Source organism: Bradyrhizobium sp. AZCC 1577 (assembly GCF_036924575.1).
Classification (GTDB): Bacteria; Pseudomonadota; Alphaproteobacteria; order Rhizobiales; family Xanthobacteraceae; genus Bradyrhizobium.
The window spans coordinates 3,084,224-3,140,710 of record NZ_JAZHRQ010000001.1 but is presented as its reverse complement, the minus strand read 5'-3'; the positions used below and the strand labels follow the sequence as shown (position 1 = coordinate 3,140,710).

Sequence of the window (56,487 nt, the reverse complement as noted above, 5' to 3'; positions counted from 1 at the left end):
AGGTTTTCCATGACACGCCATCTGACGAACCGCTTTGCAAATTTCCTTGCCACACTGCTGCTGGCGGTGCTCGTGCTTTCCGTCGTCTCGGCAGCACGGGCGGACAGCGACGATGGTATCGTTCGCGTCAAGAGCACGGTGCCGATGCCGGAGGCGATCAGCCGCATCAAGGCGGATATCGCAGCCAAGGGCATCCAATTCTTCAGCGAGATCGACCAGTCGAAACTCGCGGCCGACGCCGGCATCAAGCTGCGTCCCTCGACGCTATTGGTGTTCGGTAATCCGCCGCTCGGGACGCAGTTCATCACCTCGAATCCGAACGCCGGGCTTGACTGGCCGGTCCGGCTATTGCTGACGCAGGACGACAATGGCGACGTCTGGGCAGTCTGGACCGATTTCGGATGGATCGCCAGGCGTCACAATATCAGGGACCGTGTGGCGCAGTTCGATATGGCAACCAAGGTGGTGGGCTCGATCGTCTCGACCATCACAACCAAGTAACCGTGTCGCCCCGCTTGCCGTAAGCTCATCAGGCTGCGCCGCCGGCGCGGCCTCATCGCATCCGGCGTTGCCAACAGAGGAGTTCATCCGATGACACCGGAGAAATTTGACGTTGTCATTCTCGGCGGCGGCAATGCCGGCATCGGTGTCACCGGACCGGTCCGGCGCGCGGGAATGTCGGTCGCGATGATCGAGGCCGATCTTCTCGGCGGCACCTGCCCGAACCGCGGCTGCACGCCGAAGAAGGTGCTGGTCGCCGCCGGTCACGCGCTGCACGAAATCGAACGCGCACCCATCCATCACATAGCTGTCGGCAAGCCGAAACTCGACTGGGCCGCGCTGATCGACCGCGAGAAGGACATGATCAAGGACATCCCTGCCAATCTCGCCCGCGCGATGGCCAAGCGCAATGTCGAGGTCATCAAGGGCCACGGCGCGTTCACAGGCTCCAATACAATCCGCGTCGGAAGCCGGACACTCGAGGCCAGGCATATCGTGATTGCGGCGGGATCGAAGCCGCGGCCGCTGCCTATTCCGGGAGCCGAACTCATGATCACCTCGGACGAAATGCTGAGCGAGCGCGAACTGCCGGTTTCCGTGATCTTCATCGGTGGCGGCGTCATCTCGCTCGAGTTTGGCCACATCTATGCGCGCGCCGGTGCTGCGGTCACTATTCTCGAAGCGCTGCCGCAGCTATTGCCTGCCATGGACGCCGACGCCGTCGCGCGCTTGCAGGCCGAGAGCGAGCGCATCGGCATTCGCATCAGAACTGCAGTGAGCGTCAAGCAAATTGAAAGGGCGAAGGACCGCCTGCGCGTCGTCTTCAGCCATAACGGCGCCGAGCACGCAGCCGAGGCCGACCGTGTCGTCAACGGCGCCGGACGCGTCGCCAATGTCGATACGCTGGATCTTGCCGCGGGCCAGGTCGAGCAAGCCAATGGCCGCGTCGCGATCGACCGCCATTTGCGATCGACCTCCAATCCCAACGTATTTGTCTGCGGTGACGCGGTTCCGACCTCGCCGCAACTGTCGCCGATCGCGACCTATGAGGGCGACATCGTCGGCCGAAACATCGTCGAAGGCGCCAAATACAGCCCGGACTACGCGAGCATGGCGACATCGGTCTACACGGTGCCGCCACTCGCCTCGGTTGGCCTGACGGAAGCCGCCGCCAGGCAGAACGGTCTTGCGATCGACGTCCACGTCAACGACATGCTCTACTGGTTCTCCGCGAAAACCTATGCCGAAACGGTGGCGTGGTCGAAAGTAATCGTCGATCAGGCCACGGACCGCATTCTTGGTGCTCATTTCGTCGGGCACTCGGGGCAGGAACTGGTGAACATCTTCGGATTGGCAATGCGGTTCGGCATTACCGCGAGCCAGATCCGGGAAAACGTCTACGCCTATCCGACCTTCTCCTCCGACATCAGACACATGCTTGGCCACGGCTAGAGCCTTTTCGTTGGAATCAGAACCGGGCTTTTGCTTTGATGGATCTTCGTGACGCGAACCGGTGTCCATCCCGGATCAAGTCCGGGGCAGGCTTTCGCTTGAAAGGGCTCCAGCCGCATAGCAGGGAGCTATCGAGTCAAAAGCCAACCGGCATTTCCTCTCGTGCGCCATTTCCACGATGGTGGTGACGTAGCCGGCCGGACCATCCGGGGCCAAGGCAAAAACCAGAGGAGACCACGACATGTCCAAATCCAACGTCACGTCGCGCATAGTCTGGCAGAGCCTCGCGCTCGCCGGAATGATCGCAGGTTCGGTTGCGACCGCCTCGAGCGCCGTGGCCGGCGAATGCCCGGCCGGGAAGATGCAGGCAAATGTCCGCCCGATGGTCGACCACAAGCCGGTCGGCGTCACCGACGTGACGCTCGGCTCGATCAACCTCGAAAAGCAGCCGGCCAACATCAGGGATCGCGAGCTGCGCTTCCGCAAGCTGACCATCGAGCCCGGCGGCATCGTGCCCTGGCACAGCCATGACGACCGGCCTGCGTTGATCTATGTCCAGCAGGGCGAGATCGTCGAATACGCCAGCAACTGCTCGGAGCCGATCGTGCACAAGGCCGGCGAGATCAGGCCGGAAGTCGCCGGCACCTCGCACTGGTGGAAGAATCTCGGCAAGGAGACCGTCATTCTCTATGTCGGCGACGTCCGCAAGGATCCGCACGACCACAATATGTAAAGAGCTGTAACGAGCGCTACCCGACGTCTCGTTGCCGGATGTGACGGCCTGGGGTCCCCGTGTCGCCCCACACGCCCAGGCGTCACATCCTTCTTTCTCGATAAGATATTGAGAAGCGCCATGACCGGCATGTCCGCGCCGATGAAATCCCAAGCGATGGAAATGCATGGTCACTCACCGGGCGTAGCCCTGCGATCCCTGATCATTGGCCTCACGGCGTTCCTGACCGTGGTGGATCTGTTCGCGACGCAGGCGATCCTTCCCTCGCTGACTCGGCACTACAATGTAACACCGGCCGCCATGGGTATTGCAGTCAATGCCAGCACCATCGGCATGGCCGTTGCCGGCCTCGTTGTCGGCTTCCTGAGCCCGCATATCGATCGCCGGCTCGGCATTCTCGTCAGCCTGGTCGTGCTCGCAGTCCCCACCACGTTGCTGGCGATCGCGCCTGATATCATGACGTTTACGGCGCTTCGTATCGCCCAGGGCCTCTGCATGGCCTCGGCGTTCGCGTTGACGCTGGCCCATCTCGGCGAGCAATGCAGTTCGATGGATGCGGGCGGCGCGTTCGCGGCCTATATCACCGGCAACGTCGCAAGCAATCTGATCGGCCGGCTGGTGTCGGCGGCCGTGGTCGACACGCTCGGGCTGGCCTCGAATTTCTATTTCTTCGCGCTGCTCAATCTCGCCGGTGCGGTGCTGGTTTATTTCACCATCCATCGGGTCAAGCCGATGCACGCGGTGCACGCAGCACGATCGCCGCTCGCGGCAACAATCGAGCATTGGTGTAACCCGGCGCTGCGTTCGGCTTTCGCTATCGGCTTCTGCATCCTGTTTGCCTTTATCGGCACCTTCACCTTTGTCAATTTTGTGCTGGTCCGTGCACCGCTCTCGCTCGGACGGATGGACCTCGGCCTTGTGTATTTCGTCTTCGCGCCTTCCGTGGTCACGACGCTGTTTGCCGGCAGGGCTGTCGCCCGGTTTGGTACGCGGCAAGCGATCTGGGGAGCGCTGGCGGTGGCAGCCAGTGGATTGCCTTTGATGCTGTCTTCCCACCTGCCGCAAGTATTGGCCGGCATGGTACTGGTCGGCGTCGGCACGTTCTTTGCGCAGGCCTGCGCCACCGGCTTCGTCGGCCAGGCCGCCAGCGACCACCGCGGCATTGCCAGCGGAACCTATCTTGCCTGCTATTTCCTCGGTGGTCTCGTCGGCAGCGCCGTGCTGGGCCAGTTGTTCGACCGCTTCGGATGGAGTGCCTGCATCGCCGGCGTCGGCGCGTCGCTGGCCATCGCGGCGCTATTGACCGTGGGCCTCACGCTTAAACCTCGGTCCGCCGGGTCTCCGGCATGAACGCCCAGATCACCGTCAAGCCAAGGGCTGCGATCCCCGCCAGCCCGACGAACGCGACGCTGCTGCCGAAGATATCGCTGATATAGCCTGCCAATACCGTGCTCAGCGAAGCACCAATGCCGGTCGCGGTTCCGACGATCCCCTGCGCCAGATTGAAGTGGCCGCTGCCGTAGGCGACATCGGCCACGATCAGCGGCACCATCACGCTGAGCACGGCTGCGGTAATGCCGTCGAACACTTGCACCAGGACCAGAACATAGGGATCGCGAACCACCGCAAACAGCAAACCACGGATCGCCAGCGCAGCGAACGCCAAGAGCAGCAGCGGTCGCCTCCCCCACGCCTGAGCCTTGCGCCCGACCGAGGGTGAGGTCAACGCGACGATCGCTTGAGGCACGATGATGCAGGCTGCAATCAGCACCGGCGCCCATTGAGCCGATCGCGTCGTGACCACGCCGGCCATCAGCGGCAGCATGGCGGCATTGGCGAGTTGAAACAGCAACACTCCGCCGGCGAAGATCAGCAGCGGGCGCTGCCGAAGGAGATGAAGCACACTGGTCGCCTCCTTGTCGGCGGCCTTGGTATCATCGCCGTCCTCGCTCAAGGCACCGTGCGCCTGCGCCACGTTGATTTCCTGGCCACGAATCCGGGCAAGCGCCAACAGGGTCGGGATTGTAAGAAAGAAGGTGACGAAGAAGACCGACTGGCTTGACAACAGATAGCCGGATGCGCCCATCAGTGCCGCCGCTGAACCATTACCCAGGGACGCGAAACGGGCATTGCGCCCGAGCCGCTCCCCGATCGCAAACGGCCCGACCAGGCCGAGGCTGATCGCGGCGATTGCCGGACCCAGCACGCAGCTCGCAAGCGCATGCAAGATGGCGGCCGCAGTCACGACCGGGAAGATCGGCCATAAGGCGTAGGCCAGCGCGGCGCAGCCGATGGTGGCGACAGCGAGCCCCGCCACCAGCCGCTCGGAACGGGCGGCATCGACAACGGCTCCGCCCGGCATCTGCCCGAGCAGGCCGATGATCCCGCCGATCGACAGCACGAAGCCAATCTCAACCTGCGTCCATTTCTGCGTGGTGAGGTAAACCGCGATAAACGGACCGAATCCGGTCTGCACGTCGGCGAGAAAGAAGATGAACCAGTCGAGGCCGCGCTGGCTCTCGCGCGACGGTTTGGGCCGCTTGGTGGGCGCGGGCGGCGCCGGCACAACATTACCCTCGCCGGCGGATCGCCTATGGCGATCGTCGTTCATCGGATCGAGCGACTGGGACGGACGCACGATCAGACCGTTTCTCCTTTATTTGTCGAAATCCCACGGCTGTAAGCGGCCGGCCGCACCGAGCACGATGACCGGCGCGTCCTGCTTGTATTCCGGCGCCGCCGTCACCTGTTCCTTGGTCAGCTCGAGCGTGATGCTGTCACTCTTGTTGGCAACACGGCCAAAATGCAGCGCGCTCCAGTCGACGACGATCTTTCGACTGCCGACACCGAGAAAGCCGCCGAAATCGATGACAGCGGCGCGTACAGCGCCTTCACGGTCTACGATCACGTCGACGATGCGTCCCATATTTTCGTTGGCCGCACTGCGGACCTCTCGGCCCAGAATGCCGAGCGCGTCGCGGGCGCCGATCACAGTGACCGACGGCGGAGGCGCCGGTTCCTTTTTCTGGGCATCTTTCGCGGTATCAGCCGGAGCGGCACGGCCTCCCGGCGGTCCATTATCTTCCGCTGCCGAAACCGGGAGGCTCATCGCTAGCCCGCCGATCAGCGATATGATGACAATACCGGCGCGCATATGGCCTCCTGAGCTCCGAAGACGCATGGATAGGGAATGCACGACCGCTAGTGCGTCAACACGATCGACACCTGAATCTGTCCGCGCGTGCGCAATACCTCGAGCGACACAACCTCGCCGTGGCGGCGGACCCTCAAGTCGACGCTGGAGGGCCCGATCCGCAGATCGCGCAATACCACCTCGTTGAGGAATTCCGGCAGGCGCGGATCACGAAGACGGATCTCGCCGCCCGCAGCATCGAATTCGAGACCGAGCGTCGCCTCCAGCAGGGTAAAGGGCGTCGCGCTGGCCCAGGCCTGCGGCGCACAGGCGACCGGATAAAGCACCGGTCCCCGCCGCTTCTCCCGCCGGAATCCGCAGAACAATTCCGGCAGCCGCCGCAAGTCCATGTAGCTCGCAGCGTCGAACAGGCCCTTGAACAGATGCGCCGCCGAATGCTTCAGGCCGTAGCGCGCAAAACCGAGCGCGATCAGCGCGTTGTCGTGCGGCCAGATCGACCCGTCGTGATAGGACATCGGGTTGTAGCGAACCTCGCCATAGGCAACGGTGCGGATGCCCCATCCCGAAAAGAATTTCTGGCTCATCAGATCGGCCGCGACAAGGCGGGCACGATCGGTCCGAACGATGCCGGTGAAGAGAAGCTGGCCGGCATTGGAAGTTCGGACCTTGCACGGCCGCTTGGCGCCATCAAGCGCCAGCGCATAGGTGCCGAGCTCCTCGCACCAGAACGCCTCCTCGAAGCGCTCGGCCAGCAGCAGGGCTGCGGATTCGAGTTCTGCGGCCTGGTCGATCAATCCCAACCGCCGGGCGCAGCGCGCCGCCAGCCGCTTGGCGGCAAATACATACCCCTGAACTTCCGCCAGCGCGATGTAGCCCTCGGCGAGCTGTCCATCGGCGTGGAAGATCGCGTCGAAGGAATCCTTCCAGCCCTGGTTGGCAAGCCCCTGCTCGGTGGCGCGCTGGTACTCGACGAAGCCGTCACGATCAGGGTCGCCGGGGCCGTCGATCCATTGCAACGCCGCCTCGATCGCGGGCCACAGTTCGGCCAGCGTTTCCTCGTCGCCGGTGCGCTCGACATAGAGGCCGGCCAGCAGCACGAACAACGACGTCGAGTCGACGCTGCCGTAATATTGCGCGAACGGCACTTCGCGCAGCGCCGCCATCTCGCCGCCGCGCATTTCGTGCAGGATCTTGCCAGGTTCGGCATCGGCAAGCGGATCGACCTCCTTGGCCTGAAAATGAGCCAGCCGCCGCAGCACGCCCCTGGCAATGCGCGGATCGACCCACAACATCTGCAGCGCGGTTATCAGCCCGTCACGGCCGAACGTCGTTGAGTACCAGGGGATGCCGGCATAGGGATATCTGCCCTGCGGCGTATCCGTCATCAGCATGTTGAGATCGGCCATCGCCTGGCACAGCACCTCGTTGAAGATATTGTTCGACGTCTCGATGCTGGCTGCGCCGGCCGTCGACCGCCGCATCTCGCGGCGATGCGCCAGCAGGCCGCGATAGAACGGTACCGGCTTCTGCATGGCCGGCTTGTTGCAGGATACCGCGACGAACAATGCGATCACTTGCCTGGGTGCCAGCTCGAAATGATAGGTTGCAGAATTGACCGCGAGCCGGGTCGGCCGCGGCTCGAAATGCAACGCTGTAATGCGGGCCTTGCCGTCGAGCCCACTGTATTCCAGCATGACATCGGCGGGACCGAGCAACCGGCTGGAGCCTATGCCTCGGCGCGACCGGCGCTCGCCGCGCACCTCGAACAAATCGGCGAAATCATTGTCGAACAGCAGCGTCAGGTCGAAGCTCGCCGGCCGATCGCCGTGATTTTGCAGCGCGATGCGCTGGTAGGCGGTGCCGCGCCACAGGAAAATCGAGCGAACGATGTGCAGCGTGTCCTTCTGCAACGCCAGCCTGCCGTTGCGGTACACGTCGGAATTGGTGAGATCGACGGTCAGCGCCGAATTATCGTCGCGCAGATTGGAGCCGAGCAACAGCGGCTGGACTTCGTCGAGCACCATCTCCAGCCGGGCGAGGTAACGCGTGTCGGCGTTGAACAGACCGTCGGGCCCGCCGGCGGAGGCGCCGATATCGCCATGGCTGTCCAGCACGATAAAGGTATCATCATGCTTGAGCGAGCAGCGCGGCCGCGTCGCCGGGCCCGTCATCGGAATGTAGAATGGCGATTCCGCTACGTGTTCGGCAGCCTGAACGGTGATCAGTTGGCTGACTTCGGCTGTCATTTTGACCCCTCAAGCGATTTCCTTGCGTTGTGATGGACGCATCGGGACGCAAACGCTACTGCCGCAGATCAGGCCGCGTGGGTCGCGAGACGGCCCATTTCGCGCGCGACCAAGTCGCGGTAAGGGCCCCTTCCCTGCAGAAGAATATCCGGCGGCCCGTCTTCGATGATCCGCCCGCCCTGTAATACCACCACACGATCAAAATTGCGCAAGGTGGCGAGACGGTGGGCGATGGCAATCACGGTGCGCCCTCGCATCAACCGCGACAACGCCTCGCGGATCGCCTCTTCGGATTCGCTGTCGAGCGCAGCAGTTGCCTCGTCCAGCAACAGGATCGGCGCGTCTTTCAGGAAGGCGCGCGCGATAGCGATCCGCTGCCGCTGCCCGCCGGAAACCTTGATGCCGCGATCGCCAACCATCGTCGCCATGCCTTCGGGGAGATTCTCGATGAAATCGCAGCGCGCCGCGATCGCCGCGCGCAGCACCTCGTCGTCGGTCGCGTTCGGACGTCCGTAGCGGATATTTTCCATGATCGAGCGGTGGAACAGCGAGATGTCCTGCGGCACGACCGAGATCGCCTCGCGCAGGCTCTGCTGCGTCACCCGCGAGATGTCCTGGCCGTCGATCATGATGCTGCCGTGCTGGACGTCGTAGAACCGCTGCAACAGCACAAACAGACTGGATTTCCCGCCGCCGGAATGGCCGACCAGCCCGACCCGTTGTCCCGGCTGAATGCGCAAGGAGAACTTCTCGAACACCTGAACGCCGCCGGGATAGTGGAACGAGACGTTGTTGAAGGCGACGGCGGCGCCGCTGCGGATCAACGGCTCGGCCTCGGGATGATCCTTCAATTCGTGCGGCAGCAGCAAGGTGGCGATCGCCTCCGTCAGGCGGGCGACGTGCTGGGTCACGTCGACCAGTGCCACCGCAAGGTCGCGCGTCGCGCTCAGGATCGAGAGCCCGAGCGTACATACCAGAACGACATCGCCGGTGGTCGCCGCGCCCCGCTGCCAGAGCGTGATGACCCACGCCAGCAGCGCGATCGTCAGCAGAATGGTCACAACGGCGTGAAGCAGCCGCAGCTTCTCGAGATAACGAAGGCTGCGCCCACGGGCATCGAGTTCCCGTTCGACAGTGGCGTCGAAGCGGTCGTGTTCGTAGCTGAGGCCACAGAACGCACGGACCAGCGGCAGATTGCTGATGACGTCGACCATCTCGCCGTCCACTGCAGCCGCCTTGTCGGCAAAATCATCATGCAGCGGCTTGCCCGCCGCGGCGAGGTGAAACATCGCCATCAGCATGATACCCGCGATGATGATCAAGCCCGCAGACATCGCAAGACTGACGGTTCCTATGAGGAGTATCGCCGAAACGGTCGCGATGCACGGCGGTAACACGTTCCAGACGAACATGTTTTCGACGGTGAAGACGGCATTGGATGTCGCGGTGATACGACTGGTCAGCATGCCTGGCAATCGGTCAGAGAAATAGCTGGGGGCGTGACCGGTCAGGTGGCGGAACATGTCGCGGCGGAGATCGCCGGTGACGCCGACGAAAGTGAAGCTCGCCGTCCAGCTCGCGACCCGCCATAGCAGATTATCCGCCGCGATCAGCGACATGAGAAAAGCGAATGCCAGCCATACGCTACTCGCGTGCGACGAACCGGCCGTCAGGCTGTCGACCAGACTCTTCACGCCATATTGCGTGCCCACCGAGCAGGCAACCGCTGCAACGACGGCAGATACGATGACCACATGGGCTCCGCGGCGCCGGCGCAGATAGCGCAAGACAAATGGAAGCGGCCGCCGCACATACCCTGAAAGATTGTCCATGTCGTCTGCAAACCTGTTGAGAGTGAAAGGGAATCCCTAACGCACATCGCGCACGAGGTCGTGAACGGTGCCGCTTCGGATTTGCTGGCGCGCAGCCATCACCACGCAACAATTCTGCAGCATCGAAGTCGCCTTAAATCTGTTGGTGTCAGATGGCATCAGCAAGACAGTCGTGTGGAAGAACCAAGATGCGCCGATGATTGGAACTTCGCAGATGCAAGAACGTTCCAGCTTCCGGCACGCCGGTGCCGATCTGCGGGCTGAGGGATTTATCCAACCAACATTCGAAACAGGAGACGAAAGATGCGCATCGCGCAGGTCGCCCCGCTGACGGAGGCTGTTCCCCCCAAACTGTACGGCGGCACCGAGCGGGTGGTGCACTGGCTGACTGAAGAACTGGTAACGTTAGGGCACGAAGTCACTTTGTTCGCCAGCGGGGATTCCCGCACCTCGGCGAAACTCGATGCGACATGGCCGAAGGCGTTGCGCCTCGACGGCTCCGTCCGCGACCCCAACGCGCTGCACATGGTGATGCTGGAACGCGTTCGGCAGAAATGCGACGATGAGGAGTTCGATTTTCTGCACTTTCATCTCGACTACTATCCGTTCTCGCTGTTCTACCGACAGCCGACGCCGTTCGTGACCACCCTGCACGGCAGGCTCGACCTGCCGGAGCATCAGCCGGTATTCAATACCTTCTCCAAGGTCCCGGTGATCTCGATTTCCAACGCGCAGCGTCGGCCGGTGCCGCAGGCCAATTGGGTGCGCACCATTCACCACGGACTACCGCAGAATCTGCTGACACCGCAGCCGGTGCAGCCGTCCTATTTGGCGGTGCTCGGGCGGATCGCGCCGGAAAAGGGCGTGGATCGCGCCATCAGCATCGCCACCCGATGCGGCATTCCGCTGAAAATCGCGGCCAAGGTCGATCGCGCCGACCAGGACTACTACGACGAACTGATTTCCCCACTGATCAAGGCCAATCCGCTGGTCGAATACATCGGTGAGATCACCGACCGCGAAAAGCCCGACTTCCTCAGCGGCGCCATCGGGCTGCTGGTGCCGATCGACTGGCCGGAGCCCTTCGGCCTCGTCATGATCGAGGCCATGGCCTGCGGCACACCGGTGGTCGCCTACAACCGTGGCTCGGTGCCGGAGATCATCGATCCTGGTCTCACAGGTTTCGTGGTGGAAGATGAAACCAGCGCAGTGGCCGTGGTCGATCGACTATCCATGCTGGATCGTGGCGCCATCCGCCGGCGGTTCGAAGCCCGATTCACGGCGCGCCGCATGGCGCTCGACTATCTTGCTGCGTATCGCGGCCTGATGGAGGAAGAGCCACGCATCAAGCTCGTGAGCAGCGCAGAATAGCGGCATCCACGCATGATCGTCATTGCGAGGAGCGAAGCGACGAAGCAATCCATGTCACCGCGAGTGGAGAGATGGATTGCTTCGCTTTGCTCGCAATGACGCTAAGAGACCATCGTCCGTTTCGGTTCGACGATCTCGAACATCCGCGGGAATTCGTCCATCAGCATCATCAACTCGCCGAGCCGCGCCGGATTACCGCTGACCTGGATCTTGCCGGAGCCGACTGCTTCCGGAATTGTCGTCAGCTTTGCGATCACTTCGTCGAGCACGCTGCGCGGCAACGTGAAGCCGGCATCGGCATCGGGGGCTTGCGCGTTCGCGACATAGGTCAACGCGCAATTCTCCAGATTGAGGATGAAGGTCTCGCCGGTATCGGTGAAATTCCAATTCAGGACGATACGCTTGCCTTCGGCCTTGGGACCGTTGAGGCGCACGCCGAGCACGTCCCAGAGCTGTTCGGTGCGGAGCGCGGCCAGCGTTTCACGCGGCATCGCGGCGCGTGGCGGCGTCTTGGGCATGCCCTGCCGCAGTTCCTGCGCGCCGAACAGATAGGCATTGCGCCATGTCGAGCTTTCGGAGGCATAGCCAAGCTGTTCGAACGTATCGGCGAGCAACGCGCGCGCCGCCTGGTTGTCGGGATTGGCGAACACCAGATGGCTCACGGCCTGCGCGACGAAGCGGAATTCGCCCTTGGCAAAATCCTCGCGCGCGCGTGCCAGGACGGCGTCCGCGCCGCCCATATACTCGACATACTTCTTGCCCGCTTCGACCGGCGGCAGCGGATCGAGGTTGACGGGATTGGCGTCGTACCAGCCGAGATACTTTTGGTAGATCGCTTTCACGTTATGCCTGATGTGGCCGTAATAGCCGCGGCCATGCCAGGCGCCCTCAAGGCTCGCCGGCAGGCGGATGGTTTCGGCGATTTCGGCAGCGGTTAGCCCATGGTTCATCAGGCGGATGGTCTGGTCATGCGCGAATTTATAGAGATCGCGCTGCTGGCGGATCATGGCGTCGATCCGCTCCTGACCCCAGACCGGCCAATGGTGCTGGCCGCACATCGCATCCGCCTTGCCGCCCCACATCTGTAGGGCCTCACCGAGATATTTCGACCAGGCCAGCGCGTCGCGTACGTCGGCGCCGCGGAACGGCAGCAGGTTATGAAAATTATGCGTGCAGTTTTCCGCAAGGTTGAGAAGCTTGTAACGCGGTATGAAGAAATGCATCTCCGCCGGCGCTTCGCTGTTCGGCGCCATCTGGAATTCGAATTCCACCCCGTCGATGGTGCGCCGGTCGCCGGTCGCCATGATCAGATCGGTCGGACGGACAAGTGCAACCGCCCCGGCCGCCATGGTCTTCCCCAGCCCGCAATCGACCTGCCCGCGCACACCTTTCGCAAGAAACGGCCCGAACTGATATTGCGCGCGCCGCAACATGGCCGGTCCGGCAATGATGTTTTCCGAAACCGCATGCTCCATGAACAGATTGGGCGCAATGATCGGCACGCTGCCGCCGGTAGGTGTTGCGTCATCGAGTACGCCGCGCGCGCCGCCCCAATGGTCGGTGTGGGTATGGGTGAAGATCACGGCCGCAACGGGCCGCTTGCCGCGGTGCTGGAAGTAGAGCTCCATCGCTGCCCGCGCGCCCTCGATCGAGGTCAGCGTATCCACCACGATCACGCCGCTATCGCTCTCGATCAGCGTCATATTGGCGATGTCGAGCCCGCGCACCTGATAGACGCCGGGCACGACCTCGAACAGGCCGTGATGCATGTTGAGGCGCGACTGCCGCCACAGGCTGGGATCGACCGTCGGCGGCGCTTCTTCCGTGGACAGGAAACCGTAAGGTTCCAGGCTCCAGACCACCCTGCCCTGAGGCGACGTAATCCTCGCATTCTCGATCGTGCCGAGGAAGCCGCGCGCGGCGTCATCGAAATCACGCCTGTCGGAGAAGGGCAGCGCCTTCAGCGTCGCCGCATGCTGCGCGATGACGGAGGCGGACGCTTCCTTTGGAGACTCCTTGCGCGCTTCGATCGTGGCTGGTTGGCTCATTGTTGTGTGCTCCCTTACGCAGAAGAAACAGAGGTCGAAATTCGAACGGCGTCAGCGCGAGACCCTCGAACCGGCCGCCGTTACGTTATATTGCCGCCACTCAGGACGGATGTGCGGACAGATATGGCGAGTTGGCAATCGACCAGGGTGGCATCGGCTCCATGCGAAAGATCTGCCGCAGATGGACTTCATCGGGCCCGTCACCGATCCGCAGCAGGCGCCCCCAGGCCAGCGCCTGATGGATCGGCGTATCGTCGGAGCCGCCCATGGCGCCGAACACCTGCATGGCGCGGTCGGCGATCTTCTGCAGCATCGCGGGCACCGCAACCTTGATCAAGGACACATCGCGCCAGGCGCCGTGATGGCCGGCCTGATCGAGGCGCCATGCGCAACGATAGGTCAACAGGCGCGCCTGCTCGAGCTCGACGCGGGACTCGGCGATCCAGCGCTGCACGGTGTCGTATTGCATTACGGTACGTCCGAACGCGGACCGCTCGGATGACCGCACCATCATCAATTCGATCAGCAGTTCGCACAGCCCGATCGAGCGCATACAATGATGGATGCGTGCCGGCCCCAAACGAATCTGCGCGACCTTGAAGCCCTCGCCTTCCGCGGCGAGCAGGTTCGCGCGGGGCACGCGCACGTTTTCGAACGAAAGCTCACCGATCGGCGCGACGTGATCTTCGCATCCCATCCAGCGCAGCCGGCGCACCAGCCGAAGGCCTGGCGTATCCATCGGCACGATGATGCAGGAATGGCGCCCCGTCCGGTCGGCGTCGGAATCGGTCACGCCCATCACGATCAGGAAGCTGCATTTCGGATGCGCCGCGCCGGTGATGAACCATTTTCGCCCGTTGATGACGTAGTCATCGCCATCCCTGACCATGCGGGTGGCGATGTTGGTCGCATCGGATGAAGCCACGTCGGGCTCGGTCATGCCGAACGCCGAGCGAGTCCTGGCTTCCAGCAGCGGCTGCAGCCAGCGCGCCTTCTGCTCGGGCGTCGCGCAATTCTGCAACGCGATCATGTTGGGCACGTCGGGCGCCTGGCAATTGAAGACTTCAGGCGCCCAGAACAGCCGGCCCATGATCTCAGCCAATGGCGCATATTCGAGGTTGGAAAGACGCGTGCCGGGCTCCTCTTCCCCGAGTTCAGGAAGCCCGAGATTCCATAGCCCCGCCGCACGCGCCTTGCGCTGCAGGTCCTCCATGAAGGGCGCGGGCTCGCCTTTGGCCGTGTGATCGAGCCAGCCGCGATGGCGCGGCAGTACTTCGCCTTCGAAAAACGCCTGAAGTTTCTCCCGCCACTCTTCCGATCGCCCGGAAAGGTCGAAATCCATGCCGCCTCCCGATTTTTCGGAACCTAAGCGTATATCGACACAATATGCAAATTGATTTCGATATATTGACAGATTTGGGGAAACATGGCCAACTTTCGGCCATGGCGGCGATTTCCAATACCGATCGATCGGTACCCCAGGCTGCGGAGGATCAGGCCGATCCCTCCTTCGCGACCACGCTGGCGCATGGGCTCGACATACTGGCGGCATTCCGCAACCGCGCGGGCTCGCTGTCGAACGCGGAGCTTGCACTCCATACCGGCCTGTCGCGGCCGACGGTGTCGCGGCTGACCTACACACTGGCGCAACTCGGCTATCTCAAGCGCGACGCGAAGGGACGCTTCCAGCTCGGGCTCGGCATTCTGGCCGCGGCCTACCCGGTGCTGTCGGCGCTGAAGGTGCGGCAGTTGGCACGCCCGCTGATGCGCGATTTCGCGGCCTACACCGGCGGCACGGTCTCGATCGCGATGCCGTTCGGGCTCGACTTCATCTATGTCGAAACGCTGCGCACCACCGACGCCGTGGCGCATCTGCCCGATGTCGGCTTTGCCAGTTCGCTGGCGCCCACCGCCGTCGGCCGCGCGCTGCTCTCGCTCTTCACCGGGGAAGAGCTCGACACGTACGTGGCGAAGGTGAAGGCCGAGCGCCCGGAAGAGGCCGATTATGTCGAGAGGCGGACGCTGCCGGACGTCGAGCTCTGCAAGGAGCGCGGCTTTGCGATTTCGCTCGGCGAATGGCGGCGCGAGATTTTTGGCGTCGCCGCGCCGCTGTACCGCACGCCGTCGGGCGATTGCCTGTCGGTCAATTGCGGCATTCCCTCGTTTCGCTTCAACGCCGAACAGATCGAGCGTGAATGCGGGCCGCGCATGCTAGGCTTGGCGCGCAGCATTCGCTCGCTGGTGGCCAACGACTAAATACCCCCGTCAGAGGGGCACGGCGCATCGCGGGAACGATGCGGCAAACATGGGGAGGGAAGAATGAGCCGGATCAAAACCGTGCTGGGCTTTGCCATGAATCCTGCCTTGGGTTTTGCTTTGGGCGCAATCATGCTGCTCGGTAACGCGGCGCACGCGCAGAGCAATTATCCGAACCGTCCGATCCGCGTCATCGTGCCCTACCCCGCCGGCGGCATCGTCGACATGGTCGCGCGCGCGGTGACCGAGCAAGTCGGCCGCGACTGGAAACAGACGGTGGTCATCGAAGCAAGGCCGGGCGGCAATAGCAACATCGCCACCGCGTCAGTGGCGCGCAGCGAACCCGACGGTTACACTTGGCTGGTTACCGGCCCCGCGGCTTTGGTCAACCCGAAGCTTTACAAGGACGCCGGCTGGGACGCGCTGAAGGATCTCAAATGCGTCGGTCTTGCGGTCTGGAATCAGAGCGTGGCGCTGGTCCACCCGTCGATGCCGGCCAGCACCATCAAGGAATTCGTCGAGATCGCGCGCAAGAAGCCGGGCGAACTCAATTTCGGCAATCCCGGCACCGGCTCCTCCATCGATCTGAGCGCACAAAAGCTGTTTCAGGTCGCTGATATCAAGCTGACCAATGTCGGCTACAAGGGCCAGCCGCAGGCCTTGATCGACCTGATGACCAATCTGATGCATTTCGAGATCGTCTCGCTCGAGCTGGCGCTGCCGCACATCAGGGCCGGCAGCGTGAAGCCGCTTGCTGTCATGACCGACAAACGTGTCGCCGATCTTCCCGATGTGCCGACGATTGCGGAAGCCGGATTTCCGGAAGCCACCTACCTGCCCTGGTATGGCATCTACGTCCAGGCGGGAACGCCCGATGCCATCGTCGCGAAAATCAACGAGGCCATCAACAAGGCACTGCAGAACCCGGAAGTGCAGCGCCAGCTCGCGATTGCCAACATCCCAGGCAAGCCGATGCCGCTCGCCGACCTCGCCGCACTGATGAAGGCCGATTACGAGAAGCTGACGAAGGTGATCGCGACATCAGGCATGGCGCTGCAGTGAGAGACGACGCCTGAACAGCTCCACCGTCATTGCGACGGGGCGAGGGTTGAGGCCCTACTTCTTCACCTTGCTGGCATCCATCTTGATGCCCGTATCCAGCATCTTGGTCGAGAACGCCGTGTTCACATCAAACGGCTTTTCCATGCCGAGATAGGTCTGCACCAGCTCGTAATCCTTCTTCATCCGCTCGGCATCGATCCAGCCGAGCGCTTTGGTCGTCGTGAATTCGTCTGTCATCAGGAACTTGATGCGCTCCCACTGCCGCTGCTGGTTTTCCTTGTCGAGACCTGAGGCCTGGTCGAGCAGCGCCTTGAGGCAGGGCGCGACGTCGGCGACGCAGGCGGCGTAGGCCTTCTGGCTGATCTTGACGAATTCCTCCACCAGTTTTGGATTCTTTTGCAGATAGGCGCCGTTGACGATCAACGAGTTGCCGTAAGGGTTCAGCCCGATATCCTTCCAATTGACGTAACCGAGATCGGCGCCGAACTCGATCACCTTCAGATCGTGCTCATTGTAGAAATCGCTGATGATATCGACGGTATGGCTCTTCAGCGCCGCGATCTTGGCGGTCGGGCCGACATTGACGAAGCTCACTGAATCTGGCGCGATGCCCGCCGCCTTGGCGAAGGCCGGCCACATCACTCGTGAAGCGTCGCCCGGCGGATTGCCGATCTTGTGGTTCGGAAAGTCCTTCGGACCGTTCACGCCATAGCTCTTCAGCCAATAGAAGGTCTGTCCAGTGTTGGCGTAGATGCTCATCAGCGCCACCACGTCGGCGCCCTTGCTCTTGGCCACCAGCGCGGTCGCGAGATCCGCGATGCCGAACGGCGAGCCGCCGGAGCCGACTTTCAGCGAGGAGACGCCGGAGCCCTTGCCGACCTCGATCGTGAGATCGATGCCGGCCTTCTCGTACCAGCCTTGGGACTTGGCGTAATAGAACGGCGAATGATCGGCCGTCGGCGTCCAGTTCAGGATCAGGTTGACGGACTCGGCGGCCACACAGGGCGCAGCCGGCACGGCAAGCGCAAGCGCCAATCCTGCAATTCGCAAAGCCTTCATTGCACCCTCCTCGTTCTACAACCGATCTTGTCGCCGCTCATCTGTGACGCTACCAATGCAACAAGGGACCGGACGACTTGTCAACTATTTGGTTGGAAATGCCGAAAAAACGTTCTGACGACACCAGGCCGCAGCGGCGCGATCCGGCCGCGACCCGCAAAAAACTGCTGACGGCGGCGCGGCGCGAATTCGCCAGCAGTGGCCTCGCCGGCGCCCGGGTCGACGAGATCGCCGCGCGGGCGGGCGTCAACAAGCAGCTCGTCTATCACTATTTCGGCGACAAGGACGCGCTGTATCTGGCGGTGCTGGAATGGGTCTATGAGGAGATCCGCGCCCAGGAGCGCAAGCTCAATCTCGAAGGGTTGCCGCCCGAGCAGGCAATCAAGAAGCTGATCGAGAGTTCGTTCGATCACCTCGCCGCGCATCCGGACTTCATCGTGCTGCTGAACGACGAAAACCGCGGCGGCGCCCGGCATGTGCGCGGATCGCGAAAACTGGAAGCGATGCATTCGCCGCTGGTCAGCCTGGTTTCGACCATTCTCGGCGAAGGCGTGAAGGCCGGCATATTCCGTAAAGGTATCAACCCCGTGCACCTCTATATCTCGATCGCCGGGCTCAGCTATTTTTACTTTTCGAACACGCCGACCCTGTCGGCGATCTTCGGCAAGGATCTGTCGAGCCGGGCCGCGCGGCAGGCGCGCCGCAGGCACGTGGTCGACCTGGTGATGCATTCGCTGCGGCCATAATCAACCGGATGGTTGATTAGTGGCAGAGGCCGCGGTAGATTGCCGCCGCGCGGCGTGGAACCGGCCGCGCATCCAAAGGGAGCGCACGGGTGTTCAGCGGTGACGGCGGATCGGCACGGTCTTTAGCGATCATCCTGATCGTGCATCTGGCTGTGATCGTGCTCTGGCAGGTTCTGGTCGATGCCTTCCAGGTGCCGAAATTCATTCTGCCCTCGCCACTCGCGACGGTCGCGACGCTGGGTTCTCCGAGCTATGCGTGGCCCTCCAATCTGGCGGTGACGGCCATCGAAATTCTCGGCGGGTTCTGCCTCGGCGCGCTGGTCGGCATCATGCTGGCCGTGCTGTTCACCTGGTCGCCGCTGGTCAGCCTATTGCTGCTGCCGCTGTTCGTGACGCTGAACATGATCCCGAAAGTGGCGCTGGGACCGCTGTTCATCGTCTGGTTTTCCTACGGCATCTTTCCGAACATCTTGATCGCGTTTTCCATTTGCTTCTTTCCGATCCTGCTCACCACTGCGCGTGGATTGAGTGAGGTCGAGCCTGATCTCTTGGATCTCGTGAAGTCGCTGCGCGGTTCGCGGTGGACGCTGTTTCGAAAGATCCAGTTGCCGGGTGCGTTGCCTTACGTGTTTTCCGGAATGAAAGTCGGCGCCATCCTGGCGGTTGCCGGCGCGATTGTCGGTGAGTTCATCGCCTCCGAGCGGGGGCTCGGCTACCTCATGATCCAGGTGCAGTCTTCACTCGATACGCCGGCGATGGTGATGGCGGTGGTGCTCCTGACATTGCTCGGTGTGGCGCTGTATGGGCTCGTGCTCGGCTTAGAGCGGATGTTCGTCGTCCGTGACATCCGGCTGCAATAAGACGGGGAATGAAGATGCTGCTGACGCGCGAAAATCTGCCGCAGACGATCGCCGATATCACCGCACTCGATGAGCTGCTGTGCCGCCCGAGTCAGGCATTGATCGACGAACTGCGCAAGGTCGACGGCGACATCATGATCCTGGGTGTTGCCGGCAAGATGGGGCCGACGCTGGCCGGCCTTGCCAAGGCGGCCGCGCCGGAGCGCCGCGTGATCGGCGTGGCCCGGTTCAGCGATCCCGCCGTCAAGGACTGGCTGCAGGCGCGCGGCGTCGAGACCATCAATTGCGACCTGCTCGACGAGACCGCCATCAAGGCGCTCCCGAAGATTCCGAATATCATCTTCATGGCCGGACGCAAGTTCGGCGCCGAGGGCGACCTCTCGCTGACCTGGGCGATGAATTCGCACGTCCCAGCCCTGGTCGCGCAGGCCTTTGCGACGTCGCGTATCGTCGCGTTCTCGACTGGCTGTGTTTATCCGTTCGTGCCGGTCAACGGCAAGGGTTCGGCCGAGGATATGGCACCCGATCCGCCGGGCGAATATGCGCAATCCTGCGTCGGGCGCGAGCGCATGTTCGAGTATTTCTCACGCAAGCATGGAACGCCTGGACGTCTGTTCCGGCTGAACTACGCGATCGACATGCGTTACGGCGTGCTGCACGATATCGCGAGCAAGGTGCTGCAGGGCCAGCCGATCGACGTCAGCCTCGGCCATGTCAATTTCATCTGGCAAGGCGACGCTTCCTCGCAGGCGCTGCGCTGTCTGGCGCATTGCGATACGCCGACCTCGCCGATCAATGTCAGTGGCCACGAGATCCTGGCGGTGCGCGATCTCGCCGCGAAATTCGGCCAGCGCTTCGGCCGCGCGCCCGTGATTGTCGGCAAAGAGGAGCCGACGGCGTGGCTCACCGACACGTCGCAGGCGGTGAAACTATTCGGCTTGCCGATCGTCGATACCGAGCAGCTCATCGGTTGGACCGCCGATTGGGTGTCGCGCTCGATGCCGAGCCTCGGCAAGCCCACCAAATACGAGGTGCGCGATGGCCGCTATTGAGCCCATCGACATCGTCGAACTCGATGTCAGCGATGCGAAGGCCGGGCTCGTGCTGTCGACCGAAGCCGGCTGGAACCAGAACGAAGCCGACTGGCGCTTCTTCTTGAGCCAAGGGGTCGTATTCGGCGCGCGCGACGGCAACCAGTTGGTGGCGACGGCGGCGCTGCTGCCCTACTCGGCCGGCAATGCCTGGATCAGCATGGTGCTGGTGACCGCCAACTTTCGCCGCCGCGGCCTCGCGACCAGGCTCGTCGATACCTGCCTGGAAGCGGCCGCGCGGCGCCGGCTCACAACCTGGCTTGATGCCACGCCGGCTGGCGCGACCGTCTATGGTCCGCTCGGTTTTGCGCCGACGCTGCAACTGCGGCGGTTGCGGTTGGAAAAGCCGCAAGGCACCACAGCGACAAGGCCGCTCGCGGCCGGCAACCTCGAAGCCCTGGCCGCGCGCGATGCCGGCGCCATGGGATTCGACCGCAGCACATTGCTGTCGGAATTTGCTGCGCGCCCGCGTTCTCGCATCGTGTCGGATGCTCGAGCCATGGCCCTGATCCGCGATGGACGCACCGCACGGCACATCGGTCCAGTCCTGGCCGACCACGCCGATCAGGCGTTGGCATTGGTCGACGCCATCACTAGCTCCGAGACCGGCTCCTGGCTGATCGACGCCGTTCATTCTCAGGACGCGTTTCTGAACGGTCTCGTTCGCTCGGGCTGGAATATCGAGCGACCATTTCAGCGCATGCGCTTTGGTTCCGCGACTGCCTCACCCGCGCAACCGCCGCTTGCCGTCGCCGGCCCGGAATTCGGATAGGAACAGCCGCCATGCATCATAGCGAAATCAAGGCCGAGGTTCGAAAGCTGATCGCCGACGGCACCGTGCTTCCGGCGCATCCGCTCGCGCTCGACGCCAAGCGCGCACTCGATGTACGGCATCAGCGGGCGCTGACGCGCTATTACCTCGATGCTGGCGCCGGAGGATTGGCCGTGGGCGTGCACACCACGCAATTCGCGATCCGCGACGTCGGAATGTACCGTCCGGTGCTGGAGCTGGCGGCCGAGACCGCCGCTTCATGGACCAAACGGCCGGTCGCGATGGTCGCAGGCGTGGCCGGTCCAACGCAACAAGCCATCGCAGAAGCGCAGACCGCGCGTAGCATCGGCTATCACGCCGGCCTGCTCAGCCTGGCTGCGATGAAATCAGCATCCGAGGACGACATCATTGCGCATTGCGAGGCAGTGGCACGCGCGATCCCGCTGGTGGGCTTCTATTTGCAGCCGGCCGTCGGCGGCGTGATCCTCAGCGCCGATTTCTGGAAGCGCTTTGCGGCCATCGATAACGTCATCGCGATCAAGATCGCTCCGTTCAACCGCTATCGGACGCTGGACGTGCTGCGTGGGGTGGCTGCAGCGAACGCACTTGACCGCGTCGCGCTCTATACCGGCAACGACGATCACATCCTGCTTGACCTCACTTTGCCGTTCGACCTCCGCGACAAGGGCGTCACCACGCGAGCGTACTTCAAGGGCGGCCTGCTCGGGCACTGGTCGGTATGGACCGCGAGCGCGATCAAGCAGTTCGAGATGTGCAAGGCGGCACGCGGCAAGGATACCGTGCCGGCCGACCTGCTGGCGCTCGACGCGCGTGTCACCGACTGCAACAGCGCGTTCTTCGATGTTGCCAACAATTTTCACGGCTGCATCGCAGGTTGCCACGAAATCCTGCGGCGGCAAGGATTGATGCAAGGTCTCTGGTGTCTCGACCCCGCAGAAGGGCTGAGCCCGGGCCAGATGCAGGAGATCGACCGCGTCTGCCGCGAGCATGCCGATCTCTCCGACGACGGCTTCGTGAAGGCGAACCTGCAGAAATGGCTGGCATGACGGCGGACGAGCCCTTCATCAGCCTGCGCAACGTCCGCAAGGTCTATCGGTCGAGGGCTACGGAATTCCTCGCCGTCTCCGACGTCACCATGGACGTCAAGGAAGGCGAACTGGTGTCGCTGGTCGGCCCGTCCGGCTGCGGCAAGACAACCGTGCTCAAGATCCTGGCCGGATTGCATGACGCCGACGGCGGCACGATCAAGATCGGTAGCGCGAAGACGCCGTTTGATCCGGCGCGCGACATCGGCATGGTGTTCCAGCAGGCCCTGCTGCTGAAATGGCGAACCATTTTGGACAACGTGCTGCTGCCGGCCGAAATCGTCGGCCTGCCGATGAAGGCCGCGCGGAGCCGCGCCCGCGATCTGCTCAACCTGGTCGGACTGGCTGGCTACGAGGATAAATATCCGCAGCAATTGTCCGGCGGCATGCAGCAGCGCACGGCGATTGCGCGCGCCTTCATCCACGATCCCAAGCTGATCCTGATGGACGAGCCGTTCGGCGCGCTAGACGCGCTGACCCGCGAGCAGATGAATCTCGAAATGCTGCGGATCTGGCGCGAAAGCGGCAAGACCATCCTGTTCGTGACGCACTCGATCCAGGAAGCGGTGTTCCTCGCCTCGCATTGCGCCGTGCTCACCGCAGGTCCGGCGCGAATGGCGGAATATTTCCCGATCGAGCTGCCATTTCCCCGCGCATTGCCGATCAAGACCACGGATGAGTTCGGTGCCTATGCGCGGCGAATCTACGCGAGTCTGGGATTGAGCCCGAGCGCATAGCCCTGCAGGCGCCAGGACTTCGGCGGCTCGCCTCGCATACGCATCATGCAACTGAGAGCCTGTGGCCGGCGCCGCGTCCGTAGTACACGCCACCCCAGGGCACGTCCGCCCCGGCGTGGAGAGCCCGACAGAATGTCCGCAGACTTAGCCCCCAAACCATCCCCCACGCCCATCGATGGCTTGCCGCCGGAACTCAGGCGCTGGGCGGTGGCGGCGATCTTCACCGCGCTGGCACTGGCCTCGCTGGATACCGCGATCGCCAATATCGCGCTGCCCGCCATCGCGGTCGACCTCCATGTCAGCCCGGCCGACGTGGTCTGGGTCGTCAATATCTACCAGATCGCCTTGGTCGCGACGCTGCTGCCGCTCGGCGCACTCGGCGAAATCGTCGGTCATCAGCGGATCTATATCGGCGGCCTCGTGCTGTTCACGCTGGCCTCGCTCGGCTGCGCCTTGGCATGGTCGCTGCCGAGCCTGACGGCGGCGCGGGCGCTGCAGGGGCTGGGCGCCAGCGGCATCATGAGCGTGAACGCGGCGCTGGTCCGTTTCGTCTATCCGACCCACATGCTGGGGCGCGGCTTCGGCCATAACGCGCTCGTGGTCGGAACGGCATTCACTTTCGGTCCGACGATTGCGTCCGCGATCCTTGCGATCGGAACGTGGCCGTGGCTGTTCGCGATCAACCTTCCCTTCGGCCTGATCGCAATCTGGATCGGCCTGAAGACGTTGCCCAGAACGCCGCGCGCGAAACACGCGTTCGATTTTGCGAGCGCAGCGCTGACCGCAAGCTGTCTCGGGCTATTCATCATCGGCATCGGAAGCGCGGCACATCAGGCGCCGCCCTTCCTTGTCGGAGTGGCGCTTGGCGCAGCATTGCTGCTCGGCTGGATCATGACCCGACGGGATGCGGATCATCCGGCGCCGATGTTGCCGATCGACCTGTTCCGGCGGCCGATGTTCGCGTTGTCGGCCGCCACGTCGGTCTGCACATTCGCGGTGCAGGGACTGGCCTTCGTTTCGCTGCCCTTCTACTTCGAGGACGTGCTGCACCGGTCCCAGGTCGAAACCGGCTTCTTCATGACGCCCTGGCCATTGGTGGTGGCGATCATGGCGCCGATCGGGGGCCGGCTCTCCGATCGCTATCCTGTCGGCATTCTCGGCGGCCTCGGGCTGGTATTGCTCGGCATCGGCATGGCCCTGCTCGCAACGCTGCCTTCGGACCCTAGCGTTGCCAACATCGTCTGGCGCACGGTGATTTGCGGAATCGGATTCGGCTTCTTTCAAACGCCGAATTTGCGGGCGCTGATGTCGAGCGCGCCGCCGCACCGCAGCGGCAGCGCGAGCGGCATCGTCGCAACCGCTCGTCTGACCGGGCAGACACTCGGCGCCGCGCTCGCGGCCCTTTGCTTTGCGCTGGCCGGTCACGAGGGTGCGACGGTTGCGTTGATGCTCGGGGCCGGATTCGCCACGCTCGGAAGCCTGATGAGTTTCCTGCGTCTGACGGTGGGCACCGAAAAGACATGATGCAACGCAGGGACACGCCCCGTTCGCTGCGCCTCGAACCCGGTTCTGATTGAATCAGAACCGGGCTCTTTTGACGCGTTTTCTTGATGCGAACCGGTGTCGCTTGAAAACGCTCTAATTGAGCGCCCAAAGATAAGCCAGGGTTGCCGCGATCCCAAGACCCGTTCTGACCGCGTGCAACCCTCCCCACTTCACGATCAGCGCACGTGACTGCGGGCCGGCGTCCTTCTCGTCGATAGCGTTCAGCAGGCGGTTGGTCGGCATGATGCCGATCAGCGTATAGGGCCAGTTGGCGAGAATGAGCACCGCGCCGACGATCCAGCGCCAATCCCGCGTCAGCCAGGCAGCGGTCAGGCCGAGCACGCCGGAAATGACTGCGCAACTCGCCTGCATCGCAAAGCCGCGCGCGTAGCTTGGTTTCCACTGCCTCAAGAGGCCCCGGTCATCGAGGCCGAGACGCGCCGGCTGTTCGGCGAAATTGATGAAGAAGGCGGCACCGGCGAACGCCGCCGCGACGACCATTGCAAGCTGTCCTGCAAACATTATTCACTCCACACTCGTTTTGCCTATTGACAATATATTGTCATTTTGGATACTAATTGTCAAATGACAACGAAACGACATACGCCCGGCGGTCGGGCCCTGACCGAGCTGGTTCTCGCCGTGTTCCGCCTCAATGGACGCCTGCTCGCGGCCGGTGACCGGCTTGTTTCGGACCTCGGCCTCACCAGCGCGCGCTGGCAGGTGCTGGGCGCAATCGCGCTTGCGCCAAGTCCGCAACCGGTGGCCTGGCTTGCGCGCAGCATGGGACTCAATCGACAGGGAGTTCAGCGCATTGTGAACGAGATGGCAGAGGATGGCCTCGTGGAGCTGCGGCCCAATCCAAATCACCGCCGGGCGCACCTCGTCGCGCTAACCAGGCGTGGGCAGGATGCCTTCGAAACCGCCAGCGCGCTCCAGGTTCCGTGGGCAAATGCCCTTGCGAAGGGGTTTAGTCCCGAAGAGCTCGCCGCGATGACCCGTATCGCGAAGCTGCTGAGCGAGCGCCTTGATAAGTCCGCCTAGCCTCTATCCCCCGAACGAAGGACACCCGATCGGCCAGGTTGCGGAAACCTGGCGTAACACCGGCGAATCGACTTTCTTCCCGTTCGTCAAGTGCGCGTTTTCTTGATTTGAACTGTTCTATTTTCTCGGATCACATCGCGCCCGGTTCAATTGGCGAATTGGACTCAAAAAGGGACATGCGATGGCAAACCTCACAATCAACGGCAAAACAATCAATGTGGACGTCGAAGACGACACGCCACTGCTCTGGGCTATCAGGGAGAATGTCGGGCTGACCGGCACCAAATATGGGTGCGGTATTGCACTGTGCGGCGCCTGCACAGTTCACGTCGACGGGGTCGCGATGCGCTCCTGCGGCATGACGGTCAGCGAGGCCGTCGGCAAGCAGATCACCACGATCGAAGGTCTCGCCTCAGAAGGCGCGTTGCACAAGGTGCAGCAGGCATGGGTAGCTAACGACGTTCCGCAATGCGGCTTTTGCCAGAGCGGCATGATCATGGCGGTCGCAGCCCTTCTCAAGGAAAAGCCGAAGCCGACCGACCAGGATATCAACGAGGCCATCACCAATATCTGCCGATGCGGGACCTTCCAGCAGGTCCGCGAGGCGATCCACGCCGCCGCGAACGCTTGAGGGGGACGCCATGAACAAGCACGTCATGCCCAAACTCAATCGCCGCAGCTTTGTGATCGGCACGGCTGCCGCCGGCGCCGGCCTCGCACTCGGTCTTGATATTCCCTTTGGCGGACCGAACGTGGTTCGCGCCGCCGACGGCTCGCCCGAGATCAATGCCTGGGTGGTGATCCGTCCCGATGACACCGTCGTGATCCGCATCGCCCGCTCGGAGATGGGACAGGGCTCGCTCACCGGCCTCGCGCAACTCGTCGCGGAAGAGCTTGAATGCGACTGGTCGAAGGTCACCACCGAATATCCCACGCCGGGTCAAAGTGTCGCACGCAAGCGCACCTGGGGCGACTTCTCGACCGGCGGCAGCCGCGGCATCCGCGCCAGTCATGAATATGTCCGCAAGGGCGGCGCCACCGCGCGCATGATGCTGGTGCAGGCCGCCGCGAACGAATGGAAGGTGCCGGCCTCGGAATGCACTGCCGCCAACAGCGTGATCACCCACACGCGGTCAGGCAGAACCACGACCTATGGCAAGGTGGTGGAAGCGGCAGCCAAGCTCGAGCCGCCGGCGGACGTGAAGTTGAAAGATCCCAAGGACTGGAAGCTCGCCGGCAAGTCCCTGAAGCGGCTTGATACGGTGGAGAAGACCACCGGCGCGATGATCTACAGCATCGATGTCAAGCTGCCGGGCATGCTCAACGCCGCGATCAAGGATTGTCCCGTCTTCGGCGGCAAGCTGAAGAGCTACGACGAAGCCAAGGTCGCGGGCATGAAGGGCGTCAAAAAGGTCGTCCGTGTCGGCGACACCGCCGTCGCCGTCATTGCCGATACCTGGTGGCACGCCAAGACCGCGCTGGATGCGTTGCCGGTCGTCTGGGACGAAGGCGAGAACGCCAAAGTCTCCAGTGACTCGATCGCCAAATGGCTGGCCGAAGGCCTCGACAACGCCCAGCCGGCTTACATCGGCAACCAGAACGGCGACGCCAAGGCCACGATTGCCTCGGCCGCCAAGAAGGTCGAGGCGGTCTACAACTATCCCTACCAGAACCACGCCACGATGGAGCCGCTCAATGCCACGGCGATCTATACGCCTGACAAATGCGAGGTCTGGTGCGGTACGCAGAACGGCGAAGCGGCATTAGCCGCTGTGCTGGAAGCATCGGGATTGCCGGCCGAAAAATGCGATGTGCACAAGCATATGGTCGGCGGCGGCTTCGGCCGCCGCGGCATGACCGATTATGTCCGGCAGGCGGTTCTGATCGCCAAGCAGATGCCGGGCACACCGGTCAAGCTGTTGTGGTCGCGCGAAGAGGACATGCTGCACGGGAAATATCATCCGGTCACGCAATGCAAACTCACCGGCGCCTTCGACGCCAATAACAATCTGACGGCGCTGCATGTCAGAATATCAGGACAGTCGATCCTGTCCTCGGCGCGTCCGGCAGCATTGGAAAACGGCAAGGACCCGGTGGTGTTCCAAGGACTCAATGCCACGGGCGAGGCAGCGATCGGCTACAGCGTACCGAATTTGCTGATCGAGCACGCGATGCGCAATCCGCATGTCCCGCCCGGCTTCTGGCGCGGCGTCAACCTCAATCACAACGCGATCTACCTGGAATGCTTCATGGATGAGCTCGCCAATGCAGTGGGCCAGGATCCCCTGGAATTCCGCCGCAAGCTGATGAGCAAGCATCCGAAGCACCTCGCCGTGCTCAATGCGGTGGCCGAGAAGATCGGCTGGGGCAAACCTGCGCCGCAAGGCGTCCATCGCGGCATCGCGCAGGTGATGGGCTTCGGCAGCTATGTCGCAGGTGCCGCGGAAATCTCAGTCACCGACGACGGCAAGATCAAGGTGCATCGCATCGTCGCCTCGACCGATCCGGGCTATATCGTCAACCCGGCGCAGGTCGAGCGGCAGATTGCCGGCTCCTTCGTCTATGGCCTGTCCGCCCTGTTCTATGGCGGCTGCACGGTGAAGGACGGCAAGATCGAGCAGACCAACTTCGACACCTACGATTCAATGCGCATTGCCGCGATGCCGAAGGTGGAAAGCGTCATGCTGCCGAGCGGCGGCTTCTGGGGCGGCGTCGGCGAGCCGACCATCGGCGTCGCCGCACCCGCGGTGCTCAACGCCTACTTCGCCGCAACCGGCAAGCGGATCCGTTCGGTCCCGCTGAAGGACCAGAACATCACGTTTGCCTGACAATAACAGCGGCGGCCTCTCCGGCCGCCGCTCGCTCATCGAGAGATTTCTGATGAATGCCTTGCGTGTCGTCATCGGGCTGGCAACGGTCATGGCGTCGAGCCTGCCGGTGCTTGCGGCTTCCGACCCCCCGCCCGGTGCGGCGTCCTGCTCCGGCTGCCACTCCGGTGGGGTGACCGGTTCGTCCGTTTCGCGGCTGAACGGCCGCGACGCCGGCGAGATCGCGACCGCGATGGCTGGATTTCGCGACGGCTCGCTTCCCGCTACGGTAATGAACCGCATCGCCAAGGGCTTTTCCGACGATGAGTTGCGCGCGATGGCGGCGTGGCTCGCTGCACAAAAGTAAGGGGCCGCCAGCATGGGCGTTAGCCGTCGCATCAGCCGCCGGAAGTTCTGTAGCGCCAGCGCGGCCGCCGCAGTGACGGCCTTGGCGTCTCCACTGCCCGCATTGGCGCAATCCGCGGCGCGCATCATCGTGATCGGTGGCGGTTTCGGCGGTGCGAGTTGTGCGCGCGCGCTGAAACAGATCGATCCGAAATTGCAGGTCACACTGGTCGAGCCGAACCGGACCTTCACCGCCTGCCCGTTCAGCAACAATGTCATCGCCGGACTGCGTTCGATCGAGGAACAAAAATTCGGTTACGACAAGATCGCCGCCAGCGGCATCACCGTGGTGGCGCTGGAAGCAACGACCATCAATGCAGCCGCGCGGACCGTGGGGCTCGCCGACGGCACCTCGCTCGCCTACGACCGGCTGGTGCTGTCTCCCCGGAATCGAACTGCGTTTCGACGCCCTGCCGGGCTACGACGAAGCCGCCGCGGCGAAGATGCCGCATGCCTGGAAAGCAGGCGAGCAAACGCTGTTGCTGCGCAAGCAACTCGAGGCCATGGAGGATGGCGGCCTGGTGGTGATCGCAGCTCCCGCCAACCCTTTCCGTTGCCCGCCGGGACCTTACGAACGGGCCTGCCTGATTGCGCACTATCTGAAGACCAAGAAGCCGCGTTCGAAGCTGATCATCCTTGACGCAAAGGACGCGTTCTCCAAGCAGCGCCTGTTTCAGAACGCCTGGAAGGAGCTTTACCCGGGGATGGTCGAATGGATATCGCTATCGCAGGGCGGCAAGGTGAATGCCGTCGATCCGGCGACCAATACTCTGATCACCGATTTCGGCAATCACACCGCCCAGGTGGCCAACGTTATTCCGCCGCAACGGGCCGGCCGCATCGCCGCTATTGCGGGCGCGACCGATAACACTGGTTGGTGCGCGATCGATCCTGTCACTTTCGAATCCAGATCGGCACCGAACATCCATGTCATCGGCGATGCCTGTCTCGCCGGCGCGATGCCAAAATCCGCATTCTCGGCGAATGCGCAGGCCAAGACTTGCGCAAACGCGATTGCCACACTGGTCGCCGGCGGATCGCCAGCCGCGCCGAAGCTGATCAATACGTGCTACAGTCTGGCAGCCCCGGACTATGGCATCTCGATTGCCGGCGTATACCATCCGAAGAATGGATCGCTTGCCGACGTTGAAGGCGCCGGTGGCGTTAGTCCGCTGGAGGCGTCACGTGATTTCCGCGCCCGCGAGGCCGACTATGCGCAATCCTGGTTCGCGACCATTACGGCGGAAGTCTTTGGCTAGACGCACCTATCGCATGTTGGATCCGATTCTTGCTGGAGTTCTCCTCGTGCTGCCCGGCTGCGCCGCCGCAACGGAACTTCGCAGCTATGCCGTCATTGGCGATGCCATTCCGCAGTCACTGACGGGCACGGCCGGCGATGCGACGCGCGGCCGCGCCCTCGTCGTCGAACGTTCCAGCACTTGCATCCTGTGCCACAACGGCCCATTTCCCGAACAGAAATTCCAGGGCGACCTGGCGCCCGATCTTTCCGGTTCCGGCAGCCGCTGGTCCGAAGGTCAGCTTCGGCTTCGGCTGGTGGATGCTTCTCGTCTCAATGCTGAGACGATCATGCCGTCCTATTACCGCGTTGACGGCCTCACTCGCGTCGGGACGCTGTGGCGCGGCAAGCCGATCCTGTCGGCCGAACAGATCGAGGATATCGTGGCGTATCTCGCAAGCTTACGCGAATAGGAAGGTCCGATGCATCCACCACCGAATTCGACACGCCGCCAGTTTCTCGGCCTCGCCGGAGCGGCAGCCGTGCTTGGCACGGCCCCCGTCGTCACGCTTCGGCCTGCCGAGGCGACGCCCGAGATGCTCGCTTCCGCCATCCGCAATGTCACCGGCGGCGCTGCGGTGAAAACCGGCAAGGTCAAGCTCGACGTGCCGCCCTTGGTCGAGAACGGCAACACCGTGCCGCTGACTGTGAGTGTCGCCCACCCTATGGCGCCGGAGGACCACGTCAGCAGCATCCACGTTTTCAACGAGAAGAACCCGCAGCCGAACGTCGCCAACTTCCACCTCGGCCCTCATGCCGGCCGCGCGCAGGTTTCGACCCGCATTCGCCTCACCGACAGCCAGAAGGTCGTCGCGATCGCCAAGCTCTCGGACGGGTCGTTCTGGTCGGCCAGCGTCGACGTCGTGGTGACACTGGCGGCCTGCACCGAGGAGGTGATCTGATGGCTTCCGCGCTAATCAACGTTCCGGCCAAAGCCAAACGCGGCGACATTATCGAGATCAAGACGCTGATGTCGCACATCATGGAGTCGGGCTATCGCCATAAGGCGTCAGGTGAATCTGTGCCGCGCGACATCATCACGAGCTTTACCTGCCGCTTCAACGGCGCTGAAATCTTCCGCGCCGATTTGTTCCCGGCGATTGCTGCCAACCCGTTCTTCTCCTTCTTCACGACCGTGACCGAAAGCGGCAAGTTCGAGTTCGAATGGATCGGCGACAAGGGTTTTTCCGAGACCGCTTCCGCCTCGATCTCGGTCGAATGAGATTTTTGGGCGCCATAGCCGCCGCACTGCTGGTGGTGGGCGCCGTCGGAGCTGCCGAGATCCCGCAAGCCGACCGCCGTTCCGGCTACAGCTTCATGAAGCCGGACACAAAAACGATGCAGGACGACGACACCGCCAATCCCGGCATGCTCTGGGTGCTCAATGGCGAGACATTGTGGAACCGCAAGACAGGCGCCGCCGACAAAGCGTGCGCCGATTGCCATGGCAATGCACGCGCAAGCATGAAGGGCGTGGCCGCCCGCTACCCCGCGTTCGACAAGGCAACCGGCCGCCCGATCGATCTGGAACAGCGCATCAATTCGTGCCGCACCAACCACCAACAGGCGACGCCGCTGCCGTTCGAGAGCCGCGAGTTGCTGGCGCTGACAGCCTTTGTCGCAAGGCAATCACAGGGCGCTCCGATCGAAACCGGAGCCGACCCGCAGCTCGCGCCGTTCGTCGCCAAAGGACGCGAGCTCTACATGCAACGGCAGGGCCAGCTCAATCTCGGCTGTACCCATTGCCATGACGACAATTGGGACAAGCGACTCGCCGGCGCCGCGATCACACAAGGACACCCGACCGGTTACCCGCTCTACCGGCTGGAATGGCAATCGCTGGGCTCGCTGCAGCGACGCCTGCGCGCCTGCATCACCGGCATCCGCGCGCAGGCCTATGATTACGGCGCGCCGGAACTGGTTGAACTGGAATTATACCTGATGTCGCGGGCGCGCGGGATGGCGATGGAAGCGCCGGCGGTGCGGCCTTAGGGAGGTGCGGCGCGGCACCATATGTCCCTCATTCTCGTTACCGCTCCGCGAACGCCTTCTCGACCACGAACTGTGCCGGCTCGCCGTGATTGCCCTCGGCAAAACCCTTGCCGATGAGCAGCGCGCGCGTGTCCGTCACCAGCGCCGGGCTGCCGCAGATCATGACGCGGTCATGCGCTGGATCGAGCGTGGCCAGCCCGATGTCGGCGAACAGTTTTCCTGAAGTGATCAAATCGGTGATGCGGCCGCGGTTGCGGAAGGGATCGCGGGTCACGGTCGGATAATAGATCAGCTGGTTGCGAACATATTCGCCGATCAGCTCGTCGTTCGGCAGCTTTTCGGTGATCATCTCGCCATAGGCGAGTTCGGCGACGCGGCGGCAGCCGTGCAGCAGCACCACCTTCTCGAACCGCTCATAGGTCTCGGGGTCCTTGATCACGGAAAGGAACGGCGCCAGCCCGGTGCCGGTCCCGATCAGATAGAGGTTGCGGCCGTCCTCGAGGTTATCGATGACCAGCGTACCGGTCGCCTTGCGGCTGACGATGATTTCGTCGCCCTGCTTCAGGTGTTGGAGGCGCGAGGTGAGCGGGCCATCCGGCACCTTGATCGAGAAGAATTCGAGCCGGTCCTCGTAATTGGCGCTGGCGACCGAGTAGGCGCGGAGCAGCGGCTTCTCGCCGACCTTCAGGCCGATCATCGTGAACTCGCCATTGCGGAAACGGAACGAGGGATCGCGTGTGGTGGTGAAGCTGAACAGCGTATCGGTCCAGTGATGAACGCTCAGCACGCTTTCCTGGTTGAAATTGCTCATCGCACCGTTCCCTGACTTGCAAGCCGGATTGACCGGTTAAATCATTCGTATACGATCATTCGTATACAAACGAATAATCCAGCTTGATCCGATCGTCAAGCCGGGCAGAATGTCCGGCGAAGGCATTGAAGCAAAAGGAAAAACCATGGCCCACGACGCACCCCAGGCGACCGGTCCGAACAAGCTGGTGATCCGCAATATCGGGCTCGTGCTGTCGGGGGCTTTGGAAAAGCCGATCCTGGATGCCGACACGATCGTGGCCGAGAGCGGCAAGATCACAGCCGTCGGCCGCTTCAAGGACTGCAATACCGAGGGCGCCACCACGACAGTCGACGCCAACGGCACCACCGTCGCGCCCGGATTGATCGACAGCCACGTCCATCCCGTCGCCGGCGACTGGACGCCGCGGCAGAACCAGGTCAACTGGATCGACAGCTATCTCCATGGCGGCGTGACCACCATGATCTCGGCCGGCGAGGTCCACATGCCCGGCCGCCCGCGCGACGTCGTAGGCCTGAAGGCGATGGCGATCTTTGCGCAGCGCGCGTTTTGGACGCTGCGGCCAGGCGGGGTGAAGGTGCATGCCGGCGCGCCGGTGATCGAATGCGAAATGGTGGAGGACGATTTCAAGGAGATGGCCGCGGCCGGCGTCAAGCTGCTCGGCGAGGTCGGCCTCGGCGGCGTCAAGGACGGCCCGACCGCGCGCAAAATGGTCGGCTGGGCGCGCAAATACGGCATCCAAAGCACGATCCATACCGGCGGACCTTCAATTCCCGGCTCCGGCCTGATCGACAAGGATGTGGTGCTGGAAGCCGACACCGACGTGGTCGGGCATATCAATGGCGGCCATACCGCGCTGCCCGACGACCAGATCCGCTGCATCTGCGAGGGCTGCAAACGCGGGTTGGAGCTGGTTCACAACGGCAACGAGCGCTCGGCGCTGTTCACGTTGCGCACCGCGCGCGAGATGGGTGACCTCCATCGCGTCATCCTCGGCACGGACGCGCCGGCCGGCTCCGGCGTGCAGCCGCTCGGCATTTTGCGAATGGTCTCGATGCTGTCGTCACTCGGCGAACTGCCGGCCGAACTCGCCTTCTGCCTTGCGACCGGCAATACCGCGCGCATGCGCGAACTCGACTGCGGAATCATCGAAATCGGCCGCTCCGCGGACTTCGTCCTGATGGACAAGGCCCAGCATTCCCCTGGCAAGAACATTCTGGAGAGCGTGCAGCTCGGCGACCTCCCCGGCATCGGCATGACCATCATCGATGGCATCGTCCGCACCCAGCGCAGCCGCAACACGCCGCCCGCCGGCAAGGTGCCGGAGATCGTCAGCGGACATTGATGCCGGTCGCCCTGCGAGTGCGCCGGGCGACTATACCCTCGGACGTGATGAGCGAATTGCCGGTCAGGCCTCATTTTTTGTGAGATCACTCACACTTAGCCCCTACGAACCGCGTGGAACCCGCGCACGGCTGCTTGCGGCGAACAGCCACCATGGTACGCTGTAGGCGCTGGAAAGATTGCTTGCCTCATACTGTATTTGTATTTGACAGTTGGGAGCCAATCCAAGCCATGGCCCAAATTCGTGACATCAAGTCAGGCCGACCGGGTGAGCGATCGCCCGAGCCAATGCCACGCCGCCTTGCGGCCATCGTGGCAGGCGACATCTCCGGTTACAGCCGCCTGATGCAGATCGACGAGGAAGGGACGCACAATCGCGTCAAGAGGATCGAGCGCGACCTCATCGAACCCAGCATCAGAGAACATCACGGCAGGCTGGTTAAAACCACGGGCGACGGCTTCATCGCCATTTTCGACAGCCCGGTCGAAGCCGTCCGATCGAGCATCGTGATCCAGCAAAATCTGGTTGGCCGCAATGCATCACTGCCCAAGCATCATTGGATCGAATATCGAATTGGCGTCAATCTTGGCGACGTGATTATCGAAACCGACGACGTCTATGGCGACGGCGTCAATATTGCCACGCGGCTTGAGGGCATAGCCCATCCCGGCGAAGTCTATATCTCCGGCGGCATTTATGAGCAGATAAAGCATAAGCTGGTTTGCGGATACGAGTCGCTTGGTGATCGAAAGGTCAAGAACATCACCGATCCCGTTCGGGTCTATCGCGTGCTTCCCGACCCGTCCGCCCTTAACGCATATCGGAACCGGCGCGAACGCGTTCTGATCCTCTTGCTCTGCATTGCGATGCTGACCATTGCGATCGGCACTCTCTGGTACATGTTCGCACCGCCCCGCAAGGCTATAAATCAGGCGTCGGCTCCCGTTTCATCTCCGGCGGAAGCGCCGAAGGCGCCTGCGCCTGCCGCGAAACAACCAGCGCCGGCGCCCCAACCTTCTCCTTCGCCACCTCAACAACAGGCAGCGCCGCTACCGCCGCCGGCGCCTCCCGCCGCACCCGAGACTCCGCCGACGACGCAAGCGGCCGCGCCGGTTCGAGAACCCGAGATGATTTCGCTTCGGGGCGGCAGCTTCGCGATGGGCAGCAACGAAGACGTTTCGGAAAGGCCGGTCCGTCAGGTAACGGTCAAGCCGTTTGCGATGGGGAAATTTCCCGTCACCGTGCAGGAATGGAACGCATGCGCCGCCGCAAAGGCATGCGGATTCACGGCAGCCGGAAAGGACGATGCGCCTGTTACAAACGTGAGTTGGAGCGATGCCAAGCAATATGTCGCATGGCTTGCGGAAACCACCGGAAAACCATATCGACTGCCGAGCGAAGCCGAATGGGAATATGCGGCGCGCGGCGGCACGCAGACCCGCCTACTGGTGGGGCGATCATTTTCAGCCCGGCATGGTCAATTGCAAGAACTGCAGCGACATTCCAGCGACCGACCAGCCGGTGAAGGTCGGCAGCCTCAAGCAAAATCCTTTTGGGCTGTTTGATATGGGCGGCGGCGTCGATCAATGGGTCGAAGATTGCTGGCACAGAAATTATCAGGGCGCGCCAGGAGACGGGTCAGCATGGGTCGAGAATGCATGTTCCTCGCATGTCATCCGCTCCGGCTCCTGGAGGAAGGACTCAGCCTATGCCCGCGTATCAAACCGCGGCAGCTATGATACCAACGTGCGATATCCCACTCACGGGTTCCGCATCGCGCTATCTCCCAAGTAGTCTTAAGAGGGCGGTCATGAAGTTCACGCAGTGGATCGCTCTCTCAGCAGCGCTCACCTGTCTGCCGTTCGCCGCGTATGCTCAAGGGAAGCCCTCACACAAGGATGCCCTTCTCTATTTCGTGTGGCCGCAGGACGGCGCCGTCATCAAGGGCGGATTTTGGTGCCGCTTTGGTCTGCGCAACATGGGCGTAACCCACGCGGGCGACAACTACCCAAACAGCGGCCACCATCACCTGCTGATCGATGTGAATGAACCGCTCAATCCCAATGAAGAGATTCCGCAGGACAAATCGCACCTTCATTTTGGCGCGGGCCAGACCGAAGCCCGGATCGAGCTTCCGCCCGGCAAGCACACGCTTCAGCTCGTGCTGGGCGACGCCGGCCACTATCCGCACAATCCTCCGGTAGTCTCGAAGAAAATTACCATCACGGTCAAATAGAGCGGAGCCCCCTCCGCCGACTTTGATCATTCCAGGCAAACAGGGAGGCAGTACGATGAACATTCGGCCCGATCCCACGTTTCACGCTTCGCCAAAGCTTGCCATGGAAGCTCCGCCGGAGAGCTTCGCCTATACCGTGCTGCTCAGTCCGGACGCCTCAAAGCCGGACGCCCTAGCCGTGATCGACGTCAAGCCGGGCTCCTCGAGCTACAGCCAGGTCGTTCACACCGTGACTATGCCCAACAAGGGCGACGAGTTTCACCATTTCGGCTGGAACGCCTGCTCGTCGGCGCTGTCGCCGCTCACCGGGCATGCCTTCCTCGAGCGCCGCTATCTGATCATTCCCGGCATGCGGTCGTCCCGCATCTATATCGTCGATACCAAGCCCGACCCCACCAAGGCGGCGATACACAAGATCATCGAGCCTGAAGAGATCTTCAGGAAGACCGGATATTCGCGGCCCCACACCGTTCATTGCGGGCCTGAAGGCATTTACGTCTCTACGCTCGGCGGCAGCGGCAAGGACGGCACCGATGGACCGCCCGGCGTCTTTATCATGGACTGCGAGACGTTCGAGGTGCTCGGACGGTGGGAGATCGATCGCGGCCCCCAGACAATGCACTATGATTTCTGGTGGAATCTGCCACGCGACTACATGGTGACGAGCGAGTGGGGATTGCCGCCGCAGTTCGAGAACGGAATCGTGCCGGAGGATCTGCTCTCGAACAAGTACGGTCACCATATTCACTTCTGGGATCTGCGGGCCCGGCGAAATGTGCAGACGATCGATCTCGGGGCCAATCACCAGATGGGGCTGGAAGTGCGTCCCGCGCATGATCCAGTTCGCGAATACGGCTTTCTGGGCACCGTGGTCGACACCACTAACCTCGAAGGCTCGATCTGGACCTGGTGGCGCGAGGGCGGCAAGTTTCACGTCGAGAAGACGGCGACGATTCCACCCGAGCCGGCGGCGAAGGAACAATTGCCGCCGCTGCTGCAGGGCTTTGGCGCCGTGCCGCCGCTGGTGACTGACATCGACCTGTCGATGGATGACAAATTCCTCTACGTCGCCTGCTGGGGCACCGGCGAGATGCGTCAATACGATGTCAGGGAGCCACGAAAGCCGAAGCTTGCCGGCTCGGTTCACATCGGCGGCATCGCGCGCCGCACGCCGCACCCGAACGGCAAGGCGTTTGCAGGCGGCCCGCAGATGGTCGAGATCAGCCGCGACGGCAAGCGGGTGTACTGGACCAACTCGCTGTACTCGACATGGGACGACCAGTTTTATCCCGATGGCGTCCCGGGAGCCATGGTGATGGCCAATGCGAAGCCGGACGGTGGTCTCGAACTGGCGAGCAATTACTGGGTCAACTTCCCCGACGGCTACCGCGCGCACCAGATCCGGCTCGACGGCGGCGACTGTTCGACGGATTCGTTCTGCTATCCGTCGGCTTGAGATTTGAGCGCAGCCGACTGGACACCGGCCTGGCTCTGGCTGGCTGTCATCGCGAGCGGCCTTTACCACGGCGTCAACCCGGGCATGGGCTGGCCGCTCGCTGTTTCAGTTGGACTGATGGAGCGGAGCCCGCGTGCCCTGGTGGCCGCGCTTGGGCCGCTCACGGCCGGCCATCTGCTCGCGATGCTGCTCGTACTCCTTCCCTTCGCGCTGCTCGTTGCCATCGTCGAGTGGCAGCGCACGATACAGATCGGCGCCAGCGTCCTCGTTATCGCCTTCGGCCTTTTCAGGCTTGCCAACCGCCGCCATCCAAGAGTTTTGGCACGGATATCACCGGCGCAACTGGGGCTTTGGTCGTTTGCCGTGGCGCTGGCGCATGGCGCCGCGCTGATGCTGGTGCCGATCTACCTCGGGCTCTGCCGGCAAGCCAAGCTCGACGGCAGCCACGCGGCCGCCGGTACTCTCATCAACGCCAATCTCGGAATGGCCGTGCTGGTTGCGGCCGTCCACGCCATCGCGATGGTCGCCGCCGGCGGAGTTTGCGCGTGGCTCGCCTACCGCTATCTCGGCCTCCAGTTCATATCGCAGAGCTGGTTCAACCTGGATACGACCTGGGCGTTCAGCCTCATTCTCGTGGGCGCGATCGCGCTGGTGCTGAACCTGAGCTGACGCCAACTACGCCCTAACGCAGCTTGTCGAGCAGCGCGATCAGCGTCTCGCGCTCTCTTGCGTCGAGCGGCGCCAGCGTCTCGCGGCTGATCGCCAGCGCATTCGGCGCGGCCTTCTCGGCCAGTTGCTGGCCGGCGCGCGTCAGACTCACGAGCAGGCGGCGGCCATCCTCGGGATCCGGGCTGGTCTCGGTCAGGCCACGCGCGGTGAGACGGTCGATCACACCCTTGATGGTGGCGACATCCATCGCCGTCAGCCGCCCGAGCAGGTTCTGCGAGCACGGTCCGGTCTCGGTCAGCTTGGCGAGCGCCGCCCATTGTGTCGGCGTCAGGTTGATGCCGATCTCGCGGGCGAAGATGGTGGCATGGCGCTGCCAGACCTGACGCAGGATGAAGCCGATCTGTTCGTCGAGAATGTAGGACGGGCGCGGCGGCTTGACGCTCCGTTTCGGCGAAACACTCCTTCCCATCTGCGTTACCCGCCCTTCCCCTCGCCGATCACAGCGACAAATGCGCGTCCCGGATATCCGGCCGCGAGTCGAGCTCGACCATCGTGCCGCCGAAACAAATCTTGCCACGCTCGATGATGTAGGCGCGGTCCGAAATCAGCCGCGCGAAATGCAGGTTCTGCTCCGAGACCACGATGCTGACGCCTTCCTTCTTCATCGCCAGGATGGCGTCGACCATCTGTTCGACGATTTTTGGCGATAGCCCTTCCGATGGCTCGTCGAGCAGCACCAGCGAGGGATTTCCCATCAGGGTTCGCGCGATCGTCAGCATCTGCTGCTCGCCGCCGCTCATCCGTCCGCCGGGACGGTTGCGCATCTCGCCGAGATTGGGAAACAGCGTGAACAGTTTTTCGCGCGTCCAGTGCGGCGCGTTCGGCCGTTTTGGCTGGCGGCCGACTTCGAGATTTTCCTCCACCGTCAGGTCGGTGAAGATACGCCGCTCTTCGGGCACGTAGCCGAGCCCGCCGCGCACGATCGCATGCGTCGGCTCGCGGGAGACATCCTTGCCCTCGAAGACGATCCGTCCCGAACGGTTCTCGACCAGACCAACGATGGAGCGGAAGGTAGTCGACTTGCCGGCCCCGTTGCGGCCGAGCAGAGCCACCACTTCGCCCTCGCCGACTTCCAGCGCGATATCGAACAGGATATGCGCGGGGCCGTAGAAGCTGTTGAGATCGGCGACTTGCAGCTTCATGCGCCGGCTCCCTCGCGATGACGCGCATCGTAGACCAGTCCTTCGCCGAGGTAGATCGCGCGCACCTGCGGATTGCCACGGACTTCCTCGGGCGAGCCTTCGGCGATCAGGCTACCGCGATTCAAGACGAGGATGCGGTCGGCATGCTCGAACACCACATCCATGTCGTGCTCGGTGAAGAGCACGCCGATTGCCTGTTCGCGGGCGATGCTTGCGGTCAGCCGCATCAGCTCGATCCGCTCGCGCGGTGCCATGCCTGCGGTGGGCTCATCCATCAGCAACAGCCTGGGCTGGTTGGCGAGCGCGATCGCAAGCTCCAGTCGCTTGAGGTCGCCATAGGCAAGCTCACCGCACGGACGCTCGGCATAGGCGCCCATGCCGACGAGGTCGAGCAGCCGGCCCGCCTCGTCGCGGGCGTAAGCCGCCGTCGAGCCCCAGAGGTTGAACAATTGCCTGCCATACGACACCAGTGCGACCTGCACGTTCTCGCGCACGGTCATGGTCGGAAATGTCGCCGTGATCTGGAACGTGCGCCCGACGCCGAGCCGCCAGATCGCGCGCGGCTTTCGGCCGACCGTATCCTCGCCGAGCAGATGGATCCGTCCGCTGTCCGGCATGTTCTGGCCATTGAGCATGTCGAAGCAGGTGCTTTTTCCCGCGCCGTTGGGTCCGATCAGCGCCAGGATTTCGCCCGCACGCAGTTCGAACGACACGCTGCGCACCGCGTGCACGCCGCCATAGGATTTGCTTAAGCCTTCGACCTTCAGCAATGTCGGAACCATGCTCATTCAGCGGCCTCGATCCGGGAGGTGACGAGCGCAGATTTTTTGGCTTCGGCGGAGCGCCGGCGATTCCGGATCGTCTCCAGCGTGCCGACGATGCCCTTGGGGAACGCCACCACCATCAGCACAATGAAGCCGCCCAGCACCAGCTTGGAAAGATCAGTCTGGCTGACCAGCCAGATGTTTGCCGCCTTGAACACGATGGCGCCGATCACCGCGCCGGAAACCGTCTCGACGCCGCCAAGCAGAACCATGACCAGCGCATCCACAGAGAGCGAGATGCCGACGCTGTCCGGGAACACGCTTCCCTTCAGATAGGCGAACAACGCGCCGCCGATGCCCGCCACCGTTCCTGATATGACGAAAGCCGTCCACTGCACGCGCTTGCCATTGATGCCGATCGCCTCGCTACGCAGCGGCGAATCCCGCGTTGCGCGCAGCGCAAAGCCGAACGGCGAGAACACCATCACCCGGAGCACAGTGACCACGAGCGCCGTGATGCCGAGCGACAACCAATAGAAATTAGCGGGGCTCGCCGCCCATCTCTCCGGCCACACACCCAAGATGCCGTTGTCGCCGCCGGTTACCTCGACCCACTGGAACGCGATCGACCAGACGATCTGCGCAAAGGCCAGCGTCAGCATCGCGAAATAGACTCCGGAGAGTTGCACGGCGAAGAAGCCGAACACCGCCGCACCCAAGAGGCCTAGTACCGGGCCGAGCAGCAACGAAACGATCATCGGCAATCCCGCCGCCTTGGCGAGGAATGCGACGCCATAGGCGCCAAGCCCGAAATAGGCGGCATGGCCGAACGAGGCGAGCCCGCCGACCGACATCAGGAAATGCAGGCTGGCGGCGAAGATGACGAAGATCGCGATTTCCGATCCGACGGTGAGCGCGTAGTTGCCGGCAAACAACGGCATCATGGCCGCAAGGACCAGCGCACCCAGTGACATCAACCGTTCACCCGAGGTGAGCGGCCGCCACGGCGTGACGGTCAGGCCCGGCGTGCGGCGTGCGGCAGCTTCCGGCTTGCCGAACAGGCCCCATGGTCGCACGATCAGCACCACTGCCATCACCAGGAACACCAGGATGATGGATATCTTCGGGAAGATGAGAATACCGAAGGCGTTGAGTTCGGACACCAGCACGGCCGCCACAAAAGCACCGATGATGCTGCCGAGCCCGCCGATCACCACCACCACGAACACTTCGACGATGATGCGCAGGTCCAGCGCGTGATGCACCGCATCGCGCGGAATCTGCAGCGCGCCGCCGAAGGCGGCCAAAAAGACGCCGAGCGCGAACACGCTGGTGAACAGCCATTTCTGATTGACGCCCAGCGCCGCCACCATGTCGCGGTCCTGCGTCGCCGCGCGCACCAAGACGCCCCAGCGCGTGCGCTGGAACAGAAGCCAGAGCACGCCGAGCACGATCGGGCTGAGCACGATCAGGAACAGGTCGTAGCTCGGAATGTTCTGGCCGAAAAAATCGACCGCGCCCTTGAAGCCGGGTGCGCGACGGCCGAGCAGATCGTCCGGGCCCCAGATCATCACGACGATGTCCTGAACCATCAAGGTGAGGCCGAATGTCGCCAGCAACTGGAATAGCTCCGGCGCATGATAGATCCGCCGCAGCAGCACCATCTCGACCAGGACGCCGATGATGGCAACGATCAGCGCTGCAACGACGATGCCGCCCCAGAAGCCAAGCGCGCCGGAGAACCGCTCGGTCAGCGTGAACGCGACATAGGCGCCGAGCATATAGAACGCGCCATGGGCAAAGTTCACGATCCGCGTCACGCCGAAGATGATCGACAGCCCCGATGCGACCAGAAACAGCGACGCCGCGCTGGCGAGACCGGTCAGGAACTGAACGAAGTAGAAGGCCATTGGCGGTCCGGGTTGGTGGTCTATTGCGTCGAGGTAGATCGGCGTCGGAGGCTATGGTCACCCCTCCCCGCCTGCGGGGAGAGGTCGGATCGCCCTTGCGATCCGGGTGAGAGGGTACAGGTCCATCGGCTGCCACAACTCGTGGAGAGAGCCCCTCACCCCGACCCTCTCCCCGTAAGAACGGAGAGAGGGAGAGGAGAGAGAATCAATCCTTCGGACGCAGCTTTTCCACTTCCGCGTCGCTCGGCAGATAGTCCGCGCCCTTGCGATAGACCGAGTTCACCATCACGCCCTTGCCATCCTTCAGCGCGGTCTTGCCGACATAGGCTCCTAACGTCGACTGGTGATCGATCTTGCGGAAGGTGATCTCGCCGAACGGCGACGGCATCGACAGGCCTTCGGTCGCCGCAATCAGCTTCTCCGGATCGGTCGAGTTGGCTTTCGCAAGGATCGCGGCGGCCGCCTTGATGGTCTGGTAGCCGACGATCGAGCCGAGCCGCGGATAGTCCTTGTACTTGGCCTGATAGGCCTTCAGGAACTTGTCATGGTCCGGCGTCTTGATGTCGTACCAGGGATAGCCGGTGACGATCCAGCCCTCCGGCGTCTCATCCTTCAGCGGATCGAGATACTCCGGCTCGCCGGTGAGGAAGGACACCACCGAACGTCCCTTGAACAGGCCGCGGGTATTGCCCTCACGCACGAGCTTCACCAGATCGGCGCCGAAGGTGACGTTGAGGATCGCCTCCGGATTGGCCGCAGCTACCGCCTGCACCACCGGGCCGGCGTCGATCTTGCCCTGCGGCGGCCACTGCTCGTCGACCCACTGAATGTCCGGACGCTTCTCCGACATCAGCTTCTTGAACACCGCGACCGCCGACTGGCCGTATTCATAGTTCGGCGCAATCGTCGCCCAGCGCTTGGCCGGCAGCTTGGCGGCTTCCTCCACCAGCATCGCGGCCTGCATGTAGTTGGAGGGACGCAGGCGGAACGTGTAGCGGTTGCCCTTCGACCAGGTGATGGCGTCGGTCAAAGGTTCTGCCGCCAGGAAGAACACTTTCTTCTGGTTGGCGAAGTCGGAGACGGCGAGACCGATATTGGACAAGAACGTGCCGGCCAGCATCGCGACGTTCTCGCTCGAGACCAGCTCGTTGGCTGCGGTCTGCGCATCCGCCGGCTTGCCGCCGTCGTCCTTGGAAATGACGACCAGCTTCTTGCCATTAATGCCGCCCGCGGCATTGATCTCTTCGACCGCGAGCTGCCAGCCCTTGCGGTAGGGCTCGGTGAAGGCCGGCAACAACGAATAGCTGTTGATCTCGCCGATCTTGATTTCCTTGATTTCGCTCTGCGCCATAGCATTGCCCGCCATCCCGGCGACCGCGATCGCCAATCCCGCTCCCAGCAAATGTCTCCGTCGCATCCCTACCTCCAATGTTGATGTCATTATCTCAAGCCGTCTTCGCCTTTGACTTCCGCAATCGTCAGCCCGCCGACGCGCGGCAATGGCCTGCCGCTGTCGGTGACCGCGACCGCCACCATGATCTCGTTGGCGCTGGGTGCGTCATTGATCTGCACTTCCATGCCGTCGAAATGGCTGCGCACGAAAGCAGCGTCTTTGTGACCGAGCGGAATGTCCAGCGTTGTGCCCGGGCCGCTGCGCTTTTTCGACGATGGAATCAGCGCCGCGCCCTTGCCCAATACTTTCCGCACCGGTGCGCCCATCTTGGGATGCAAGATCGCTGCCGCATGCTCTAGCTCGCCGTTTTCGCCCACGGCGGCCGCCTTGCCGTAGCTGTGAGCCTTGGCGCCCTCGATGCCGAGCACGGCGACCGCTCTCTTCGAGAGCAATTCGCCAAGCTCCTCGCCGATTTCGATCAAGGGCGAAAGGTCTTCGACATACCGGCCTGCAAACGGATTCTCGATCACAGCGATCGCCGCGGCCCGCCGCGTCGGCGGTGCAATCTTCTGTCCCATCTCAAGATGGGTTTCCTCGACCACCGTGACGATCTTGCGAATGATCGCGCTCATCTTACTCGCCTCGCTCCCGATCAAACATGCGCTGTTCTTTCTAGCGCGTTTCCATGCAACGTTGGCAAGGCACCCGCCCTGATCCCTGTTGCACCCACCACGGCCGTCTCGCCTAGTAGACGCAAGGCCGCACCTTCGATCAATCCCGCCGCAAGCAATTGTTGTGCCCGGCTTACCCCTAGTGCCCTTAGTGCATCGTCGATCTCGCTTTCTCGGAGCACGCCGACGTCGCGGGTGACGAGGCGCGTGCCAAGGTCGCTGTCGGGCTGCAATTCATTGGCCGGACAGCGGATGATGGCGGGATGACCGGGCAGGTCGACGGCATTGGCAATGATGGTCGCCGCCGCATCGGCTTGCGATGCCGTTCGAGCCAGCACAGTAACGGCATCGGCAATCCCGAGCGAGAAACTGCGGCCATGCCGTGCACTGGTCGCGATGCCGCGTGCCGGATCATCGACTTCGATATTGATGGTTTGCATCACGCCGTGATGGTCCGGTCGGTCCATCAGCCCGACGGTGAACTGCTCGCCGTAGGTCAAATGCAATGCGATGTCGCCGCCATTGTTGACGTAGGCACGATCGAGCCGCGCCGTGCCCAGCATCGCACCAAGAATCTCTTCCGCGACGCTGCCCGCCACCGCCGCCATCGGCGTGATGAAGTGCTCGCCCGCAAACGGCGCGACCGCCGCATGCATGCGACGCGCAACGACACCGTTCAGCGCGCTTCGCGCCGGATCGGCGGCTTTTCGAAGTTCGATCAACTCCTCGCAGAGTTCATCGAGCAGGCCGGTGAAGCGCTGCGCGGCGGCCTCATAAGCGGCGCGCATGTTGCCCTCACTTCCCTTCGCCTCGATGATCAGGTCGATCGGACCGTCCTGCAAATGCAGCCGCTTGCCATCAGGAAGGAGCGCGATTTGCGGGAGCCGTTTCATGCGCGCCGTCCCGGCATATTGGGCATCGGACGGAACCCGCTATTCTCCCGCAACGACGCCAGCGGGCGCACATGATCCATGTGACCGCCCAGCGCCGCGTAATCGGACAGTTTCAGCGTGAACTCGATCGGCGCCACCAGCGCCGGCGTCGGCACATAGCCGAACGCGCCGGCCGGCATTTGCCTGACGTCGACCATGAAAGTGATGCCGCCGCCGGGCCAGACATAGACAGGCGCGCCGCCGCTGGTGACCCGCGTCAGCGCGTCCTTGACCGACCGCGTCAACCGCACCGGATTGTCGGTGACGCCGGCGCGCAACGAACCGCCGGCACCGCCCATGAACAGCACCGTGCACAGCGCCGGTTCGCAATTTTCCTGGATGCGCTCGACCGAGAATTGGAGATCAAGCGGCATCTGCTTTTCGATCGGCCGCAACGCCTCGTCGAGTTGATAATAGGCTGCGTGCTCGCCGGTGGTCGAGACCATCAGCATCGTGAGCCCGGGCCGCGCCTCCTTCGGATTGAACGGTCCCAGCACCGACAGCGGATCGGAAATATTGGTGCCGCCCCAACCGGTGCCGGGATCGGCGACCTGGAAGTAACGGCCGGGCGTCGAGCGCCGGCCCTTCATCTTGATCCCGGTATCGGGAATATCCAGTAGCTTGCCGGCCTGGTGCTCACTGAGGACGCCGGTGATGTGGTCGTCCACGACCACGACTTCATCGACCTTGCCGTGCCATTGCTTGGCGAACATACCGATGGTCGCCGAGCCGCAGCCTACCCGCATGCGCTCTTCGGCAACACCATTGACGATCGGCGGATGGCCGGCCTGCACCACCACCGTAGCGCCACCGTCGATCGTCAGTTCCACCGGCTTGCAATTGGAAAGGTCCATCAGCGCGTCGCAGGTGACGCGGCCCTCCTTCTTGGAACCGCCGGTCAGATGATGCACGCCGCCGAGCGAAAGCATCTGCGAGCCATATTCGCTGGTCGTCACATGGCCGATCGCCTCGCCTTCCGCGCGGACGGTCGCCGTCTCGGGACCGAGATATCGGTCGGTGTCGATCTTCACCTTGACGCCGCAATAGCTGAAAATGCCTTCGGTCACGACGGTCACCATGTCGACGCCGTCGATTTCCGATGACACGATGAAGGGCGCCGGCTTGTAATCGGGATAGGTAGTGCCCGCTCCGATCGCGGTGACGAACACATTGGGCTCGTGGACGAGTTTGCCATCCCAGTCGCCACCGGCCTGAAACGGCACCAGCCGTCCGCCGTGCGACACCGTTCGTTCCAGCACGATATGCGGATCGACGCGCACCAACTCGCCGTTATTGTTGGCATAGCGATCGCACGCGCCCGCCGCGCCCGGCTTGATGTAGCACATCACCGGACAGGCATCGCAGCGGATCTTGTCGCCAGTGGCAACGGTCTCGTCAGTCATGAACAAGCCTGCAGTCGGGAAGGCGCCGATCATAGCCGCTTATTCGCGGTTCCGACCATTTGTTCGTATACGAATGATGTTGCGCGCGGACTGGAACACTGTCAAGCCGCTCCCGCTGCGAAACGCCCCGCTTGCCGCATAATACCTCATTTGCCTCGCCGCTCTGTTCATAAAGCGAGCAGCGCGCTGCAGCGCGGGATCGCGCGGCTTGCACGTTTGTACACAAACGGTATCTTTCGCGAAGCATCCAGTGCGGGTTTTGCAGCGCAACGAGGACTTCGGGAGAGCATGATGCGCCTGACCGTCAACGGCAAGGTTCACGACGTTGACGCCGCGCTCGACACTGCATTGCTTTACGTGCTCCGCAACGACCTCGAACTGAACGGACCGAAATACGGCTGCGGGCTCGGCGAATGCGGCGCCTGCGCCGTGCTGATCGACGGCGTCGCCGCGCGGTCCTGCGTGATCCCGATCGAGGGCTGCGCCGGGCGCGACATCGTGACGCTCGAAGGCCTCGGTACGCGCGAGCATCCCGATCCCGTGCAGCAAGCGTTTATCAGCGAACAAGCGGCGCAATGCGGCTATTGCCTCAACGGCATGATCATCACCACCAAGGCGCTGTTGCTGCGCTCCCCTCACCCATCGGAAGACGACGTACTGGAAGCACTGCGCCATCATCTGTGCCGCTGCGGCGCACATGTCGAAATCATGCGCGCGGCGATGCGCGCCGCAGGCCGTCTCGTTGAGGCGCAGACGCGATGACCGTCCCTGACACGGCCGAGAATCGCGAGCGGTTGCAAGGCACGCTGTCCGTCGTGCGTCCGGCATCGCCGGTCGAGGCCGTCAAGTTCGAGACGTTCATCAAGATCACGGCAGATGGATCGGTCACCGCCTATAATGGCCACGTCGATCTCGGCACCGGCATCCGCACCGCGCTCGGGCAGATCGTTGCCGAAGAGCTCGACGTATCGTTTGCCCGCGTTGTGGTCGTGCTCGGCGACACGGCCCTCGTTCCCAATCAGGGCGCGACGATTGCGAGCGAAACAATTCAGATTACGGCCGTACCGCTGCGCAAGGCTGCCGCGCAGGCGCGGCAGTTTCTGGTCGCGCGCGCCGCCGAGCGGCTGGAGCTTTCGGCCGAGGACCTCGTCATTGAAGACGGCCTCGTCCGCGGCAAGGACAATCGCAGCGTCAGCTATGGCGAATTGATTGCGGGCGAGACCATTCGCCTTGAACTCGCCGACGACGTTCCAGTTAAGTCCGTCGACACCTACAACATCGTTGGTCGATCGTTGCCGCGCGTCGATCTTCCGGCGAAGGCGACCGGTGAACTGGTCTATGTGCACGACATGCGCGTGCCCGGCATGCTGCATGGCCGCGTCGTTCGTCCGCCCTATGCCGGCGTCGACGTCGGCGACTTCATCGGCAACAGCCTGATCGCGGTCGACGAGGATTCCGTGCGCGACATCCCTGGACTTGTCGCGGTCGTTCGCATCGGCGACTTCGTCGGCGTCGTCGCAGAGCGCGAGGAGAATGCGATCAAGGCGGCGGCGCAGCTCAAGGTGAGCTGGAAGCCGGTGCCGACGTTGCCCGACCTCAAGGACATTGAAACGGCGTTGCGAGCCAATCCATCGACGCCACGAACGCTGATCGACAAGGGTGATGTCGATGCGGCGATTGCCGGCGCCGCCAAGCCGATGCCGCGAACCTACATCTGGCCCTATCAGATGCACGCCTCGATCGGCCCGTCCTGCGCGGTTGCGGATTATCAGGAGGATGTGACGCGGGTCTGGTCCGGCACGCAGAACCCGCACCATCTGCGCACTGATCTGGCGCGGCTGATCCACCGGCGCGAAGCCGAGATCGAGGTGATCCGGCTGGAGGCTGCCGGCTGCTATGGCCGCAACTGCGCCGATGATGTTTCCGCCGACGCGGTGCTGCTGTCGCGCGCCGTCGGCCGGCCCGTCCGCGTGCAATTGACGCGCGAACAGGAGCACGCCTGGGAGCCGAAGGGCACCGCGCAATTGATGGATGTCAACGGCGGATTGAACGCCGATGGCAGCATTGCCGGCTATGATTTTGCGACGCGCTATCCATCGAACGGCGCACCGACGCTGGCCCTGCTGCTGACCGGCGCCGTCCCACATACGCCGGTGGTACTCGAGATGGGCGATCGCACCGCGATCCCGCCCTACGACTACGAGAATCTGCGCGTGGTAGCGAATGATATGCCGCCGATCGTGCGCGCCTCCTGGCTGCGCGGCGTCTCGGCGCTGCCGAACACCTTTGCGCATGAATCCTGGATCGACGAATGCGCCAGCGAGGCGGGTGTCGATCCGATCGAGTACCGTCTGCGCTATTTGAAGGATCCACGCGCGATCGATCTCGTCAACGCGGTGGCCGAACGCGCCGGCTGGAAACCGCGGCCGGTACGCGAGGAGAAGCAGGTCGAGGACGATATCGTGCGTGGGCGAGGCTTTGCCTATGCGCTCTATGTGCACAGCAAGTTTCCCGGCTATGGCGCGGCGTGGTCGGCGTGGATCGCCGACGTCGCGGTGAACAAGGCGACCGGCGATGTCAGCGTGACGCGGGTGGTGGCAGGCCAGGACTCCGGCCTGATGATCAATCCGGACGGCGTGCGCCACCAGATCCACGGCAACGTCATCCAATCGACCAGCCGCGCGTTGATGGAGGAAGTGCCATTCGATCGCACCACCGTTACGGCGCGGGAATGGGGCGCCTACCCTATCATCAAGTTTCCCGAGGTGCCTGAGATCGACGTGCTGATGCTGCCGCGACAGGATCAGCCGCCGCTCGGTGTCGGCGAGTCCGCCTCCGTCCCCAGCGCAGCCGCCATCGCCAATGCGATCTATGATGCGACCGGCGTGCGCTTTCGCGAATTGCCGTTCACGCCGGAACGCATCCTGCGGGGGCTGCGCGGCGAGGAGCCGGCGGCACCAGAGGCGTTGTCTGCGCCGGCATCCGTATCACAGCCTGATCTCAACCGATGGCGCAATCCGTTCGCGGGACGGCGCGGCGTGCTTGCGACTGCCGCAGCGCTGTGCGCGGCTGCAGTCGGCATCGGCGCCGCAGTGTTGCCGTGGCGAGCGATCGCGCCGATCGCGCGGCCCGATGCCTCGGTCTATTCGGCCGCGACCATCGCCCGCGGCGAGCAACTTGCCGCGCTCGGCGATTGTGCGGTGTGCCACACCGCTGCGAACGGCGTGCTCAACGCCGGCGGCCGGCCGCTGCCGACGCCGTTCGGCACGATCTATTCGACCAACATCACACCCGATGTCGAAACCGGCATCGGCGCCTGGTCCTATCCCGCCTTCGAGCGCGCAATGCGCGAGGGCATCCATCGAGATGGACGACATCTCTATCCCGCGTTTCCCTATCCGCATTTCGCCAGGACCACTGATGCCGACATGCAGGCGCTCTACGCCTATCTGATGGCGCAGTCGCCGGTGCGAGCGGAGAGGCCGGCCAACGCGCTGGCATTCCCGTTCAACCTGCGCCCGCTGATGGCCGGATGGAATGCGCTGTTCCACACACCCGCCGTGTTCCAGCCCGATCCCGCAAAATCAGAGATCTGGAATCGCGGCGCTTATCTCGTCGAAGGCCTCGGCCATTGCGGCGCCTGCCATTCGCCGCGCAATGCGCTCGGCGCGGAGAAGGCGAATGCCTATCTCGCCGGCGGATTTGCGGAGGGTTGGGAAGCACCGGCGCTGACCTCGTTGTCGCAAGCGCCGATCCCGTGGAACGAGGATGAGCTGTACGCATATTTGCGAACCGGCGAGTCGCGCCTTCACGGCGTCGCCGCGGGGCCAATGGCGCCGGTGGTGAGGGAACTCGCGGCGTTGCCTGATGCCGACATCCGCGCCATGGCGGTCTATCTCGCCTCGTTCAACGAGACCGCGATCGATCGCCCGGCGCAGCGAGCGCTTGCCGCCAGGCTCGAAGCCTCGACCGGCACGCGAACGCTTGCGGCCTCTAGCGTCGGCGCGCGGCTCTATCAGGGCGCCTGCGCCGTCTGCCACGAGGTCGGCGGCGCACCGCTGTTCGGCAGTCGGCCATCGCTGGCGCTCAACAGCAACCTGCACAGCACCGTGCCCGACAACCTGATCCAGGTCATCCTGCACGGCATCGCAAAGCCGGCCGTGACCGACCTCGGCTACATGCCGGCGTTCAAGGACAGCCTGAGCGACGGCCAAATCGCCGAACTGGTCGCTTATCTGAGGCAACAATTTGCCCCCGATAAGCCGGTCTGGAAGGATATTCCTGCTGCGATCGGCCGTATCCGGCAGGAATAGCGCGCTGAGCTGCCATGCCGCCGGCAAAACCCACTGGTTGGGCAGCCCGCGGCACGGTAAAGTTCCGCCATGGCAGTTACCGATATTGCATCCCGGACCTATAACCACGGCTGGCGGCTCGACCCGATCGTGCGCAGCCTGCTCGATACCGATTTTTACAAGCTTTTGATGCTGCAGATGATCCGGGAATTTTACCCGGAGCAGCGCGTAACCTTTTCGGTCATCAACCGCACCCGGCAGGTTCGCCTCGCCGAGATCATCGATGAGGGCGAACTGCGCGCACAGCTCGACCACGCGCGCACCATCCGCTTCACCAAGAAGGAGCTGATCTGGCTCGCCGGTAATACGTTCTACGGCAAGACCCAGATGTTCTCGCCGGACTTCATCCACTGGCTCGCCAACTTCCGCCTGCCCGAATACGAGCTGAATAAGGTCGACGGCCAGTACGAGTTGCACTTCCACGGGCCATGGACCCACACCACGATGTGGGAAATCCCGGCGCTCGCGATCATGAACGAGCTGCGCTCGCGGCAGTCGACCAAGGGTCAGGGACGCTTCGTGCTCGACGTGCTCTATGCCCGCGCCAAGGCCAAGCTGTGGTCCAAGGTCGAGCGCCTGCGCAAGCTCGAGGGCCTCCGGCTGTCGGACTTCGGCACACGCCGGCGCCACGGCCATCTGTGGCAGCGCTGGTGCGTCGAGGCCGTCAAGGAGGGGCTCGGCCCCTCTTTCACCGGCACCTCCAACGTGCTGCTGGCGATGGACAACGATCTCGAAGCGATCGGCACCAATGCGCATGAATTGCCGATGGTTGCGGCCGCGCTCGCCAATTCCGACGAGGAGCTGCGCTGGGCGCCCTATCGCATCCTCGACCAGTGGCGACACACCTACGGCGGCAATCTCTTGATCGCCCTGCCCGATGCATTCGGCACCAAGACATTCCTGCGCGATGCACCGGACTGGGTCGCCGACTGGACCGGCTTCCGCCCCGACAGCGCGCCGCCGATCACGGCCGGCGAAGACATCATCAAGTGGTGGAAGCAGAAGGGCCGCGAGCCCAAGGAGAAGCTGCTGGTGTTCTCCGACGGCATGGATGTCGATTCGATCGAGGAGACCTATCGTCACTTCGCCGGACGCGTCCGCATCTCGTTCGGCTGGGGCACCAACCTCACCAATGATTTCGTCGGCTGCGCGCCGGACGGATCGGCCGACCTCGATCCGATCTCGCTGGTCTGCAAGGTAACGTCGGTCGATGGGCGGCCGGCGGTCAAGCTGTCGGATAATCCCGAGAAGGCCACCGGCACGCCGTCCGAGATCGAACGTTATTTGCGCGTGTTCGGCAATGCCGGACGCGTCCGCACCGCCGTGCACGTCTGAGCCATCACATACTTTCCCGCCACCACTTGATCTGACGAGCCCCGCATGCCCGCACCCAAGCCGCCTGCTTTCGAAACCCTGACCCTGCATGCCGGCCAGCGCCCGGATCCCGCGATCGGCGCCCGCGCCGTTCCGATTTACCAGACCACCTCCTACGTATTCCAGGACTCCGACCACGCCGCGGCGCTGTTCAACCTGGAGCGCGCCGGACACATCTACACCCGGATTTCCAATCCCACGACCGCCGTGCTCGAGGAGCGGCTGGCGGCGCTGGAAGCCGGCGTCGGCGCGATCTGCACGGCAAGCGGCATGGCCGCGATGCATCTGGCGATCGCGACGATCCTCAACGCCGGCGACCACATCGTCGCCTCCGCCTCGCTCTATGGCGGCACCATCAATTTGCTGGCGCACACGCTGCCGCGCTTCGGCATCACGACGACGTTCGTCAAACCGCGCGCGCTCGATGAATTCCGCGCCGCGATCAAGCCGAATACGCGGCTGGTGATCGGCGAGACCATCGGCAATCCCGGAATGGAAGTGCTGGATATCCCGGCGGTCGCCCAGATCGCGCATGACGCCAAGATTCCGCTGCTGATCGACAACACCTTTGCGACGCCGTTCCTCAGCCGCCCGATCGAGCTCGGCGCCGACATCGTGATGAACTCCGCGACCAAATGGATCGGCGGCCACGGCATCGCCATTGGCGGCGTCATCGTCGATGGCGGCCGGTTCGACTGGCACGCGTCGGGCAAATTCCCGCAGCTCACCGAGCCCTATGCCGGCTATCACGGCATCGTTTTCGACGAACAGTTCGGCCAGGCTGCCTTCATCATGCGCGCCCGCACCGAGGGCCTGCGCGACTTCGGCGCCTGCCTGTCACCGACCAACGCGTTTCAACTGCTGCAGGGCGTCGAGACGCTCGGCGTGCGGATGGAGCGCCACATGAGCAACACGCTTGCGGTGCTCGAAGCGCTGAGCGCCAACAAGGCTGTCGAGTGGGTGCTGCATCCGGCGCTGGAAAATCATCCCGACCATCAGCTCGCGAAGCGGCTGTTGCCGCGCGGCGCCGGATCGATCGTCTCTTTCGGCATCAAGGGTGGCCGCGCGGCGGGCAAAAAATTCATCGAGTCGCTCAGGATGATCAGCCATCTCGCCAATGTCGGCGACGCCAAGACGCTGGTCATTCACCCCGCCAGCACCACGCATCAGCAGATGGATGCAGCGCAGTTGAAGGCCGCCGGGGTCGGCGAGGAGCTGGTGCGGCTGTCGATCGGAATTGAGGCCGTTTCCGACATCATCGATGATCTCGGCCAGGCGCTTCGCGCATCGCAGAAGGTTTGACCCATGCAGCTTTCCGTCAACGGTGCTGATGTCTTCGTCGCGACCGGCGGCCGTCCGTTCGATCCGTCGCTGCCCGCGGTGGTGATGCTACACGGCGCGGGGTTCGATCATTCGACCTGGGCGCTGCACAGCCGCTGGTTCGCCCATCACGGCTACGCCGTGCTGGCGCCCGATTTGCCCGGCCATGGCCGTTCGGGAGGCAGCCCGCTGCCGACTATCGCCGATATGGCCGACTGGACTGCCGCGCTGCTCGACGCTGCGGGTGCGCCGAAGGCGAAGCTCATCGGCCATTCGATGGGCTCGCTGATCGCACTGGAGACGTCCGCGCGTCATCCCGACAAGGTGTCCGGCCTCAGCCTGATCGGCACCGCTGCTGCGATGACGGTAGGCCCCGATCTGCTCAAGGCCGCCGAGGTCAACAACCCTGATGCCATCGACATGGTCTCGATCTGGGGCCTCGGCTTCAAGGCCGAGCTCGGCGGCAGTCTTGCGCCGGGACTGTGGATGCATCAGGGCGCGCAGCGCGTGCTGCAGCAGACGCGGCCGGGCGTGCTCTACAGCGATCTCAATGCCTGCAACTCCTATCAGAACGCACTCGCAGCAGCCGCGCAGGTGAAGGTGCCCGTCACCTTCATTCTCGGCGAGCGCGACATGATGACGCCAGCCAAGGGCGGCAAGGCGCTGGCGGCGGCGACGCCGAATGCGCGGATCGTCATCGTTCCCGGCGCCGGCCACATGATCATGGCCGAAGCGCCCGACGAGTTGCTGGCGGCGTTGCGGCAGTAGCAGCGAACTCCGTTTCTTCCCTCCCCTTGTGGGAGAGGGTGAGCAGCATCACTGCCGCGCCACCTGTTTGCGCTCCACCGGGTGGATGTCGATCGCCCGCAATCTTCCCATGCGCAATACATCCATCGCGAGCGTCCGCCCGACACGGTCGCGATCGAGGGCGCGGATCAGATCGTCGACGCCGTTGATCTCGACGCCGTCGAGCTTGATCACGACATCGCCCGGCAACAGTCCCGCCTTCGCGGCCGGGCTGTCCGGCTCGATCTGCGCCAGCAGCGCCCCCATCTTGTTGTCGACGCCGGCGACCACGGCATGCCGCCGCGGGATCGGCGCGGTCTGGCCCGCAACGCCGATATAGGCGCGGCGGACATAGCCGTGGCGGATGATCTCGGACAGCACGAACTGCGCCGTGTTGCTGGCGACCGCAAAGCAGATGCCCTGCGCGCCGTTGATGATCGCGGTGTTGATGCCGATCACCTCCGATGCCGACGACACCAGCGGCCCGCCGGAATTGCCGGGATTCAGCGCAGCATCGGTCTGGATCACGTCCTCGATGGTCCGGCCGCTCACCGAACGGATCGAGCGGCCGAGCGCCGACACCACGCCGGCGGTCACCGTCGATTCGAAGCCGAGCGGATTGCCGATCGCGACCACGAGTTGGCCGCGACGCAGGCTCTTGGAATTGCCGAGCGAGGCATAACGCAGATCGCGCGCGCCGTCGGCCCGCAACAAGGCAAGGTCAGTATCTGGATCGACGCCGAGCACGTGAGCGTCGGTGACGAATCCTTCGGTGTCGCGCAGCCTGATCTCCTTCGATGATCCGACCACATGGCTGTTGGTCAGCACGAGACCGTCGGGCGAGATGACGATACCGGACCCAAGTCCGCCGCGCTCACGCACGCTGCGCACCTTCGGCCCGGTTTCGACGCGCACGACTGCGGGACCGACCCGCTCGGTCACATCGATCACGGCATTGGAATAGGCATCGAGCAAAACCCGGTCATTGTCCCGGGCAGGCTCAGCCGTTCGCGGCGACAGTCCGTCGTCGGCGATATCTGAGGTATAATCCAACATGGCGAGATTCCTTCGGCCTCATCAGATGGTGGTCGGGAACCGCCTGCGCAAGGTGCCCGCGCATGCAGCGCAGGGCAGGCCTGCTAGGGCGCCCTTCTGAGCTTCGCCGGCCGCGCCTTGACGGGGTCTAGCAGCGACCAGTCCCCCTCTTCCAGCACGTGGCCCTTCGGGAATGGCGCGCGAAGCTCCAGCCCGAGCGAGCGCAGCACGCGATCGTCGCGGTAGTAGCATTGCAGGACGACGCGGACGAGCGTAGCCGCCGCAACGCCGCCGGTGGCGCGGAACTCCGTCGCGATCGCATCGCGCCGCGCCGCTTCAAGCTCAGCCAGCGGCTTGCCGGCCAGACGCGCCAGATGGTCGAGCGCGGCACGCACCATCGCAGTATCGCGGCCGAGCGTCGCCAGCATGTCGACCTGGATTGCGGGATCGTCGGCGCCGGGCACCTTGTACTCGTCGCTGGCGGGAATGATCATCGCAGCAATAGTGCGGAGATCGTCGCGTTGGGCTTTGGTCAGTTCATTGGCTGCGGACATCGCGGTCTCAATCGAAGAGGTTGGCAAGGCGTTGCTTCATCTGATCGGCAACGTAGAGCGCGATCGCCTGGATGGTCGAGGTCGGGTTCACGCCGCCTGACGTGACGAACACGCTGCCGTCGACGATGAAGAGGTTTTTCACGTCGTGCGACCGCCCC

53 protein-coding genes and 1 pseudogene (1 of these 54 running past the window's edge) are annotated in these 56,487 nt (G+C 63.3%); 34 read left to right on the top strand and 20 right to left on the bottom strand.

Annotation, left to right across the window (positions count from 1 at the left end; translation table 11 throughout):
* The first annotated feature begins 9 nt into the window (after window positions 1-9).
* The 4 genes from V1278_RS14525 (at window position 10) to V1278_RS14510 (ending at window position 4,036) form a co-directional block, all read left to right on the top strand.
* Window positions 10-501, top strand: a complete 492-nt coding sequence (locus tag V1278_RS14525) for a DUF302 domain-containing protein (protein ID WP_334381221.1) — start codon at window positions 10-12, stop codon at window positions 499-501.
* Window positions 502-591: 90 nt separating this feature from the next.
* Complete coding sequence (locus V1278_RS14520) at window positions 592-1,953, top strand: dihydrolipoyl dehydrogenase family protein (RefSeq protein ID WP_334381220.1); 1,362 nt, start codon at window positions 592-594, stop codon at window positions 1,951-1,953.
* A 241-nt stretch (window positions 1,954-2,194) separates the two neighbouring features.
* Window positions 2,195-2,686: a cupin domain-containing protein gene (locus tag V1278_RS14515; RefSeq protein WP_334381219.1), complete on the top strand. Its 492-nt coding sequence runs from the start codon at window positions 2,195-2,197 to the stop codon at window positions 2,684-2,686.
* A gap of 120 nt (window positions 2,687-2,806) precedes the next feature.
* The gene (locus tag V1278_RS14510) at window positions 2,807-4,036 is read left to right on the top strand and encodes an MFS transporter (RefSeq protein WP_334381218.1); all 1,230 of its coding nucleotides are present in this window, start codon (window positions 2,807-2,809) and stop codon (window positions 4,034-4,036) included.
* Here the strand turns inward: V1278_RS14510 and V1278_RS14505 are convergent.
* From V1278_RS14505 to V1278_RS14490, 4 genes are all read right to left on the bottom strand, one after another.
* The gene (locus tag V1278_RS14505) at window positions 4,005-5,297 is read right to left on the bottom strand and encodes an MFS transporter (RefSeq protein ID WP_334384175.1); all 1,293 of its coding nucleotides are present in this window, start codon (window positions 5,295-5,297) and stop codon (window positions 4,005-4,007) included. The genes V1278_RS14510 and V1278_RS14505 overlap by 32 nt on opposite strands.
* A gap of 45 nt (window positions 5,298-5,342) precedes the next feature.
* On the bottom strand, window positions 5,343-5,840 hold the full coding sequence (locus V1278_RS14500; RefSeq protein ID WP_334363977.1) for a PRC-barrel domain-containing protein: 498 nt from the start codon (window positions 5,838-5,840) through the stop codon (window positions 5,343-5,345).
* Between the two features lie 47 nt (window positions 5,841-5,887).
* Entirely contained in the window at window positions 5,888-8,086 is a 2,199-nt protein-coding gene (locus V1278_RS14495) for an amylo-alpha-1,6-glucosidase (RefSeq protein WP_334381217.1), read from the bottom strand.
* 68 nt (window positions 8,087-8,154) lie between these two features.
* Window positions 8,155-9,918, bottom strand: a complete 1,764-nt coding sequence (locus V1278_RS14490) for an ABC transporter ATP-binding protein (RefSeq protein WP_334363979.1) — start codon at window positions 9,916-9,918, stop codon at window positions 8,155-8,157.
* Window positions 9,919-10,221: 303 nt separating this feature from the next.
* Between V1278_RS14490 and V1278_RS14485 the strand changes: the two genes are divergently transcribed.
* The gene (locus tag V1278_RS14485; RefSeq protein WP_334381216.1) at window positions 10,222-11,289 is read left to right on the top strand and encodes a glycosyltransferase family 4 protein; all 1,068 of its coding nucleotides are present in this window, start codon (window positions 10,222-10,224) and stop codon (window positions 11,287-11,289) included.
* 101 nt (window positions 11,290-11,390) lie between these two features.
* Here V1278_RS14485 and V1278_RS14480 read toward each other — a convergent pair whose 3' ends face one another.
* The gene (locus V1278_RS14480) at window positions 11,391-13,337 is read right to left on the bottom strand and encodes an alkyl/aryl-sulfatase (RefSeq protein WP_334381215.1); all 1,947 of its coding nucleotides are present in this window, start codon (window positions 13,335-13,337) and stop codon (window positions 11,391-11,393) included.
* A 100-nt stretch (window positions 13,338-13,437) separates the two neighbouring features.
* Window positions 13,438-14,679 (bottom strand): acyl-CoA dehydrogenase family protein, encoded by a 1,242-nt coding sequence (locus tag V1278_RS14475; RefSeq protein ID WP_334381214.1) that lies wholly within the window; start codon window positions 14,677-14,679, stop codon window positions 13,438-13,440.
* A 101-nt stretch (window positions 14,680-14,780) separates the two neighbouring features.
* On the opposite strand from V1278_RS14475, the gene V1278_RS14470 reads away from it, so the two are divergent.
* Window positions 14,781-15,593, top strand: a complete 813-nt coding sequence (locus V1278_RS14470; protein WP_334381213.1) for an IclR family transcriptional regulator — start codon at window positions 14,781-14,783, stop codon at window positions 15,591-15,593.
* Between the two features lie 63 nt (window positions 15,594-15,656).
* Window positions 15,657-16,655: a Bug family tripartite tricarboxylate transporter substrate binding protein gene (locus V1278_RS14465; protein WP_334381212.1), complete on the top strand. Its 999-nt coding sequence runs from the start codon at window positions 15,657-15,659 to the stop codon at window positions 16,653-16,655.
* A gap of 54 nt (window positions 16,656-16,709) precedes the next feature.
* Here the strand turns inward: V1278_RS14465 and V1278_RS14460 are convergent, their stop codons facing one another.
* On the bottom strand, window positions 16,710-17,714 hold the full coding sequence (locus tag V1278_RS14460; protein WP_334381211.1) for an ABC transporter substrate-binding protein: 1,005 nt from the start codon (window positions 17,712-17,714) through the stop codon (window positions 16,710-16,712).
* Window positions 17,715-17,812: 98 nt separating this feature from the next.
* Here V1278_RS14460 and V1278_RS14455 point away from each other — a divergent pair, with 98 nt between their 5' ends.
* From V1278_RS14455 to V1278_RS14425, 7 genes are all read left to right on the top strand, one after another.
* Window positions 17,813-18,460: a TetR/AcrR family transcriptional regulator gene (locus V1278_RS14455; RefSeq protein WP_028347374.1), complete on the top strand. Its 648-nt coding sequence runs from the start codon at window positions 17,813-17,815 to the stop codon at window positions 18,458-18,460.
* An 89-nt stretch (window positions 18,461-18,549) separates the two neighbouring features.
* Window positions 18,550-19,320 carry an ABC transporter permease gene (locus tag V1278_RS14450; RefSeq protein ID WP_334363986.1) on the top strand — a complete coding sequence of 257 codons (771 nt, stop codon included), beginning with the start codon at window positions 18,550-18,552 and terminating at the stop codon, window positions 19,318-19,320.
* A 14-nt stretch (window positions 19,321-19,334) separates the two neighbouring features.
* On the top strand, window positions 19,335-20,372 hold the full coding sequence (locus V1278_RS14445; RefSeq protein ID WP_334384173.1) for an NAD-dependent epimerase/dehydratase family protein: 1,038 nt from the start codon (window positions 19,335-19,337) through the stop codon (window positions 20,370-20,372).
* Complete coding sequence (locus tag V1278_RS14440; protein ID WP_334381209.1) at window positions 20,359-21,183, top strand: GNAT family N-acetyltransferase; 825 nt, start codon at window positions 20,359-20,361, stop codon at window positions 21,181-21,183. Before V1278_RS14445 ends, V1278_RS14440 begins: the two co-directional genes overlap by 14 nt.
* A gap of 11 nt (window positions 21,184-21,194) precedes the next feature.
* Window positions 21,195-22,250, top strand: coding sequence for a dihydrodipicolinate synthase family protein (locus tag V1278_RS14435; protein ID WP_334381208.1), 1,056 nt, complete (start codon window positions 21,195-21,197; stop codon window positions 22,248-22,250).
* Window positions 22,238-23,026: an ABC transporter ATP-binding protein gene (locus tag V1278_RS14430; RefSeq protein ID WP_334381207.1), complete on the top strand. Its 789-nt coding sequence runs from the start codon at window positions 22,238-22,240 to the stop codon at window positions 23,024-23,026. The genes V1278_RS14435 and V1278_RS14430 overlap by 13 nt, the downstream gene beginning before the upstream one ends.
* 132 nt (window positions 23,027-23,158) lie before the next feature.
* Window positions 23,159-24,550 (top strand): MFS transporter, encoded by a 1,392-nt coding sequence (locus V1278_RS14425; protein WP_334381206.1) that lies wholly within the window; start codon window positions 23,159-23,161, stop codon window positions 24,548-24,550.
* Window positions 24,551-24,664: 114 nt separating this feature from the next.
* Here V1278_RS14425 and V1278_RS14420 read toward each other — a convergent pair whose 3' ends face one another.
* The gene (locus V1278_RS14420) at window positions 24,665-25,093 is read right to left on the bottom strand and encodes a DUF1772 domain-containing protein (protein ID WP_057843208.1); all 429 of its coding nucleotides are present in this window, start codon (window positions 25,091-25,093) and stop codon (window positions 24,665-24,667) included.
* A 63-nt stretch (window positions 25,094-25,156) separates the two neighbouring features.
* Between V1278_RS14420 and V1278_RS14415 the strand changes: the two genes are divergently transcribed.
* The 9 genes and pseudogenes from V1278_RS14415 (at window position 25,157) to soxA (ending at window position 32,116) form a co-directional block, all read left to right on the top strand.
* Window positions 25,157-25,615, top strand: coding sequence for a MarR family winged helix-turn-helix transcriptional regulator (locus tag V1278_RS14415; protein WP_334381205.1), 459 nt, complete (start codon window positions 25,157-25,159; stop codon window positions 25,613-25,615).
* Window positions 25,616-25,796: 181 nt separating this feature from the next.
* Window positions 25,797-26,246: a (2Fe-2S)-binding protein gene (locus tag V1278_RS14410; protein WP_334363992.1), complete on the top strand. Its 450-nt coding sequence runs from the start codon at window positions 25,797-25,799 to the stop codon at window positions 26,244-26,246.
* Window positions 26,247-26,256: 10 nt separating this feature from the next.
* On the top strand, window positions 26,257-28,443 hold the full coding sequence (locus V1278_RS14405) for a xanthine dehydrogenase family protein molybdopterin-binding subunit (protein ID WP_334363993.1): 2,187 nt from the start codon (window positions 26,257-26,259) through the stop codon (window positions 28,441-28,443).
* A complete protein-coding gene (locus V1278_RS14400; RefSeq protein WP_334381204.1) occupies window positions 28,436-28,789 on the top strand; it encodes a c-type cytochrome in 354 nt (117 codons plus the stop codon). The genes V1278_RS14405 and V1278_RS14400 overlap by 8 nt, the downstream gene beginning before the upstream one ends.
* 12 nt (window positions 28,790-28,801) lie before the next feature.
* Window positions 28,802-30,086 (top strand): annotated as a pseudogene (locus V1278_RS14395) (FCSD flavin-binding domain-containing protein).
* A gap of 13 nt (window positions 30,087-30,099) precedes the next feature.
* Complete coding sequence (soxX, locus tag V1278_RS14390; protein ID WP_334363996.1) at window positions 30,100-30,537, top strand: sulfur oxidation c-type cytochrome SoxX; 438 nt, start codon at window positions 30,100-30,102, stop codon at window positions 30,535-30,537.
* A gap of 9 nt (window positions 30,538-30,546) precedes the next feature.
* Window positions 30,547-31,026 carry a SoxY-related AACIE arm protein gene (locus V1278_RS14385; RefSeq protein ID WP_334363997.1) on the top strand — a complete coding sequence of 160 codons (480 nt, stop codon included), beginning with the start codon at window positions 30,547-30,549 and terminating at the stop codon, window positions 31,024-31,026.
* A complete protein-coding gene (soxZ, locus tag V1278_RS14380) occupies window positions 31,026-31,346 on the top strand; it encodes a thiosulfate oxidation carrier complex protein SoxZ (RefSeq protein WP_334363998.1) in 321 nt (106 codons plus the stop codon). The genes V1278_RS14385 and soxZ overlap by 1 nt, the downstream gene beginning before the upstream one ends.
* Window positions 31,343-32,116 carry a sulfur oxidation c-type cytochrome SoxA gene (gene soxA / locus V1278_RS14375; protein WP_334363999.1) on the top strand — a complete coding sequence of 258 codons (774 nt, stop codon included), beginning with the start codon at window positions 31,343-31,345 and terminating at the stop codon, window positions 32,114-32,116. The genes soxZ and soxA overlap by 4 nt, the downstream gene beginning before the upstream one ends.
* Window positions 32,117-32,153: 37 nt before the next feature.
* On the opposite strand, the gene V1278_RS14370 is transcribed toward soxA, so the two are convergent.
* Window positions 32,154-32,927 (bottom strand): ferredoxin--NADP reductase, encoded by a 774-nt coding sequence (locus V1278_RS14370; RefSeq protein ID WP_334364000.1) that lies wholly within the window; start codon window positions 32,925-32,927, stop codon window positions 32,154-32,156.
* A gap of 145 nt (window positions 32,928-33,072) precedes the next feature.
* Here V1278_RS14370 and V1278_RS14365 point away from each other — a divergent pair, with 145 nt between their 5' ends.
* The 6 genes from V1278_RS14365 to V1278_RS14345 all read left to right on the top strand — a co-directional run bounded on the left by V1278_RS14365 (window position 33,073) and on the right by V1278_RS14345 (window position 38,633).
* Complete coding sequence (locus tag V1278_RS14365; RefSeq protein WP_334364001.1) at window positions 33,073-34,272, top strand: amidohydrolase family protein; 1,200 nt, start codon at window positions 33,073-33,075, stop codon at window positions 34,270-34,272.
* A 134-nt stretch (window positions 34,273-34,406) separates the two neighbouring features.
* Complete coding sequence (locus tag V1278_RS14360; protein WP_442894632.1) at window positions 34,407-35,837, top strand: SUMF1/EgtB/PvdO family nonheme iron enzyme; 1,431 nt, start codon at window positions 34,407-34,409, stop codon at window positions 35,835-35,837.
* A complete protein-coding gene (locus tag V1278_RS36950) occupies window positions 35,746-36,066 on the top strand; it encodes a formylglycine-generating enzyme family protein (protein WP_442894631.1) in 321 nt (106 codons plus the stop codon). The genes V1278_RS14360 and V1278_RS36950 overlap by 92 nt, the downstream gene beginning before the upstream one ends.
* A gap of 16 nt (window positions 36,067-36,082) precedes the next feature.
* Window positions 36,083-36,508, top strand: coding sequence for a DUF4399 domain-containing protein (locus V1278_RS14355; RefSeq protein WP_334381203.1), 426 nt, complete (start codon window positions 36,083-36,085; stop codon window positions 36,506-36,508).
* A gap of 55 nt (window positions 36,509-36,563) precedes the next feature.
* Window positions 36,564-37,964: a selenium-binding protein SBP56-related protein gene (locus tag V1278_RS14350; RefSeq protein ID WP_334381202.1), complete on the top strand. Its 1,401-nt coding sequence runs from the start codon at window positions 36,564-36,566 to the stop codon at window positions 37,962-37,964.
* 3 nt (window positions 37,965-37,967) lie between these two features.
* Window positions 37,968-38,633 carry a hypothetical protein gene (locus V1278_RS14345; RefSeq protein WP_334381201.1) on the top strand — a complete coding sequence of 222 codons (666 nt, stop codon included), beginning with the start codon at window positions 37,968-37,970 and terminating at the stop codon, window positions 38,631-38,633.
* A 13-nt stretch (window positions 38,634-38,646) separates the two neighbouring features.
* Here the strand turns inward: V1278_RS14345 and V1278_RS14340 are convergent, their stop codons facing one another.
* From V1278_RS14340 to V1278_RS14305, 8 genes are all read right to left on the bottom strand, one after another.
* On the bottom strand, window positions 38,647-39,102 hold the full coding sequence (locus V1278_RS14340) for a MarR family winged helix-turn-helix transcriptional regulator (RefSeq protein WP_334364006.1): 456 nt from the start codon (window positions 39,100-39,102) through the stop codon (window positions 38,647-38,649).
* Between the two features lie 28 nt (window positions 39,103-39,130).
* Window positions 39,131-39,835 (bottom strand): ABC transporter ATP-binding protein, encoded by a 705-nt coding sequence (locus V1278_RS14335; protein WP_334364007.1) that lies wholly within the window; start codon window positions 39,833-39,835, stop codon window positions 39,131-39,133.
* Window positions 39,832-40,623: an ABC transporter ATP-binding protein gene (locus V1278_RS14330; RefSeq protein WP_334381200.1), complete on the bottom strand. Its 792-nt coding sequence runs from the start codon at window positions 40,621-40,623 to the stop codon at window positions 39,832-39,834. The genes V1278_RS14335 and V1278_RS14330 overlap by 4 nt, the downstream gene beginning before the upstream one ends.
* A complete protein-coding gene (locus V1278_RS14325; protein WP_334381198.1) occupies window positions 40,620-42,509 on the bottom strand; it encodes an ABC transporter permease in 1,890 nt (629 codons plus the stop codon). The genes V1278_RS14330 and V1278_RS14325 overlap by 4 nt, the downstream gene beginning before the upstream one ends.
* A gap of 205 nt (window positions 42,510-42,714) precedes the next feature.
* On the bottom strand, window positions 42,715-43,926 hold the full coding sequence (locus tag V1278_RS14320; RefSeq protein WP_334381197.1) for an ABC transporter substrate-binding protein: 1,212 nt from the start codon (window positions 43,924-43,926) through the stop codon (window positions 42,715-42,717).
* Between the two features lie 23 nt (window positions 43,927-43,949).
* Window positions 43,950-44,534, bottom strand: coding sequence for an amino acid synthesis family protein (locus tag V1278_RS14315; protein WP_334381196.1), 585 nt, complete (start codon window positions 44,532-44,534; stop codon window positions 43,950-43,952).
* A 20-nt stretch (window positions 44,535-44,554) separates the two neighbouring features.
* Window positions 44,555-45,466, bottom strand: coding sequence for a UPF0280 family protein (locus tag V1278_RS14310; RefSeq protein WP_334381195.1), 912 nt, complete (start codon window positions 45,464-45,466; stop codon window positions 44,555-44,557).
* Window positions 45,463-46,908 (bottom strand): 6-hydroxynicotinate reductase, encoded by a 1,446-nt coding sequence (locus tag V1278_RS14305; protein WP_334381194.1) that lies wholly within the window; start codon window positions 46,906-46,908, stop codon window positions 45,463-45,465. Before V1278_RS14305 ends, V1278_RS14310 begins: the two co-directional genes overlap by 4 nt.
* 291 nt (window positions 46,909-47,199) lie before the next feature.
* Between V1278_RS14305 and V1278_RS14300 the strand changes: the two genes are divergently transcribed.
* The 5 genes from V1278_RS14300 to V1278_RS14280 all read left to right on the top strand — a co-directional run bounded on the left by V1278_RS14300 (window position 47,200) and on the right by V1278_RS14280 (window position 54,722).
* On the top strand, window positions 47,200-47,670 hold the full coding sequence (locus tag V1278_RS14300; protein WP_334364014.1) for a (2Fe-2S)-binding protein: 471 nt from the start codon (window positions 47,200-47,202) through the stop codon (window positions 47,668-47,670).
* Window positions 47,667-51,221 (top strand): molybdopterin cofactor-binding domain-containing protein, encoded by a 3,555-nt coding sequence (locus V1278_RS14295; RefSeq protein WP_334381193.1) that lies wholly within the window; start codon window positions 47,667-47,669, stop codon window positions 51,219-51,221. The genes V1278_RS14300 and V1278_RS14295 overlap by 4 nt, the downstream gene beginning before the upstream one ends.
* 69 nt (window positions 51,222-51,290) lie before the next feature.
* Complete coding sequence (gene pncB, locus V1278_RS14290) at window positions 51,291-52,595, top strand: nicotinate phosphoribosyltransferase (RefSeq protein WP_334381192.1); 1,305 nt, start codon at window positions 51,291-51,293, stop codon at window positions 52,593-52,595.
* Window positions 52,596-52,640: 45 nt separating this feature from the next.
* On the top strand, window positions 52,641-53,936 hold the full coding sequence (locus V1278_RS14285; RefSeq protein ID WP_334381191.1) for an O-acetylhomoserine aminocarboxypropyltransferase: 1,296 nt from the start codon (window positions 52,641-52,643) through the stop codon (window positions 53,934-53,936).
* Window positions 53,937-53,939: 3 nt separating this feature from the next.
* Window positions 53,940-54,722, top strand: coding sequence for an alpha/beta fold hydrolase (locus tag V1278_RS14280; protein WP_334364017.1), 783 nt, complete (start codon window positions 53,940-53,942; stop codon window positions 54,720-54,722).
* A 48-nt stretch (window positions 54,723-54,770) separates the two neighbouring features.
* On the opposite strand, the gene V1278_RS14275 is transcribed toward V1278_RS14280, so the two are convergent.
* The 3 genes from V1278_RS14275 to V1278_RS14265 form a co-directional block, all read right to left on the bottom strand.
* Complete coding sequence (locus V1278_RS14275; protein WP_334381190.1) at window positions 54,771-55,796, bottom strand: S1C family serine protease; 1,026 nt, start codon at window positions 55,794-55,796, stop codon at window positions 54,771-54,773.
* An 83-nt stretch (window positions 55,797-55,879) separates the two neighbouring features.
* Entirely contained in the window at window positions 55,880-56,329 is a 450-nt protein-coding gene (locus V1278_RS14270) for a hypothetical protein (protein ID WP_334364019.1), read from the bottom strand.
* Window positions 56,330-56,336: 7 nt separating this feature from the next.
* On the bottom strand, window positions 56,337-56,487 hold the end of the coding sequence (locus V1278_RS14265; RefSeq protein WP_334381189.1) for a GMC family oxidoreductase. Its footprint extends 1,448 nt past the window's final position; the window shows 151 of its 1,599 coding nt (coding positions 1,449-1,599); its start codon lies off the right edge, out of view — the gene reads right to left on this strand; its stop codon occupies window positions 56,337-56,339.

What these genes read in the sequence shown, in the direction of transcription:
- V1278_RS14275 (WP_334381190.1), bottom strand. Translation starts at nt 55,796, where the DNA reads ATGTTGGATTATACCTCAGATATCGCCGACGACGGACTGTCGCCGCGA.
- V1278_RS14280 (WP_334364017.1), top strand. Translation starts at nt 53,940, where the DNA reads ATGCAGCTTTCCGTCAACGGTGCTGATGTCTTCGTCGCGACCGGCGGC.
- V1278_RS14430 (WP_334381207.1), top strand. Translation starts at nt 22,238, where the DNA reads ATGGCTGGCATGACGGCGGACGAGCCCTTCATCAGCCTGCGCAACGTC.
- V1278_RS14355 (WP_334381203.1), top strand. Translation starts at nt 36,083, where the DNA reads ATGAAGTTCACGCAGTGGATCGCTCTCTCAGCAGCGCTCACCTGTCTG.
- V1278_RS14295 (WP_334381193.1), top strand. Translation starts at nt 47,667, where the DNA reads ATGACCGTCCCTGACACGGCCGAGAATCGCGAGCGGTTGCAAGGCACG.
- V1278_RS14435 (WP_334381208.1), top strand. Translation starts at nt 21,195, where the DNA reads ATGCATCATAGCGAAATCAAGGCCGAGGTTCGAAAGCTGATCGCCGAC.
- V1278_RS14520 (WP_334381220.1), top strand. Translation starts at nt 592, where the DNA reads ATGACACCGGAGAAATTTGACGTTGTCATTCTCGGCGGCGGCAATGCC.
- soxX (WP_334363996.1), top strand. Translation starts at nt 30,100, where the DNA reads ATGTTGGATCCGATTCTTGCTGGAGTTCTCCTCGTGCTGCCCGGCTGC.
- V1278_RS14515 (WP_334381219.1), top strand. Translation starts at nt 2,195, where the DNA reads ATGTCCAAATCCAACGTCACGTCGCGCATAGTCTGGCAGAGCCTCGCG.
- V1278_RS14445 (WP_334384173.1), top strand. Translation starts at nt 19,335, where the DNA reads ATGCTGCTGACGCGCGAAAATCTGCCGCAGACGATCGCCGATATCACC.
- V1278_RS14300 (WP_334364014.1), top strand. Translation starts at nt 47,200, where the DNA reads ATGCGCCTGACCGTCAACGGCAAGGTTCACGACGTTGACGCCGCGCTC.
- V1278_RS14370 (WP_334364000.1), bottom strand. Translation starts at nt 32,927, where the DNA reads ATGAGCAATTTCAACCAGGAAAGCGTGCTGAGCGTTCATCACTGGACC.
- V1278_RS14385 (WP_334363997.1), top strand. Translation starts at nt 30,547, where the DNA reads ATGCATCCACCACCGAATTCGACACGCCGCCAGTTTCTCGGCCTCGCC.
- V1278_RS14285 (WP_334381191.1), top strand. Translation starts at nt 52,641, where the DNA reads ATGCCCGCACCCAAGCCGCCTGCTTTCGAAACCCTGACCCTGCATGCC.
- V1278_RS14510 (WP_334381218.1), top strand. Translation starts at nt 2,807, where the DNA reads ATGACCGGCATGTCCGCGCCGATGAAATCCCAAGCGATGGAAATGCAT.
- V1278_RS14310 (WP_334381195.1), bottom strand. Translation starts at nt 45,466, where the DNA reads ATGAAACGGCTCCCGCAAATCGCGCTCCTTCCTGATGGCAAGCGGCTG.
- V1278_RS14455 (WP_028347374.1), top strand. Translation starts at nt 17,813, where the DNA reads ATGCCGAAAAAACGTTCTGACGACACCAGGCCGCAGCGGCGCGATCCG.
- V1278_RS14270 (WP_334364019.1), bottom strand. Translation starts at nt 56,329, where the DNA reads ATGTCCGCAGCCAATGAACTGACCAAAGCCCAACGCGACGATCTCCGC.
- V1278_RS14470 (WP_334381213.1), top strand. Translation starts at nt 14,781, where the DNA reads ATGGCGGCGATTTCCAATACCGATCGATCGGTACCCCAGGCTGCGGAG.
- V1278_RS14480 (WP_334381215.1), bottom strand. Translation starts at nt 13,337, where the DNA reads ATGAGCCAACCAGCCACGATCGAAGCGCGCAAGGAGTCTCCAAAGGAA.
- V1278_RS14440 (WP_334381209.1), top strand. Translation starts at nt 20,359, where the DNA reads ATGGCCGCTATTGAGCCCATCGACATCGTCGAACTCGATGTCAGCGAT.
- V1278_RS14485 (WP_334381216.1), top strand. Translation starts at nt 10,222, where the DNA reads ATGCGCATCGCGCAGGTCGCCCCGCTGACGGAGGCTGTTCCCCCCAAA.
- V1278_RS14365 (WP_334364001.1), top strand. Translation starts at nt 33,073, where the DNA reads ATGGCCCACGACGCACCCCAGGCGACCGGTCCGAACAAGCTGGTGATC.
- V1278_RS14335 (WP_334364007.1), bottom strand. Translation starts at nt 39,835, where the DNA reads ATGAAGCTGCAAGTCGCCGATCTCAACAGCTTCTACGGCCCCGCGCAT.
- V1278_RS14420 (WP_057843208.1), bottom strand. Translation starts at nt 25,093, where the DNA reads ATGTTTGCAGGACAGCTTGCAATGGTCGTCGCGGCGGCGTTCGCCGGT.
- V1278_RS14465 (WP_334381212.1), top strand. Translation starts at nt 15,657, where the DNA reads ATGAGCCGGATCAAAACCGTGCTGGGCTTTGCCATGAATCCTGCCTTG.
- V1278_RS14500 (WP_334363977.1), bottom strand. Translation starts at nt 5,840, where the DNA reads ATGCGCGCCGGTATTGTCATCATATCGCTGATCGGCGGGCTAGCGATG.
- V1278_RS14410 (WP_334363992.1), top strand. Translation starts at nt 25,797, where the DNA reads ATGGCAAACCTCACAATCAACGGCAAAACAATCAATGTGGACGTCGAA.
- V1278_RS14350 (WP_334381202.1), top strand. Translation starts at nt 36,564, where the DNA reads ATGAACATTCGGCCCGATCCCACGTTTCACGCTTCGCCAAAGCTTGCC.
- V1278_RS14475 (WP_334381214.1), bottom strand. Translation starts at nt 14,679, where the DNA reads ATGGATTTCGACCTTTCCGGGCGATCGGAAGAGTGGCGGGAGAAACTT.
- soxA (WP_334363999.1), top strand. Translation starts at nt 31,343, where the DNA reads ATGAGATTTTTGGGCGCCATAGCCGCCGCACTGCTGGTGGTGGGCGCC.
- V1278_RS14320 (WP_334381197.1), bottom strand. Translation starts at nt 43,926, where the DNA reads ATGCGACGGAGACATTTGCTGGGAGCGGGATTGGCGATCGCGGTCGCC.
- V1278_RS36950 (WP_442894631.1), top strand. Translation starts at nt 35,746, where the DNA reads ATGGTCAATTGCAAGAACTGCAGCGACATTCCAGCGACCGACCAGCCG.
- V1278_RS14415 (WP_334381205.1), top strand. Translation starts at nt 25,157, where the DNA reads ATGACAACGAAACGACATACGCCCGGCGGTCGGGCCCTGACCGAGCTG.
- soxZ (WP_334363998.1), top strand. Translation starts at nt 31,026, where the DNA reads ATGGCTTCCGCGCTAATCAACGTTCCGGCCAAAGCCAAACGCGGCGAC.
- V1278_RS14460 (WP_334381211.1), bottom strand. Translation starts at nt 17,714, where the DNA reads ATGAAGGCTTTGCGAATTGCAGGATTGGCGCTTGCGCTTGCCGTGCCG.
- V1278_RS14490 (WP_334363979.1), bottom strand. Translation starts at nt 9,918, where the DNA reads ATGGACAATCTTTCAGGGTATGTGCGGCGGCCGCTTCCATTTGTCTTG.
- V1278_RS14505 (WP_334384175.1), bottom strand. Translation starts at nt 5,297, where the DNA reads ATGAACGACGATCGCCATAGGCGATCCGCCGGCGAGGGTAATGTTGTG.
- V1278_RS14495 (WP_334381217.1), bottom strand. Translation starts at nt 8,086, where the DNA reads ATGACAGCCGAAGTCAGCCAACTGATCACCGTTCAGGCTGCCGAACAC.
- V1278_RS14425 (WP_334381206.1), top strand. Translation starts at nt 23,159, where the DNA reads ATGTCCGCAGACTTAGCCCCCAAACCATCCCCCACGCCCATCGATGGC.
- pncB (WP_334381192.1), top strand. Translation starts at nt 51,291, where the DNA reads ATGGCAGTTACCGATATTGCATCCCGGACCTATAACCACGGCTGGCGG.
- V1278_RS14305 (WP_334381194.1), bottom strand. Translation starts at nt 46,908, where the DNA reads ATGACTGACGAGACCGTTGCCACTGGCGACAAGATCCGCTGCGATGCC.
- V1278_RS14315 (WP_334381196.1), bottom strand. Translation starts at nt 44,534, where the DNA reads ATGAGCGCGATCATTCGCAAGATCGTCACGGTGGTCGAGGAAACCCAT.
- V1278_RS14325 (WP_334381198.1), bottom strand. Translation starts at nt 42,509, where the DNA reads ATGGCCTTCTACTTCGTTCAGTTCCTGACCGGTCTCGCCAGCGCGGCG.
- V1278_RS14405 (WP_334363993.1), top strand. Translation starts at nt 26,257, where the DNA reads ATGAACAAGCACGTCATGCCCAAACTCAATCGCCGCAGCTTTGTGATC.
- V1278_RS14525 (WP_334381221.1), top strand. Translation starts at nt 10, where the DNA reads ATGACACGCCATCTGACGAACCGCTTTGCAAATTTCCTTGCCACACTG.
- V1278_RS14340 (WP_334364006.1), bottom strand. Translation starts at nt 39,102, where the DNA reads ATGGGAAGGAGTGTTTCGCCGAAACGGAGCGTCAAGCCGCCGCGCCCG.
- V1278_RS14330 (WP_334381200.1), bottom strand. Translation starts at nt 40,623, where the DNA reads ATGAGCATGGTTCCGACATTGCTGAAGGTCGAAGGCTTAAGCAAATCC.